Annotated in this window: 61 protein-coding genes and 1 tRNA gene (2 of these 62 running past the window's edge); 43 read left to right on the top strand and 19 right to left on the bottom strand. The window is 60.8% G+C overall.

Going from position 1 to position 55,006, the window contains the following annotated elements; translation table 11 throughout:
- From glmM to serA, 5 genes are all read left to right on the top strand, one after another.
- Positions 1-1,064: the 3' portion of a phosphoglucosamine mutase gene (glmM, locus tag CO676_RS15035; protein ID WP_014765834.1), read on the top strand. Its footprint begins 289 nt before the window's first position; the window shows 1,064 of its 1,353 coding nt (coding positions 290-1,353); its start codon lies beyond the left edge, outside the window; the stop codon is at positions 1,062-1,064.
- A gap of 207 nt (positions 1,065-1,271) precedes the next feature.
- Positions 1,272-2,036: an outer membrane protein gene (locus CO676_RS15040; protein ID WP_014765833.1), complete on the top strand. Its 765-nt coding sequence runs from the start codon at positions 1,272-1,274 to the stop codon at positions 2,034-2,036.
- A gap of 178 nt (positions 2,037-2,214) precedes the next feature.
- Complete coding sequence (locus CO676_RS15045; protein ID WP_014765832.1) at positions 2,215-3,051, top strand: outer membrane protein; 837 nt, start codon at positions 2,215-2,217, stop codon at positions 3,049-3,051.
- 159 nt (positions 3,052-3,210) lie between these two features.
- On the top strand, positions 3,211-4,389 hold the full coding sequence (locus CO676_RS15050) for a phosphoserine transaminase (RefSeq protein ID WP_097521645.1): 1,179 nt from the start codon (positions 3,211-3,213) through the stop codon (positions 4,387-4,389).
- A gap of 78 nt (positions 4,390-4,467) precedes the next feature.
- The gene (gene serA, locus CO676_RS15055; RefSeq protein ID WP_014765830.1) at positions 4,468-6,063 is read left to right on the top strand and encodes a phosphoglycerate dehydrogenase; all 1,596 of its coding nucleotides are present in this window, start codon (positions 4,468-4,470) and stop codon (positions 6,061-6,063) included.
- A gap of 102 nt (positions 6,064-6,165) precedes the next feature.
- On the opposite strand, the gene CO676_RS15060 is transcribed toward serA, so the two are convergent.
- The gene (locus CO676_RS15060) at positions 6,166-7,056 is read right to left on the bottom strand and encodes a DMT family transporter (RefSeq protein WP_041415613.1); all 891 of its coding nucleotides are present in this window, start codon (positions 7,054-7,056) and stop codon (positions 6,166-6,168) included.
- Between the two features lie 208 nt (positions 7,057-7,264).
- Here CO676_RS15060 and CO676_RS15065 point away from each other — a divergent pair, with 208 nt between their 5' ends.
- On the top strand, positions 7,265-8,563 hold the full coding sequence (locus tag CO676_RS15065) for an adenylosuccinate synthase (protein WP_014765828.1): 1,299 nt from the start codon (positions 7,265-7,267) through the stop codon (positions 8,561-8,563).
- A 62-nt stretch (positions 8,564-8,625) separates the two neighbouring features.
- Positions 8,626-11,007, top strand: a complete 2,382-nt coding sequence (locus CO676_RS15070) for a hypothetical protein (RefSeq protein WP_179875493.1) — start codon at positions 8,626-8,628, stop codon at positions 11,005-11,007.
- Positions 11,008-11,091: 84 nt separating this feature from the next.
- Here the strand turns inward: CO676_RS15070 and rpoH are convergent, their stop codons facing one another.
- Both rpoH and CO676_RS15080 read right to left on the bottom strand, forming a co-directional pair.
- Positions 11,092-11,997, bottom strand: coding sequence for an RNA polymerase sigma factor RpoH (rpoH, locus tag CO676_RS15075; RefSeq protein ID WP_097521647.1), 906 nt, complete (start codon positions 11,995-11,997; stop codon positions 11,092-11,094).
- A gap of 206 nt (positions 11,998-12,203) precedes the next feature.
- The gene (locus CO676_RS15080; protein WP_097521648.1) at positions 12,204-13,232 is read right to left on the bottom strand and encodes an RluA family pseudouridine synthase; all 1,029 of its coding nucleotides are present in this window, start codon (positions 13,230-13,232) and stop codon (positions 12,204-12,206) included.
- A gap of 29 nt (positions 13,233-13,261) precedes the next feature.
- Between CO676_RS15080 and CO676_RS15085 the strand changes: the two genes are divergently transcribed.
- Positions 13,262-13,645, top strand: a complete 384-nt coding sequence (locus tag CO676_RS15085; protein ID WP_097521649.1) for a hypothetical protein — start codon at positions 13,262-13,264, stop codon at positions 13,643-13,645.
- Positions 13,646-13,649: 4 nt separating this feature from the next.
- Entirely contained in the window at positions 13,650-14,480 is an 831-nt protein-coding gene (locus CO676_RS15090) for an RNA methyltransferase (protein WP_097521650.1), read from the top strand.
- Positions 14,481-14,497: 17 nt separating this feature from the next.
- Here CO676_RS15090 and CO676_RS15095 read toward each other — a convergent pair whose 3' ends face one another.
- Positions 14,498-15,646, bottom strand: a complete 1,149-nt coding sequence (locus CO676_RS15095; RefSeq protein WP_014765822.1) for a hypothetical protein — start codon at positions 15,644-15,646, stop codon at positions 14,498-14,500.
- 157 nt (positions 15,647-15,803) lie between these two features.
- Positions 15,804-16,397, bottom strand: a complete 594-nt coding sequence (locus CO676_RS15100) for a DUF1134 domain-containing protein (protein ID WP_048657517.1) — start codon at positions 16,395-16,397, stop codon at positions 15,804-15,806.
- A 309-nt stretch (positions 16,398-16,706) separates the two neighbouring features.
- Here CO676_RS15100 and CO676_RS15105 point away from each other — a divergent pair, with 309 nt between their 5' ends.
- Entirely contained in the window at positions 16,707-17,351 is a 645-nt protein-coding gene (locus CO676_RS15105) for a histidine phosphotransferase family protein (RefSeq protein ID WP_041414660.1), read from the top strand.
- 236 nt (positions 17,352-17,587) lie between these two features.
- A complete protein-coding gene (locus tag CO676_RS15110) occupies positions 17,588-17,950 on the top strand; it encodes a response regulator (protein WP_014765819.1) in 363 nt (120 codons plus the stop codon).
- 197 nt (positions 17,951-18,147) lie between these two features.
- Here the strand turns inward: CO676_RS15110 and ctrA are convergent, their stop codons facing one another.
- Positions 18,148-18,849, bottom strand: a complete 702-nt coding sequence (gene ctrA, locus CO676_RS15115) for a cell cycle two-component system response regulator CtrA (protein ID WP_014329644.1) — start codon at positions 18,847-18,849, stop codon at positions 18,148-18,150.
- A 444-nt stretch (positions 18,850-19,293) separates the two neighbouring features.
- Here ctrA and CO676_RS15120 point away from each other — a divergent pair, with 444 nt between their 5' ends.
- Positions 19,294-19,644 (top strand): flagellar export protein FliJ, encoded by a 351-nt coding sequence (locus CO676_RS15120; protein ID WP_097521651.1) that lies wholly within the window; start codon positions 19,294-19,296, stop codon positions 19,642-19,644.
- Between the two features lie 134 nt (positions 19,645-19,778).
- Here the strand turns inward: CO676_RS15120 and CO676_RS15125 are convergent, their stop codons facing one another.
- Together CO676_RS15125 and CO676_RS15130 are read right to left on the bottom strand one after the other, a co-directional pair.
- A complete protein-coding gene (locus CO676_RS15125; protein WP_097521652.1) occupies positions 19,779-20,060 on the bottom strand; it encodes a GNAT family N-acetyltransferase in 282 nt (93 codons plus the stop codon).
- A gap of 160 nt (positions 20,061-20,220) precedes the next feature.
- Positions 20,221-20,496 (bottom strand): DUF1153 domain-containing protein, encoded by a 276-nt coding sequence (locus CO676_RS15130; protein ID WP_003527546.1) that lies wholly within the window; start codon positions 20,494-20,496, stop codon positions 20,221-20,223.
- A gap of 332 nt (positions 20,497-20,828) precedes the next feature.
- On the opposite strand from CO676_RS15130, the gene mnmA reads away from it, so the two are divergent.
- Positions 20,829-22,025, top strand: coding sequence for a tRNA 2-thiouridine(34) synthase MnmA (gene mnmA / locus CO676_RS15135; RefSeq protein ID WP_048657516.1), 1,197 nt, complete (start codon positions 20,829-20,831; stop codon positions 22,023-22,025).
- Between the two features lie 135 nt (positions 22,026-22,160).
- Positions 22,161-22,237, top strand: a tRNA-Met gene (locus CO676_RS15140).
- Here the strand turns inward: CO676_RS15140 and CO676_RS15145 are convergent.
- The 4 genes from CO676_RS15145 to CO676_RS15160 form a co-directional block, all read right to left on the bottom strand.
- Positions 22,194-23,795 carry a recombinase family protein gene (locus CO676_RS15145; RefSeq protein WP_097521747.1) on the bottom strand — a complete coding sequence of 534 codons (1,602 nt, stop codon included), beginning with the start codon at positions 23,793-23,795 and terminating at the stop codon, positions 22,194-22,196. The two genes, CO676_RS15140 and CO676_RS15145, sit on opposite strands and share 44 nt — an antisense overlap.
- 142 nt (positions 23,796-23,937) lie before the next feature.
- Positions 23,938-24,396, bottom strand: coding sequence for a hypothetical protein (locus CO676_RS15150; RefSeq protein ID WP_097521653.1), 459 nt, complete (start codon positions 24,394-24,396; stop codon positions 23,938-23,940).
- Positions 24,393-25,052, bottom strand: coding sequence for a hypothetical protein (locus CO676_RS15155; protein ID WP_097521654.1), 660 nt, complete (start codon positions 25,050-25,052; stop codon positions 24,393-24,395). Before CO676_RS15155 ends, CO676_RS15150 begins: the two co-directional genes overlap by 4 nt.
- A 79-nt stretch (positions 25,053-25,131) precedes the next feature.
- Complete coding sequence (locus CO676_RS15160; protein ID WP_144340133.1) at positions 25,132-25,959, bottom strand: hypothetical protein; 828 nt, start codon at positions 25,957-25,959, stop codon at positions 25,132-25,134.
- Positions 25,960-26,324: 365 nt separating this feature from the next.
- Here CO676_RS15160 and CO676_RS15165 point away from each other — a divergent pair, with 365 nt between their 5' ends.
- The 7 genes from CO676_RS15165 to CO676_RS15195 are packed head-to-tail and all read left to right on the top strand — an operon-like array spanning position 26,325 to position 31,667.
- The gene (locus tag CO676_RS15165; protein ID WP_097521656.1) at positions 26,325-26,573 is read left to right on the top strand and encodes a hypothetical protein; all 249 of its coding nucleotides are present in this window, start codon (positions 26,325-26,327) and stop codon (positions 26,571-26,573) included.
- Positions 26,573-27,334 (top strand): DUF1376 domain-containing protein, encoded by a 762-nt coding sequence (locus CO676_RS15170; protein WP_097521657.1) that lies wholly within the window; start codon positions 26,573-26,575, stop codon positions 27,332-27,334. Before CO676_RS15165 ends, CO676_RS15170 begins: the two co-directional genes overlap by 1 nt.
- Entirely contained in the window at positions 27,334-29,166 is a 1,833-nt protein-coding gene (locus tag CO676_RS15175; RefSeq protein WP_097521658.1) for a bifunctional DNA primase/helicase, read from the top strand. Before CO676_RS15170 ends, CO676_RS15175 begins: the two co-directional genes overlap by 1 nt.
- A complete protein-coding gene (locus CO676_RS15180; protein WP_097521659.1) occupies positions 29,163-29,429 on the top strand; it encodes a hypothetical protein in 267 nt (88 codons plus the stop codon). Before CO676_RS15175 ends, CO676_RS15180 begins: the two co-directional genes overlap by 4 nt.
- Positions 29,426-29,866: a hypothetical protein gene (locus CO676_RS15185; RefSeq protein ID WP_097521660.1), complete on the top strand. Its 441-nt coding sequence runs from the start codon at positions 29,426-29,428 to the stop codon at positions 29,864-29,866. The genes CO676_RS15180 and CO676_RS15185 overlap by 4 nt, the downstream gene beginning before the upstream one ends.
- Positions 29,863-31,011 (top strand): hypothetical protein, encoded by a 1,149-nt coding sequence (locus CO676_RS15190; protein ID WP_144340134.1) that lies wholly within the window; start codon positions 29,863-29,865, stop codon positions 31,009-31,011. Before CO676_RS15185 ends, CO676_RS15190 begins: the two co-directional genes overlap by 4 nt.
- Positions 31,008-31,667: a transcription termination/antitermination NusG family protein gene (locus tag CO676_RS15195; protein WP_097521662.1), complete on the top strand. Its 660-nt coding sequence runs from the start codon at positions 31,008-31,010 to the stop codon at positions 31,665-31,667. Before CO676_RS15190 ends, CO676_RS15195 begins: the two co-directional genes overlap by 4 nt.
- An 814-nt stretch (positions 31,668-32,481) precedes the next feature.
- On the opposite strand, the gene CO676_RS15205 is transcribed toward CO676_RS15195, so the two are convergent.
- Positions 32,482-32,727 carry a hypothetical protein gene (locus tag CO676_RS15205; protein ID WP_144340135.1) on the bottom strand — a complete coding sequence of 82 codons (246 nt, stop codon included), beginning with the start codon at positions 32,725-32,727 and terminating at the stop codon, positions 32,482-32,484.
- A gap of 64 nt (positions 32,728-32,791) precedes the next feature.
- Here CO676_RS15205 and CO676_RS15210 point away from each other — a divergent pair, with 64 nt between their 5' ends.
- From CO676_RS15210 to CO676_RS15295, 18 genes are all read left to right on the top strand, one after another.
- Entirely contained in the window at positions 32,792-33,181 is a 390-nt protein-coding gene (locus CO676_RS15210; protein ID WP_097521665.1) for a hypothetical protein, read from the top strand.
- A complete protein-coding gene (locus CO676_RS15215; RefSeq protein WP_097521666.1) occupies positions 33,069-34,508 on the top strand; it encodes a terminase family protein in 1,440 nt (479 codons plus the stop codon). The genes CO676_RS15210 and CO676_RS15215 overlap by 113 nt, the downstream gene beginning before the upstream one ends.
- 1 nt (position 34,509) lies before the next feature.
- Entirely contained in the window at positions 34,510-34,713 is a 204-nt protein-coding gene (locus tag CO676_RS15220) for a hypothetical protein (RefSeq protein WP_097521667.1), read from the top strand.
- Positions 34,713-36,770 (top strand): phage portal protein, encoded by a 2,058-nt coding sequence (locus CO676_RS15225; protein ID WP_097521668.1) that lies wholly within the window; start codon positions 34,713-34,715, stop codon positions 36,768-36,770. Before CO676_RS15220 ends, CO676_RS15225 begins: the two co-directional genes overlap by 1 nt.
- Positions 36,770-37,009, top strand: coding sequence for a hypothetical protein (locus CO676_RS15230; RefSeq protein WP_097521669.1), 240 nt, complete (start codon positions 36,770-36,772; stop codon positions 37,007-37,009). The genes CO676_RS15225 and CO676_RS15230 overlap by 1 nt, the downstream gene beginning before the upstream one ends.
- A gap of 33 nt (positions 37,010-37,042) precedes the next feature.
- Positions 37,043-38,011: a hypothetical protein gene (locus CO676_RS15235; RefSeq protein ID WP_097521670.1), complete on the top strand. Its 969-nt coding sequence runs from the start codon at positions 37,043-37,045 to the stop codon at positions 38,009-38,011.
- A gap of 24 nt (positions 38,012-38,035) precedes the next feature.
- Entirely contained in the window at positions 38,036-39,031 is a 996-nt protein-coding gene (locus tag CO676_RS15240; protein ID WP_097521671.1) for a DUF5309 domain-containing protein, read from the top strand.
- Positions 39,032-39,043: 12 nt separating this feature from the next.
- Positions 39,044-39,478 (top strand): hypothetical protein, encoded by a 435-nt coding sequence (locus CO676_RS15245; protein WP_097521672.1) that lies wholly within the window; start codon positions 39,044-39,046, stop codon positions 39,476-39,478.
- Positions 39,479-39,547: 69 nt separating this feature from the next.
- Positions 39,548-39,715, top strand: coding sequence for a hypothetical protein (locus CO676_RS35220; RefSeq protein ID WP_179875494.1), 168 nt, complete (start codon positions 39,548-39,550; stop codon positions 39,713-39,715).
- A 3-nt stretch (positions 39,716-39,718) separates the two neighbouring features.
- Positions 39,719-40,042 carry a hypothetical protein gene (locus CO676_RS15250; RefSeq protein ID WP_097521673.1) on the top strand — a complete coding sequence of 108 codons (324 nt, stop codon included), beginning with the start codon at positions 39,719-39,721 and terminating at the stop codon, positions 40,040-40,042.
- A complete protein-coding gene (locus CO676_RS15255) occupies positions 40,039-40,638 on the top strand; it encodes a hypothetical protein (RefSeq protein ID WP_097521674.1) in 600 nt (199 codons plus the stop codon). Before CO676_RS15250 ends, CO676_RS15255 begins: the two co-directional genes overlap by 4 nt.
- Complete coding sequence (locus CO676_RS15260; RefSeq protein ID WP_097521675.1) at positions 40,635-41,237, top strand: hypothetical protein; 603 nt, start codon at positions 40,635-40,637, stop codon at positions 41,235-41,237. The genes CO676_RS15255 and CO676_RS15260 overlap by 4 nt, the downstream gene beginning before the upstream one ends.
- Positions 41,234-42,847 (top strand): hypothetical protein, encoded by a 1,614-nt coding sequence (locus CO676_RS15265; RefSeq protein WP_097521676.1) that lies wholly within the window; start codon positions 41,234-41,236, stop codon positions 42,845-42,847. The genes CO676_RS15260 and CO676_RS15265 overlap by 4 nt, the downstream gene beginning before the upstream one ends.
- Entirely contained in the window at positions 42,847-43,308 is a 462-nt protein-coding gene (locus CO676_RS15270; protein ID WP_097521677.1) for a hypothetical protein, read from the top strand. Before CO676_RS15265 ends, CO676_RS15270 begins: the two co-directional genes overlap by 1 nt.
- 3 nt (positions 43,309-43,311) lie before the next feature.
- A complete protein-coding gene (locus CO676_RS15275) occupies positions 43,312-44,658 on the top strand; it encodes a tail fiber domain-containing protein (RefSeq protein ID WP_097521678.1) in 1,347 nt (448 codons plus the stop codon).
- The gene (locus CO676_RS15280; RefSeq protein WP_097521679.1) at positions 44,655-44,915 is read left to right on the top strand and encodes a hypothetical protein; all 261 of its coding nucleotides are present in this window, start codon (positions 44,655-44,657) and stop codon (positions 44,913-44,915) included. The genes CO676_RS15275 and CO676_RS15280 overlap by 4 nt, the downstream gene beginning before the upstream one ends.
- A complete protein-coding gene (locus tag CO676_RS36050) occupies positions 44,915-46,936 on the top strand; it encodes a phage tail tip lysozyme (protein WP_245424321.1) in 2,022 nt (673 codons plus the stop codon). The genes CO676_RS15280 and CO676_RS36050 overlap by 1 nt, the downstream gene beginning before the upstream one ends.
- On the top strand, positions 46,936-48,972 hold the full coding sequence (locus CO676_RS15295; RefSeq protein ID WP_097521680.1) for a hypothetical protein: 2,037 nt from the start codon (positions 46,936-46,938) through the stop codon (positions 48,970-48,972). The genes CO676_RS36050 and CO676_RS15295 overlap by 1 nt, the downstream gene beginning before the upstream one ends.
- On the opposite strand, the gene CO676_RS15300 is transcribed toward CO676_RS15295, so the two are convergent.
- The 3 genes from CO676_RS15300 to CO676_RS35230 all read right to left on the bottom strand — a co-directional run bounded on the left by CO676_RS15300 (position 48,964) and on the right by CO676_RS35230 (position 49,856).
- The gene (locus CO676_RS15300; protein ID WP_245424322.1) at positions 48,964-49,176 is read right to left on the bottom strand and encodes a hypothetical protein; all 213 of its coding nucleotides are present in this window, start codon (positions 49,174-49,176) and stop codon (positions 48,964-48,966) included. The genes CO676_RS15295 and CO676_RS15300 overlap by 9 nt on opposite strands.
- A gap of 66 nt (positions 49,177-49,242) precedes the next feature.
- Complete coding sequence (locus CO676_RS15305) at positions 49,243-49,698, bottom strand: hypothetical protein (protein ID WP_144340136.1); 456 nt, start codon at positions 49,696-49,698, stop codon at positions 49,243-49,245.
- Between the two features lie 14 nt (positions 49,699-49,712).
- Positions 49,713-49,856 (bottom strand): hypothetical protein, encoded by a 144-nt coding sequence (locus CO676_RS35230; protein ID WP_210202619.1) that lies wholly within the window; start codon positions 49,854-49,856, stop codon positions 49,713-49,715.
- Between the two features lie 96 nt (positions 49,857-49,952).
- Between CO676_RS35230 and CO676_RS15310 the strand changes: the two genes are divergently transcribed.
- The 3 genes from CO676_RS15310 (at position 49,953) to CO676_RS15320 (ending at position 52,333) form a co-directional block, all read left to right on the top strand.
- Positions 49,953-51,026 carry a hypothetical protein gene (locus tag CO676_RS15310; protein ID WP_097521683.1) on the top strand — a complete coding sequence of 358 codons (1,074 nt, stop codon included), beginning with the start codon at positions 49,953-49,955 and terminating at the stop codon, positions 51,024-51,026.
- Positions 51,026-51,217: a hypothetical protein gene (locus tag CO676_RS15315; RefSeq protein WP_097521684.1), complete on the top strand. Its 192-nt coding sequence runs from the start codon at positions 51,026-51,028 to the stop codon at positions 51,215-51,217. Before CO676_RS15310 ends, CO676_RS15315 begins: the two co-directional genes overlap by 1 nt.
- A 153-nt stretch (positions 51,218-51,370) precedes the next feature.
- Entirely contained in the window at positions 51,371-52,333 is a 963-nt protein-coding gene (locus tag CO676_RS15320) for an SGNH/GDSL hydrolase family protein (RefSeq protein WP_144340137.1), read from the top strand.
- On the opposite strand, the gene CO676_RS15325 is transcribed toward CO676_RS15320, so the two are convergent.
- Positions 52,323-53,150, bottom strand: coding sequence for an NAD(P)-dependent oxidoreductase (locus CO676_RS15325; protein WP_097521686.1), 828 nt, complete (start codon positions 53,148-53,150; stop codon positions 52,323-52,325). The genes CO676_RS15320 and CO676_RS15325 overlap by 11 nt on opposite strands.
- A gap of 9 nt (positions 53,151-53,159) precedes the next feature.
- Positions 53,160-54,005 (bottom strand): glycosyltransferase family 2 protein, encoded by an 846-nt coding sequence (locus CO676_RS15330; protein WP_097521687.1) that lies wholly within the window; start codon positions 54,003-54,005, stop codon positions 53,160-53,162.
- A 230-nt stretch (positions 54,006-54,235) separates the two neighbouring features.
- Between CO676_RS15330 and CO676_RS34550 the strand changes: the two genes are divergently transcribed.
- A complete protein-coding gene (locus CO676_RS34550) occupies positions 54,236-54,583 on the top strand; it encodes a hypothetical protein (protein WP_144340138.1) in 348 nt (115 codons plus the stop codon).
- Between the two features lie 121 nt (positions 54,584-54,704).
- Here CO676_RS34550 and CO676_RS15335 read toward each other — a convergent pair whose 3' ends face one another.
- A protein-coding gene (locus CO676_RS15335) for a hypothetical protein (RefSeq protein ID WP_097521688.1) crosses the window boundary here: on the bottom strand, positions 54,705-55,006 show its 3' portion. The gene runs 28 nt beyond the window's last position; 302 of the gene's 330 nt are visible here — the last part of the coding sequence; its start codon lies off the right edge, out of view; its stop codon occupies positions 54,705-54,707.

Raw genomic sequence — 55,006 nt, forward strand, 5'->3', positions numbered from 1 at the left:
TGATGATCTCCGCCTCGCACAATCCTTTCCGCGATAACGGCATTAAGCTTTTCGGGCCGGACGGCTACAAGCTCTCCGACGACATTGAACAAAAGATCGAGGACCTCATCGACCAGGACATGTCCGGGCAGCTTGCCAAGCCGGAGGATATCGGTCGTGCCAAGCGCGTCGACGGCGACATCTACCGCTATATCGAGCAGGCGAAGCGCACACTCCCGCGCGACGTCACCCTGAAGGGCCTGAGGATCGCCATCGATTGCGCGAACGGTGCCGCCTACAAGGTCGCTCCCTTAGCGCTTTGGGAACTCGGCGCCGAAGTCGTGTCGATCGGCACCGAGCCGAACGGCGTCAACATCAACCTCGAATGCGGATCGACCCACCCCGAGGCTTTGCAGAAAAAGGTGCACGAGGTGAGGGCGGACATCGGTATCGCGCTCGACGGCGACGCCGACCGGGTGTTGATCGTCGACGAAAAGGGCACGGTGATCGATGGCGATCAGTTGATGGCGGTGATCGCTGACAGCTGGGCGGCCGACGGCATGCTGCAGGGCGGCGGTATCGCCGCCACCGTGATGTCGAACCTCGGGCTCGAGCGCTACCTCCAGGCGCGCCGGCTCAAGCTCCACCGCACCAAGGTCGGAGACCGCTATGTGGTCGAGCAGATGCGGCAGGACGGCCTGAATGTCGGTGGCGAGCAGTCCGGCCACATCGTCCTTTCTGATTTCGGAACGACGGGCGATGGCCTCGTCGCGGCGCTGCAGATTCTCGCCGTCGTCAAACGGCAGGGAAGGGCGGTTAGCGAGGTATGTCAGCGCTTCGAGCCGGTGCCGCAGATACTGAAGAATGTCCGCGTGTCGACCGGCAAGCCGCTGGAACACGAGGCGGTACGCCAGGCAATCGCCGATGCCGAAGCAGAGCTCGCCAAGGGCGGCCGGCTTCTGATCCGTCCTTCCGGTACCGAGCCGCTGATCCGCGTGATGGCGGAAGGCGACGACCGCAGCAAGGTCGAGCGCATCGTCGACGAACTGGTCAGCGTGATCGGCAGCGTGCGCAACGCCGCATAGACTTTTAGGTCAATCAATCCGTATAGCGAGGCCGGCATCACTGCCGGCCTCTCTCTATGTGGCGTACCCAAGACCGCTGATTCTTAAGAAACGAAGTAAATTTCTATACTTAATCCAATATTAACCGCGGCATGCGAGTTTTAAAGCGACAGAATTGAGTGTCTGCCTGGTGAATACCGGCAGAAAATAATGTTCGCGGAGCATGTTATGAAGAAGTCCCTGATTGTGGTTGTGGCCGCATGGCTGGGCGGCACGCCTGCGCTGGCGGCCGACCTTTACGTCGAAGATCCGGTGGTTCCGGCTGCCGTCGTGCCTGGCGGCTTGTACCTGCGTGGTCATCTCGGCATGAGTAACCAGCGCCTCGGCAGCATGGACCACGAGTTGTTCGACGCGGTCGCCGTTCATGAATTTCTGGACGATGGTGATTTCGACAGCGCGCCGCTCGCCGGCGTCGGTATCGGCTATCAATTCAACGAGTGGCTGCGCCTCGACGGTATCGTCGAATATCGTGGCAAGGCGGATTTCACCGCCCTCGACCGCTATGACGGCGACGGCGACGGCGTGTGGGACGGCACCAACGACTATGACGGCGCCAAGTCGGAATGGCTGTTGATGGCCAACGCCTATGTCGACATTGGCGATTGGTATGGCGTCAAGCCCTATGTCGGCGCCGGTATCGGCGCATCGCGCAACACGATCTCGGGCTTCCGCGACATCAATGTACCGACTCAGAGCGTCGCCTATGCCGACGAAGACCCGACCTGGAACTTTGCCTGGGCCCTGCATGCCGGCGTCGCCTATCAGGCGACCGAGCGCCTGGCGATCGATTTCGGCTACAGCTATGTCGACCTCGGCGACGCGAAGACCGGCAACATCCGCACCTATGACGGTGCTACCGTCAATGCGCCGATGCATTTCAAGGACATCACGTCGCATGACTTCAAGCTCGGCATGCGCTACGCGCTGCAATGACGAATGTTCCACCAAGCGCATTTCCCAAGGGCCGCATTTCTGCGGCCCTTTCTGTATGGAGGGGAGCGCAATCGGTTAACAAACATGCTTAACCGCCGGTTAACTTGTGTCTGCCAATAGTTAACGCCAGTAGGCGAGCTGTCACGGCTCATTCTGACGATTGGCGGGCGGACGGGACATGAACTGGCGGAACGGGATTTGCGGCATCGTCTTGGGCATTGGCCTAATGGCCCCCGCCGCGGCACGGGCCGCGGACGAGGATCTGCTCGACGCACCGGAGATCAAGATCTCCACCGAGGCTGATAAGGGCGGTCGCGTCTATCTGCGCGGCGACATCGGTTATTCAGGCTGGCTCGACGAAGGCGATCCCTTCTACCGCAACTTTGACGGCGGCACGGGCGGCTACAGCAATGTACCGTTCGACAGCGCCCGCTTCGACAAGCCGCTCTCCGGCACGATTGGTGTCGGTTATCGGTTCAGCGACGTCTTCCGCGCCGATCTGACAGCCGAATATTTCGAGGGTCGTTTCGACGGCTCGTCACTCTCGGCAAATCCCTGCGCGGGCGAGGGGGCCGGCACCTCCTGCGCTCTCTCCCACAGCGCCAATTTTTCCGCTCTCGGGCTGATGGCGAACGGCTATGTCGATCTGGCCACCCTCGCCGGATTCACGCCTTATGTCGGCGCCGGCATCGGCGCCACCCATATCGATTGGAAGACCGTTCGCGAAAGCTCGACTTGTGTCGCGGGTGGCAGCGCCTGTTCCGGGGCGGCAGGCGGAACCTCCTATGGGGGCCGTGACAGCTGGCGGTTCACCTATGCTGTGATGGCGGGCGTCTCCTACGATGTTACCGACCGGTTGAAGTTCGAGATCGGCTATCGCTATTCCCGCATCGCCGACGGCGGCATGTTCAGCTTTGGCGCGGAGGCCCTTGCCGGTGCAAATGGCAGCAAGGGCTATGATGATGGCCTCTCCCGTCACGAAATCCGCGCCGGCTTGCGGTTCGCCCTTTGGTGAGCGGCTTGCCGGGTTTCGATCGCCCTGCGGGATCTTCTCGAAACGCCAAAAATCTTTTCAAACGCGACGCAAGTCGCTTGACATCCTCTCCGCTCCACAATATTTCCGACGGCGGGACACCCCTCCCCAACGAGGGGCTTCTATCTGAGAGGATAGCATGTGACGAAGCTTGCCAAGCCGGCCGTGCGCCCGGCAAATACCCATTTTTCTTCTGGTCCTTGCGCCAAGCGTCCCGGCTGGACGCTCGAGGCTCTCTCCGATGCAGCGCTTGGTCGTTCGCACCGCGCCAAGCTCGGCAAGACGAAGCTCAAGCAAGCCATTGACCTTACCCGCGAAGTTCTCGAAGTGCCGGCCGACTACCGTATCGGTATCGTGCCCGCTTCCGACACCGGCGCCGTCGAGATGGCGCTGTGGTCGCTGCTCGGCGCGCGTGGCGTCGACATGCTGGCCTGGGAGAGCTTTGGCGCCGGCTGGGTGACCGACGTGGTCAAGCAGCTGAAGCTTACCGATGTCCGCCGCCTCGAAGCCGGCTATGGCGAACTACCGGATCTCTCCAAGGTCGATTTCGACCGCGACGTCGTCTTCACCTGGAACGGCACGACCTCGGGCGTACGCGTTCCGAACGCCGACTTCATCCCGGCGGACCGCCAGGGGCTGACGATCTGCGACGCGACCTCGGCCGCTTTCGCCCAGGAACTCGATTTCACCAAGCTCGACGTCGTTACCTTCTCCTGGCAGAAGGTTCTGGGCGGCGAGGGTGCGCATGGCGTCCTCATTCTTTCGCCGCGCGCAGTCGAACGGCTGCTGACCCATGCACCGGCGTGGCCGTTGCCGAAGATCTTCCGCCTGACCAGCGGCGGCAAGCTGATCGAAGGCATCTTTTCCGGCGAGACGATCAACACGCCATCGATGCTCTGCGTCGAAGACTATATCGACGCGCTGCTTTGGGCGAAGTCGGTCGGCGGCCTTAAGGGGCTGATCGCGCGGGCAGAGGCCAACGCCGACGCAATCCATCGGTTCGTCGACGAAAATGCGTGGATTGCCAACCTAGCGATCAAGACAGAGACCCGCTCCAACACCTCGGTCTGCCTCAAGATCGTCGACAAGGACGTGTCGGCTCTCGATGCCGACGGCCAGGCCGCGTTCGCGAAGGGCGTCGTCGCTCTGCTCGAAAGGGAAGGCGTCGCCTTTGACGTCGGTCATTATCGTGATGCGCCCTCCGGCCTTCGTATCTGGGCCGGCGCGACGATCGAGACAGCCGACATGGAAGCGCTGATGCCGTGGCTGAACTGGGCATTCGAGACCCAGAAGGCGACGCTTTCGCAGGCAGCCGCCTGATCCGATGCGACTGCTTCGCTCTGCTTGAGGGCGAAGCCCCTCCCAATTCCGTTTAGACCCTGTTCCAAGGAGGCCTTCATGGCACCTCGCGTTCTCGTATCCGACGAACTGTCGGAAACCGCCGTCCAGATCTTCCGCGACCGCGGCGTCGAAGTCGATTTCCAGCCGAAGCTCGGCAAGGACAAGGAAAAGCTCGCCGAGATCATCGGCAATTACGACGGTCTCGCCATCCGTTCCGCCACCAAGGTGACGGAAAAGCTGATCGCCGAAGCCACCAATCTCAAGGTCGTCGGCCGCGCCGGCATCGGTGTCGACAATGTCGACATCCCGGCTGCCTCGCGCCGCGGCATCATCGTCATGAACACGCCGTTCGGCAACTCGATCACTACGGCCGAGCATGCGATCGCGCTGATGTTTGCGGTGGCCCGTCAGCTTCCCGCCGCCGACAATTCCACGCAGGCCGGCAAGTGGGAAAAGTCGAAGTTCATGGGTGTCGAGATCACCGGCAAGGTGCTCGGCGTTATCGGTGCGGGCAATATCGGCTCGATCGTCTGCGCCCGTGCGATCGGCCTCAAGATGCACGTCGTCGCCTTTGATCCGTTCCTGTCGAAGGAGCGGGCGGAGGAAATGGGCGTCGTCAAGGTCGAGTTGGACGAACTGCTCGCGCAAGCAGACTTCATCACCCTGCATGTGCCGCTGACCGACAAGACGCGCAGCATCCTGAGCGCAGACGCGATCGCCAAGACCAAGCCGGGTGTGCGCATCATCAACTGCGCCCGCGGCGGCCTTGTTGATGAAAAGGCGCTCGCCGATGCGCTGAAGTCCGGCCACGTCGCCGGTGCGGGCTTCGACGTCTTCGAGGTGGAACCGGCCACCGAGAGCCCGCTTTTCGGCCTGCCCAATGTCGTCTGCACGCCGCATCTCGGCGCCTCGACAACCGAGGCGCAGGAGAACGTGGCGCTGCAGGTTGCCGAGCAGATGGCGGACTACCTCGTCAAGGGCGCCGTCAGCAACGCCATCAACATGCCGTCGATCACCGCCGAGGAGGCGCCGATCCTGAAGCCATTCATCCGGCTTGCCGACGTTCTCGGTGCCTTTGTCGGGCAGGCGACGGAGAGCGCCATCAAGGAGATCGAGATCCTCTACGACGGCTCGACCGCGGCGATGAATACCAAGGCGCTGACAAGCGCCGTGCTCGCCGGCCTGATCCGCCCGCAGGTGGCCGACGTCAACATGGTTTCGGCGCCGATCATGATCAAGGAAAAGGGCATCATCCTCTCCGAGGTCAAGCGCGACAAGACGGGGGTCTTCGACGGCTACATCAAGCTGACGGTGAAGACCGCGAACCAGACCCGCTCTGTCGCCGGTACGGTCTTCTCCGACGGCAAGCCGCGCTTCATCCAGATCAAGGGCATCAACCTCGACGCGGATGTCGGCAGCCACATGGTCTACCTCACCAACACCGACGTTCCCGGCATGATCGGGTTCATTGGCACGACGCTCGGTGACGCCGGCGTCAACATCGCCAACTTCCAGCTCGGCCGCGAAAAGCAGGGCGGCGACGCGATCGCGCTGCTCTATGTGGATGGCCCGGTTTCCGAGACCGTGCTCGACAAGCTGCGTGCGCACCCGGCGGTACGCCAAGCGAAGCCGCTGGTGTTCAACGTCGATTAAGGGGCACGTTGCTGTCAGTCTGAAATGAAACGCGAACGCGCCGGCCCACTCCGGCGCGTTTCTCTTTGAGCGCTAACGCTGTTTCCGCGATATCGTGTGCTGTCAGTGCGGCAGCTTAGGGCGCCCCCTTTCGGCGATCGCGATGCCGCCGAGGACGAGCAGCAATGCCACCAGGTGGAAAGGGTGGAACGTCTCGCCGACGAGCAGGACGGAGAGCAAAGTTCCGTAGACCGGGATCGCATTGATGAACAGGCCGGCGCGATTGGCGCCGATCATTTCGACACCACGCACATAGAGAACCTGAGACATCAACGACGGAAAAATCGCGGCATAGAGAACGATCGCCCAGCCGGTGGCGTCCGGCACGATCGCGCTGTCTTTCCAGGCTTCCCAGATGAGCAACGGGATAGAGCTCAGGAGCGCCCCGAAAGCCGGCGCGGCGATGAAGCTCTGCCAATGCATCGTCGGCTTCCAGCGCAAGGTGACCGTATAGACCGCATAAACGATGCAGGCGAGAATCATCAGCCCGTCGCCGAAATTGAACTGCAGCCGCATCAGGCTGGTGAGGTCGCCGTGGGCGGCGGTGATGAGCACGCCGATCAGAGTCACGGTGAAGCCGACGATCTGCGCGATCGAAGCCTTCGTCCGGAAGAAGGCGAAATTGAACAGAAAGATCAGCATTGGAATGCCGGCCTGCAGGATAACGGCGTTGATAGCGCTCGTATATTTCACCGCCGAATAGAGGAAGGCATTGAACATCGTGAAGCCGACGGCGCCATAGGCAATCAACTGCAGCCAGTGGTGGCGGATCTTGTCCCAGTCGCGGCGGATCTGCGGCGTCATCAGAGCAAGAATGACGATGACGGCGACCAGCCAGCGCAGCGTCGTCAACATCATCGGGCTGACGTGCCCGACGGCCATCTTGCCGGCAACCGAATTACCGCCCCAGAAAAGCGCGGTGATGGCGAGATAGAAATAGGCTCTGGAATTCACGGTGCTGCGATCCGCATTGGGAAGGTAGGATGGATTGCCGAACCGGCGGGAGAGTGTCCAGGTATAGGCGCTAACGCCATAGCTTGTCATGCAAAAAGGGCCCGTCCTCGGGCATAACGGGGTCGCTTTCCGAAAGACAACACAGTATAGATGCGCGGGTTTGAGAACAGCGCAACATCCTCGTGCGCGCGTGAACAGGAAGAGAATTATGACGAACGTCGTGGTGGTCGGATCCCAATGGGGTGACGAAGGCAAAGGCAAGATCGTGGATTGGCTCTCGGAGCGCGCCGATATCGTCGTACGCTTCCAGGGTGGCCACAATGCCGGCCATACCCTGGTGATCGACGGTGTCAGCTACAAGCTGTCGCTGCTTCCCTCCGGCGTCGTGCGCCCCGGCAAGCTTGCCGTCATCGGCAATGGCGTCGTCATCGATCCGCATGCGCTCATCGCGGAAATCGACAAGCTCGGCAATCAGGGCGTCAAGATCACGCCCGACAACCTGCGCATTGCCGACAATGCCACGCTCATCCTGTCGCTGCATCGCGAGCTCGACGGTTTCCGCGAGGACGCCGCCTCGAACAGCGGCACAAAGATCGGCACGACGCGCCGCGGCATCGGCCCGGCCTATGAGGACAAGGTCGGCCGCCGCGCCATCCGCGTCATGGATCTCGGCGACCTTGACACGCTGCCGGCCAAGGTCGACCGGCTGCTGACGCACCATAACGCGCTGCGCCGCGGTCTGGGCGAGGCGGAAATCAGCCACCAGGCGATCATGGACGAACTCTCCTCCGTCGCCGCACGCGTGCTGCCGTTCATGGACACGGTCTGGCTGCTGCTCGACAAGGAGCGCCGCAAGGGCGCGCGCATCCTGTTCGAGGGCGCGCAGGGCACGCTTCTCGACATCGACCACGGCACCTATCCCTTCGTCACCTCGTCGAACACGGTTGCCGGGCAAGCGGCCGCCGGTTCCGGCATGGGACCGGGCTCGCTCGGCTATATTCTCGGGATCACCAAGGCCTATACGACCCGCGTCGGCGAAGGGCCGTTTCCGACCGAACTCAATGACAAGGTCGGCCAGTTCCTCGGCGAGCGCGGTCACGAATTCGGAACGGTCACGGGTCGCAAGCGCCGTTGCGGCTGGTTCGATGCCGCCCTGGTGCGCCAGTCGGTCGCCGCCAACGGCATCACCGGCATCGCGCTGACCAAGCTCGACGTGCTCGATGGCCTCGAGGAGCTGAAGATCTGCGTCGGCTATACTCTGGATGGACAGCAGATCGATCATCTTCCCGCAAGTCAGGCACAGCAAGCTTCGGTAAAGCCAGTCTACATTACACTTGAAGGCTGGAAGGAATCGACAGTCGGAGCCCGCAGCTGGGCTGAACTTCCGGCACAGGCGATCAAGTACGTTCGCCAGGTCGAGGAACTGATCGGCGCGCCGGTCGCGCTTCTTTCGACGAGCCCGGAGCGCGACGACACAATACTTGTGACCGACCCTTTTGAGGACTAGTGTCGGCGCAAGGAAGCCGCGCCGCATTGCGGCTGCATGACTAGGATTTGAGAAAGCATCTGATGGCGGATTTTGTTGCAGTTATTCGCAGGACCGTTGACGGCCTGTCGGAAAACACACCCGAAATGCGGGGCAGGGTCTACGAGAAGGCACGCAGTGCGGTGCGCCGCCAACTCGAGAACATGACCCCGCGGCCATCGGACGACATGATCAACCGGCAGCTGAACAAGCTGGAACTGGCAATTTCCGAGGTCGAAAGCGAGCACGCAGAGGCTTTGCCGGCAGTCGAAGAGACCGAAGCGCTCGAGAAGACCGACGTGCTCGAGCCGGATGCCGTCGAAGCGCCCGCCGAAGAGGAGCCTGCCGTTCCAGTTTCGGCAGAGCCGAAGCCGGTACCGGTGCCGGCCGAGCCTGAGCAGGCCGCAGCCGGGCCTGAGCAGGTCGCAGCCGAGCCTGAGCAGGTCGCAGCCGAGCCTGAGCAGGTCGCAGCCGGGGAACACATCGAGGAAGCGGCGCCGGAAGCCCAGCAACTCTTCGAAGAACCGGCTCCGGCCGACGACGTCTCTTCGGTCGCCGAGCATGAGGCGCCGGATCACCGGGAAGCCGAGCCTGCCCACGAGGCCGCCTCGGCCGAGCAATATCAGGAGCCGCCCGCGGTAAGCGAAGAGCCGGAGGCCGTCCCGACCGAGCCGCAGTGGGGCGCGCCGGCAGAGGAGCAGCCGGCCGCCGAGGAAGTCGAAACCTGGCAGCAGGCGCCCGCCGGAGAGGCGAGCGCGCCAGAGGCCGAGGCCGAGAAATTTGATCGCGGCGAGCCCAGGGCCGAGCCGGAACCCGTGGAACCGGTGAGCCCAGAAGAACCCGGGGCACCGCAAGAACAGGTGAGCGAAGAAGCTCCGCCGACTGAGGCAGCGCCGGCGAAACAGGATTCCTCCGAATGGGCGCTGCCGGAGTGGGAAGATGCACCGCCTGTTGCAGGGCCTAGCGGGGAGCCGCCGGCGCCAGAGGTGCCCCGCGACGAAGCAGCCGAGCCGGAGCGGCTCGGCATGCATCCGGTCGAGCCAGAGACAAGCCAACCCGCCCACCGGGCCGGCGAGGCGGAGACGGCGCAGGCCTGGTCCTTCGACGACAGCGATCCCTTCGCCGCGCCAACCGAGGCCAAGAAGGACAAGCCGGCCGAACCGGACGTCTCGGAATGGGCCTGGCCCGTAGAGAAGGCGCCAGCCGCTTCGAACGAAGAGGACCGCGCGGGCACGGTGTGGGATCATATCGACGACCTGCTCGGCCTCGAGGAGGCCGGCCGGAAGGCGAACGGCGCGGCCGCGGCCGCCAAGGAGGAGGACGGCAGCGATGTGGCGCCGGTGGCGGCGTCCCCGCGCCCTGCCTCCTACCGCGTTTCCCCCAAGCCGTCCCGATTCGGTATAAAGAGCCTGGCAATTGGCGCGGTGATTCTGCTTCTCCTCGGCGGTGGCGGCTTTGCCTATTGGGTAAACAGGGAAGCGGGCAATGCCTGGCTCTCTGCCATGCTCGCGAAAATCATCCCCGCCGGCCCCGAGACTCAAACGCCGCCAACCGGCGAGGGCGAGCCCGCCGTGCAGCCGGGCGAACAGTCCGGAACGCAGGAGGGTACGGCGCTGCCGGAGGACAAATCGAGCAAGTTTACGCAGCGTCTGCTTGCCGATGGATCCGAACGCGACGAGGGTCCTTCGGGCGCGAACGAAACCGAAATATCGCAGGAGGGCAAGTCGGTCGCCCCTCAGACGGAGGCCGGGCAACCGCCGAGCACCTCGACGGGAGGCCAGCAGGCGGCCGCTCAGACCCCTTCGGCTGCACCCAACCAGGACGGCGGAGCGCCGCAAACCGAGGTATCCATCGCCGACGGCGAGAAGATGTTCCTCTATGAGGAGCGGCTTGGCCAATCCTCGCCCACGGCCGTCCCCGGCGCCGTCGCCTGGTCCATCAAGGAGGAATCGCCCGGTGGCGACGCCAAGCCCGAGCCGGCGATCCAGGCCCAGATCACCGTGCCCGACCGTGCGTTGACGGCGCTGATGACGATCAAGCGCAATGTCGATCCCTCACTGCCGGCAAGTCATGTGATCGAATTCGTCTTCTCGCTGCCCGAAAACTTCGAGGGCGGCAGCATCGAGGGCGTCCAGCGTGTTTCGATGAAGCGCACGGAGCAGGATCGCGGCGACCCGCTCATCGCCGTACCGGCGAAGATCACCGACGACTTTCATATGATCGCGCTCAACGACTTCGCGGAAGCCGTCGGCAACAACACCGAGCTGCTGCGCAGCCGCAGCTGGATCGACATCCCGATCACCTATCGCAACGGACGGCGCGCCCTGCTCACCCTCGAGAAAGGGGCAAGCGGCATCGAGGCATTCAACAAGGCCATGCAGGCCTGGAGTTCACTCGGCAGCGCGGCGGCGGCGAGCGGCCAGTAGAGCAGGGATATGGAGACGAAACAAAAGCCCCGGCTGGAGGCGTCCAGCCGGGGCTTTTGGTCGTTCTTGACGGGGAGAAGCCGATCAGGCGCCCTCGACAACCCGTGGGGCGTTGGCGCGCTCGAGAGCCGCCTTGCGGACCGCTTCCTGCACCTTCTCGAAGGCGCGGACCTCGATCTGGCGGACACGCTCGCGGCTGATGTCGAACTCGGTCGAGAGATCTTCGAGCGTCACCGGTTCTTCGGTCAGCCGGCGCGCCTCGAAAATACGGCGCTCGCGATCGTTCAAGACCTTCATGGCGCTGGCGAGCAGCGCGCGGCGGCTGTCGAGCTCGTCCTGCTCGATCAGGATTTCCTCCTGATTGTCGTGCTCGTCGACGAGCCAATCCTGCCACTGTCCGGAGTCGCCTTCGCTGGCCTTGATCGGCGCGTTGAGTGACGCGTCGCCGGACAGGCGCCGATTCATGGAAACGACCTCGTCCTCGCTGACCTTGAGGGTAGTGGCGATTTCCTTCACCTGCTCCGGCTTGAGGTCGCCTTCGTCGAGAGCCTGGATTCGGCCCTTGAGCCGCCGAAGATTGAAGAACAGGCGCTTCTGGTTGGCGGTCGTGCCCATTTTCACCAGCGACCACGAGCGCAGGATGTACTCCTGAATGGCCGCCTTGATCCACCACATCGCATAGGTCGCCAGGCGGAAGCCGCGATCGGGCTCGAATTTCTTGACAGCCTGCATCAGGCCGACATTGCCTTCCGACATGACTTCGCCGATCGGCAGGCCGTAGCCGCGGTAACCCATGGCGATCTTGGCAACGAGGCGCAGATGGCTCGTCACCAGCTTGTGAGCGGCGCTGCGGTCGTCATGCTCCTGATACCGCTTGGCGAGCATGTACTCTTCCTGCGGCTCGAGCATCGGAAATTTGCGGATTTCGTCGAGGTAACGGTTGAGACCGCCCTCTCCAGCGGCAATGGACGGCAACGTGTTGCGGGCCATGAAGCACCCCCTTTGTGCATCTCCGGCCTCCGGGACGGCAGGCCGGGCGTGGGTCTTCGTCTAGACCCCACGAGGCTAGAAGATAAGTACGGCGAAAGCATGATTCAAGGAGTCCGGTTTCACGCTATCGTGAGACCGGAGGAAAGGAGGATTCCTATTGAAGCGCCCTTAAGATCGGAATTCTTCGCAACAATTTCAAGACCCTGTCACGCTTCGGAGCGAAGCGCGGCGACCAGTTCCTGTATGTCCACGGGCATGGGTGCTTCGAAATGCATCGTGTCACCGCTGGACGGATGCTCGAACTGCAGCATGAAGGCATGCAGCGCCTGCCGGGAGAAGCGGTTGACCACGCTCTTGGCGGCTTCCGGCAGTAGATTCGCCTTGGTCCGGAAAGCGGCGCCATAGTCGGGATCGCCGATCAGCGGATGGCCGATATGGGCCATATGGACGCGGATCTGGTGCGTCCGGCCGGTCTCCAGGTGGCATTCGACGGTGGAAGCGAGGCAGGTGCCGTCCGGCTTCTCGTGGTAGCGTTCGACCACCTCGTAATGGGTGATCGCCTCGCGCGCGTCATCGCTTTCCTCGCGCTTGACGGCTCGTTTCGTCCGGTCGCCGGCCCGACCGAGCGCCGCATTGATCGTACCTTTCAACTGCCAGGGACGCCCCCAGACGACTGCCTGGTAGGCGCGTTCCAAGGGTCCGGTCCGGCCGTGATCGGCAAACTGATCGGAGAGGTGCCGATGGGCGGTATCGTTCTTCGCTACGACCATGACGCCGCTCGTTTCCTTGTCCAGCCGGTGGACGATGCCGGGTCGCCTGACGCCACCGATGCCGGAAAGACTGTCGCCGCAATGGTGAATGAGGGCGTTGACGAGCGTTCCCGTCCAGTTGCCGGCACCCGGGTGGACGACGAGACCGGCCGGTTTCACCAGCACGATCAGATCATCATCCTCGTAAAGAACGTCGAGCGGGATATCCTCGCCCTTCGGCTCGGGGTCCTCGGGGGCGGGCAAGACAATCTCGAAGCTGTCGCCCGGGTGAACCTTTTTCTTCGGCTCGAGCACTGTCGCTCCATTGATCGAAACGGCTCCCTGCTCGATCAGGGCCTTGATGCGGTTGCGCGAAAATTCGCCCGAGAGCGCCTCCGTCAGAAAGGCGTCCAGCCGCCCGGCGGCATTCTCGTCGGCCCTCAGGACTTTCCTATTGCCGGTTGCTTGTTTAAAGGGATCGTTCATTCCGTTTCAATTCCGATAGAAAGCCAGCCATGACTGCGATCGAGACCGATGAACAGGAAGACAAGCCACTTGACCCGGCGATGGAGAATGTCCGCCGCAAGATGGTGCGCCTGCAGCTCGTTTCGGCCGGCGTGATGCTGATCATGCTTATGGCCGTCCTCGGGGCGATTGTCTACAAGCTGACGCGCAGCGACGGCGCTGCGGAGGCGGCGTTGCCGGCAGTCAGCGTGCCTGGCGAAGCACCGCTGACCGCGATTGCGGCGCTGCCGGCCGACTTCTCCGTGACTGATGTGGCGCTTTCCGGTTCGCAACTGCTGTTCTATGGCAGCCTGCCGGGCGCCGAACCACGGGCGATTGTCTTCGACATCAGAGCAGGGCGCATCGTCGCGGATGTCACCGTCAGGACGCAGTGACGCGATGGCTGCCGTAGCGCCGATCCGCATCGAGGACCCGACGGACCCCCGCATCGCTGCGTTCATGTCGATCAAGGAGCGGGATCTGACCGGTCGGCAGAGCGGCTTCATCGCCGAAGGGACGGTCGTCCTGCGCATGCTGGCGGCCGCGCACCGCTCAGGGCGCGGCATCACCGCCGAGGCAATCCTGCTGCTCGAAAATCGGATCGCCGGCCTCGCAGAGCTGCTGGCGCAATTCCCCGCCGATGTGCCGGTCTTCGTGGCCGATGCCCGAGTGTTCGACGCAATCGCCGGCTTCAATATGCATCGCGGCGTTCTGGCGCTCGGGCGATCCGATGCGATGCCCGGCCGCGATGCCCTCATCGCCGCCCTTCCTGCCGCGAGCCTGGTACTTGCTGCTTGTGGCATATCGAACCACGACAATATGGGGTCGCTCTTTCGCAATGCAGCCGCCTTCGGCGTCGACGCGGTGCTGATGGACGCCTCAAGCTGCGATCCGATGTACCGCAAGTCGATCCGGGTCTCCGTCGGATCGGTGTTGACGCTGCCTTTCGCGCGCGAGGGAACCGCTGCCGAACTGATCGAAGGGCTTCAGGGGGCAGGCTTCGCGATATGGGGACTTTCGCCGCGGGGCGAGATCGACATCACCGCAATTCCGCCGGCACCGCGCACCACATTGCTGGTGGGCACGGAAGGCGAGGGGCTGCCGCAGGCGATCCTTTCTGCGGTCCGCACCGCGCGAATCCGCCAACGTCCGGGCCTCGACAGCCTAAACGTGGCGATGGCCGCCGGCATCGCGCTGCATCAGGTCGCCGGCGCCAACGGTCGCATCTGAAGCGGGCTCGTTCGCCGTCATTCGGGCGGCAGCATTTCCTTGGCTCGTCTCGCCAGGCTCTTGCGGGTCCCCGTGCTTCCCGTCTCCTCACGGGCGAGAAGCGCGTGGATCGGCGAGGACGAGCCTTCCCGCATTGCCGTGAGCGCCACCATGCCGGCGGCAATCTCCGCCACCTCCTCGCGCAGCGCCTCATCATGGGTGGGGGATTTCGAATTGACAAGACGCTCCGTGAGCGCCGTCGCGCGGTTGCGCAGATCGTCCGAGAGGCTGGTCACGTCGGGGGCCGGCGAGGCTCCATCCGCTTCGCCCTCAGCACCCATTGTCGCGATCTCGTGCTGTTCCGCTCGCTTCGACAGCTTGGCGCCCGCCGCTCTCGCCGCTTCGCGAATTTCCTGGTTGGCGGCCTTCACCCGAGTTTTCAGCCGCTCAATTTCTTCCGCCCGCCGCTCAAGCGCGCTCTCGCGATCGGCATTGGCGGCCGTTTCGCGGGCGAGCTTGGTTTCGAGCTGCCGTATGCGGTTCTCTTCGCGTCCCAGCCGCAGCTCCATTTCGCGAGCCCGGGCGTTTTCAGACTTGAGATCGGCACGCAGCGCCTCGCGCTCGTCGCGCAGCCCCGCGGCCCGGCCCTTCAAATGTTCGATCTGCGTTTCGCGCGCGGCAAGGTCGATGCGCAGATTGTCGAGCTCGGCCGCCTGTTTGTCGATCTGGCTGTTCAAGGCGCGGATTGTCTCGTTCTTGGCGCCGGTGTCACGTTGCAGGTTATCGTATGACGCCCTGAGTTCGGCGATCCGCAGCTCGAGCTGGCGGACGGTCGAGCGCATGTCGGCGGCCTCGACATTCATGTCGGCAAGCTGCCTGTGGAGATCGGTGTTTTCGCCGGCCAGGCGCCGCGCCTCGTTGAGCGCCCTTTCGTTTTCCAGCATCAGCGCCACGCCTTTGTCGCGTTCGCGGCGGAGCGTCTGCGACATCTTTGCGTTCTCAACGGCATAGGTGGCGCGCGCGGCGTCCCTTTGGGCGCGAACCTCCTGGGGGCTCAGCGGCATCGTCGCTTTCAGGCGATCCTCGGCGAAGCGGACGATGCGCCTTTGAATGGCCGGCGCGACAAGAAGGCCGATGATGGCCGCCGTCAAGAAGCCCAGGGCAAAGAGGAGCGCATATTCAATCACGTGCTGGCCGTTTCAGTCTGGACCGGATCCGATGATCCATGCGGTGGCGGTTGTTTCCTTCTCCTGCAGTAAACACGACAGCTCGAAAGCTGCAACAATTACTGCAGGATTGGACGCCCTTCGCTGATTCCAGAGGTTCGCATGCGGCCTTTTGGTGTCAGAAGGGGTTCCAGGTCGGCTGCTGCGTCAGCTTGAGATAGCCGACATTGAGGCCGAGCCTTGCGCCGATGCCGGTGCGGATCGGCACGACGACGACGTGCTCGTCAGTCAGCACCGTCATGCCGACGCCGGCGACGACATAGGCAGAGCCGGAGACGCCGCCGAAGCGCTTGTAAAGGGCCGGGACGCTCGGCAGATTATAGACGAGCATCATCGCCCGGCTGCCTTGGCCGCCCCAATCGAGCCCAAGGGACGGGCCCTGCCAGAAGACACTGTGCTGGCCGACATTCTTTGTGTGGAGCTCGCCCTCGCCATAGGTGAGGCCGGCGATGAAGGCACCGGAGCCTTCCTGGCCGAGGATATAGCCGTTCGGCAGGCCGTAGCGCTCGAAGGCGCGCTCCACGACTTTCGCAAGGCCGCCCGAGGTCTCGCCGAAGAAGCCGTGGCCGGCGTCGACGATCTCCTGCATCGTGTACTGGCTTCCATTCGGAGATTGGGCATGCGCGGCGGACATCACGGCGCTGCCTATGAGCAGCATCGTGGTCAGAATGGCGCGGACGGCCATTGCGGTTGCCTTCATGATCGGCTGCATCGTTTCCTCCGTCAGGCGCGAATGCGGCTCGCGGCCGGCCGTCATGACCAGCTCATGCATCGTTTGCGCGGGCCAGCGCGGGTCTCGAACGCGTGCACCCGATCCGCTTTCCGTGGTTCCACTCGAAATCCGGGGGTGCCCTGACAATTTGAACCGATCCTCTTAACAATCGGTTTACCAAATGTGATGTCATTATGGCCTATTGATCGGCGCGGGTTGCATGGATATGCCGGGCACGGGCGAAAAGCGTTGTCGGACGTGGCATCGCGCCCCGCGTTGTTATTCGATGGAACGGAACAGGAAAGAATGATGGCAAAGAATCCGAACCTGACGTTGACGGGACACGATCTGGCGGCGCTGCTCTGCAGTCGGGTTTGTCACGACATCATCTCGCCGGTCGGGGCCATCAACAACGGCCTCGAACTCTTGGACGAGGGCGGCGCCGACGCCGATGCGATGGACCTGATCCGCACCAGCGCGCTCAATGCCTCGGTGCGGCTGAAGTTCGCGCGGCTTGCCTTCGGCGCCTCCGGCTCGGTCGGCGCCTCGATCGACACCGGCGAAGCGGAGAAGGCCGCCAAGGACTTCGCCGCGGCGGAAAAGAAGACGGAGGTCAACTGGAGCGGGCCGCGGGCGATCATCGCCAAGAACCGGGTCAAGCTGCTGCTGAACCTGTTCCTCATCGCTTACGGTGCGATCCCTCGCGGCGGCTCGATCGACATCACCCTGGAGAACCCGGAGTACGACGCGATCTTTACCCTTGTCGCCAAGGGGCGGATGATGCGCGTCCCGCCGAAGCTGGTTGAGCTCCTTTCCGGCACCCCGGAGGAAGCGGTCGACGCCCATTCCATCCAGCCCTATTACACGGTGCTGCTCGCCGAGGAGGCCGGCATGGCCATCGACGTTGCCTCGACCGGCGAGGCGATCGTCTTCACCGCACGAACCGGAGCCTGATCCAGGCACGGTCAATCACCCGGTGGCATGAAAAGAGGTCTCCATCCGTCGACGCGGTGGAGACCTTTCGCTTTTTTAGATGCCGGGGGCCGCGTAAATTTTCCCTCGACGGATTATTGGCGGGCGAGAAATGAAAATCGTCGGCCAGCTGTGCCGGTAACGGTTTCTTTGCCAAATCTATTTAGCCTGGTTCATGGACGCCTCTTCGCGTCCGATGAGGCGTGAAGGAGTTGGACATGCGGCGCTTGATGATTGCCGATGGCTCGGATGTTGTGAGGAAGGTCGGGAAGCGCATCCTGTCGGGAATGGGTTTCTTGGTGTCCGAAGCGCCGAGCAGCCTCGAGGCGCTTGTCCGCTGCGAAGCCGAGCTGCCGAACATCCTCATCGTCGACTCCGGGCTCGACGGCGCCCTCGAACTCATCGCCAATATCCGCCGGCTGCCCGAGGCCGCGTCGGTGCGCATCTATTATTGCGTCGTCGAGGCGGATCTCAGGAAGATGATGGCCGGCAAGCGGGCCGGGGCGGACGATTTCCTGCTGAAGCCCTTCGACCGCAAGATCCTGACGAGCGTCTTCGCCAGTCAATCGATGGCCGCCTGACGCACTGGCATAGTGCATCGCCGAGCATGACAGCCGCGGTCTGCCGCGGCTTTTTGCATTCGCGACAACCGAACAGGCGAGGGCGCTCTGGAGCGAGACCCAAGTCCTCGCCACGAAAGCAAAAACCCGCCGGTGAGGCGGGTCTGCGCGTAGGTCTAAGTCTGTCGATATGTGGAAGATGGCGCCTGCCGCTGGGATCAGGCGGTTTCCAGGTAATCGTTGCCGTCGGGCTCGCGCAGCACATAGCCGCGGCCCCAGACCGTCTCGATATAGTTGGCGCCACCGGCGGCATTGGCGAGTTTCTTGCGCAGCTTGCAGATGAAGACGTCGATAATCTTCAGTTCCGGCTCGTCCATGCCGCCATAGAGGTGGTTGAGAAACATTTCCTTGGTGAGCGTCGTGCCCTTGCGCAGCGAGAGGAGCTCGAGCATCTGGTATTCCTTGCCGGTCAGGTGCACGCGCTGGCCGCCGACTTCCACCGTCTTGGCGTCGAGATTGACGATCAGCTCACCGGTCGAGATGATCGACTGGGCGTGGCCCTTGGAACGGCGCACGATCGCATGGATACGCGCCACCAGTTCGTCCTTGTGGAAAGGCTTGGTCATATAGTCGTCGGCGCCGAAGCCGAGGCCGCGAACCTTATCTTCGATCCCGGCCATGCCGGAAAGAATGAGAATCGGTGTCTTGACTTTCGACAGGCGCAGCGTTCTCAGCACCTCGTAGCCCGACATGTCCGGCAGGTTCAGGTCGAGGAGAATGATGTCGTAGTCGTAAAGCTTGCCGAGATCGACGCCTTCTTCCCCGAGATCGGTGGTGTAGACGTTGAAACTCTCGGACTTGAGCATGAGCTCAATGCTTTGCGCTGTCGCGCTGTCGTCTTCGATCAGTAGAACCCGCATAGTCTTCCCCTTTTCCGCCGCCCAAGGTCGTCATGGCCCCCTTACGCGATACGGATCCAGTCGTTGCCTGATTTGGAGGCTGCCATCAAATGGTTAACAAATTCTGATTCACTTTTGCAAGGTGTATCGAAAATGTTAAATATTTTTAGCAGTCTCCTGATTTCAAAGGTGAATTCGAAATGGCATTCTTCATGCGCTAGATGAGGAATAGCCGCTAACTGACTCTTTCGACTCGCAAATGCTGAAGGCGCCATATTTCGTACCTCAGTATTTACGGAGCCTTAAATCATCGCACCTATGATTAATGATGCCCGTAAACGAAAGGTTACCAGCGGTAGGTATTTGTTAAGATCGCAGTCGTTTTTTGTTTCCGGCCCGAGTGGGGCCGGTATTCGGGCGCAGGAATCGGTAACCGGGGTCTCGCTATCCACGGGAGTATTGCGTATGAAAGCACGTGAGAGCCTAACCCGCCTGAAGGAATTTCAGGTGCGGGAGAAGCAGCGTCAGTTGAGCCAGCTTCAGATGATGATGTCCGAATTCGAGCGGATGACCAAGGAACTCGAAAGCCAGATCGTCTTCGAGGAGAAGAAGTCGGGGATCGCCGATCCCTCGCATTTTGCCTATCCGACCTTTGCCAAAGCTGCGCGCCAGCGCGCCGATAACCTCCAGGTGTCGATCCGCGAATTGAAGGTGCAACAGGATGCGGCCGAACTGGCGCTTGCCGAAGTTCAGGCCGAATATGCGAAGGCCGCGGCTCTGGAAGAGCGGGATACGTCCACCCGGCTTCGCGCCTGAGAAGACGCCTTCGGCTTCGGTCTTTGACGGGGCCTCGATCGCAACTGCGGCGAGGTCCTTCGTCCTAAATAGTAACGAACCGCCCGCTTCCCTTTCGGGAGGCGGGCGGTCGCGCATCCGAAGTATGGCGGCGATCAGGCTTGGATAACGTCCTGCCATTCCGGATGACGCATCACCTGGGCGCCCATGAAGGGGCAGAGCGGAATGATCTTCCAACTGCCCTTGCGCGCTTCCTCGACCGCGTGCCTCGCGAGCGCCTGGCCCACACCCTTGCCGCGCAATTCGTCAGGCACGAAGGTGTGGTCGATGATCACGAGCTGCGGCGACGACCGCGAATAGGTCATTTCGCCGGTGTGACCGTCGACGCTCGTCGCGTAGCGGCCCTTGGCGCCGGTTTTCTCCTCAATGATGTCCATCGGTTCTCCTTCGCCTTCCTCCGCTCTCCGGGGCCGATGCTACGCGATAATCCCGTGAAGCAAAGCTGATTTCAGCTGAAGCGCCTCTCCGAAACGGAACTGGCGGCTGCGGGAAGGTCCCGAGCCGCCGGTTCGACGTATGGCCCTGTCAAGGGGTGGATCAGTGGCGATATTGCTGGATACGGGTGGTGCGCAGGCCGGCGAGACCGTGGTCGTTGATGGAGGACTGCCAGGACAGGAATTCTTCGACGGTGAGGGTGTAACGCTCGCAGGCCTCTTCAAGGCTCAAGAGGCCGCCACGCACGGCAGCGACGACCTCGGCCTTCCGGCGGATCACCCAGCGCCGGGTGTTGGCCGGCGGCAGATCCGCAATCGTCAGAGGGCTGCCATCGGGGCCGATGACATATTTTACGCGTGGACGCATCATTTCGGTCATGGGACTCTCTACACAAACTCAAGACCATATGGAGGCGACCTTAGCTTGCCACATTTAACATTTGCCTAAGCGGCCGGTAACGATTTGCTCATAATTTGAGCGATCTTGGAGCGCCGAAAATGCCGGTCAAGGGCAGGCCTGGATGCGGCTTTGATCGGCATCCGCGCGGCCGGCCCGCCTGCGCTCTTGCCCCGCGAAGCACAAGTTTCTATATGTCGCCGCATAGAAAGCCGAAGGAAGGCCGCCAGCGCAGCTGTGATCAGCGCCCGCGGCGTCAAGGTAAAACAGGACGCCGGCAAAGATAGCCGCGTCCGGATGCCGGATTGGATCCCGTGAACAGTCTCGATTTTGACCGCAAGCCCGAAGATACGCGTGTCGTCGTCGCCATGTCCGGCGGTGTCGACTCCTCCGTGGTCGCGGGGCTGCTCAAACGCGAAGGCTATGATGTTCTCGGCATCACTCTGCAGCTCTACGACCATGGTGCGGCGGTGCACCGAGCCGGCTCCTGCTGCGCCGGCCAGGACATTGACGACGCCAGACGCGTCTGCGAGACTCTGGGCATTCCGCATTATGTGCTCGACTACGAGGCGCGCTTCCGCGAGACGGTGATCAATCCCTTCGCCGAGAGCTACATTGCCGGCGAAACGCCGATTCCATGCGTTGCCTGCAACCAGACCGTCAAGTTCGCCGACCTGCTGGCGACCGCCAAGGAGCTCGGCGCCGACGCGCTGGCGACCGGCCACTACATCCGCTCGCGGCCGAGCCCGAAGCCGCGCTATGTTGGCCAGCGCGCCCTCTACCGGCCGACCGACGCGGAGCGCGACCAGAGCTATTTCCTCTTCGCGACCACCCAGGAGCAGATCGACTACCTGCGCTTTCCGCTCGGCAGCCTCTCCAAGCCGGAGACGCGCGCGCTCGCCGAGGAGATGGGTCTTGTCGTTGCCAAGAAGGCCGATAGCCAGGATATTTGTTTCGTGCCGCAGGGCAAGTACAGCGACATCGTCTCGAAGCTGAAGCCGAATGCGGCGCTCGCCGGCGAGATCGTCCATCTCGACGGCCGTGTGCTCGGCACGCATGAGGGCATCCTGCACTACACAATCGGCCAGCGGCGCGGCATCGGGGTTGCGACGGGCGAGCCGCTCTATGTCGTCTATCTCGACGCCCGCTCGCGCCGCGTCATCGTTGGGCCGAGGGAGGCGCTGGAGACCCGCCGCGTCTATCTGCGCGACGTCAACTGGCTGGGCGACGAGGAAATCGACGAGGCAGCCGCCCGCGACTTCGAATGCTTCGCCAAGGTCCGCTCCACCCGCCAGCCGGCACCGGCGGTAATGAGGCGTGACACCGACGGCATCTATGTCGAGCTCCTCGACGGCGAGGCGGGCGTGGCGCCCGGCCAGGCCTGCGCACTCTATTCCGGCACCGGCGAGAACGCCCGCGTCTATGGCGGCGGATTCATCCGCAAATCGGAACGCGAACCCGCGGCGGAGGCAGCACTTCAGGCCCTTCTGCAGGCGCCTGCGGCCGCTTAAACGAGCTCGATCCGGCGTGTCAGGAAAAGTTCACACTTTCCCGAAGACATTGCTTGACACTAGCCGGAACAGCACCTTATAAGCCGCCCGTCCAGCCGAGACGGGCTTCGCCAAGAAGCTGCCACGGCATCCGGCGGCGGAGTAGCTCAGTAGGTTAGAGCAGAGGAATCATAATCCTTGTGTCGGGGGTTCGAATCCCTCCTCCGCTACCAGCTTTATCACCGACAATTCGGAATCGATAAGGCTCGATAGGTAGCCCTTAATGTTGATTTCGTAGGGCTGGCCCTTTTCTGTCGGATTGACGACCACGGCTGCCACGAGTTGCCGGAACGGGGCGGCGATTTCTGGCGACGGCTCTCCATCCCGCTCCCGGACGATCTGAGCCAGGCTTTCGATATTCTCGCGGAAACGCTTCACGGCCTTCGGCTGAATTTCGATCACGTTTGGCGGCTCTTCGGTTGTCTCGAGAATTGCTTTTTGCCGATCGCGCTCCGCCCGCAGCGGCGCCAGGAGAGCAGCGGCCTCTTCGTCCTCAATGAGACCCTTCGATATCTTTTCTACTATCTTGGTGATGCCGTCCCTGGCGTCCTGCATCGCGCGCTGGGCGTTCGCGCGTGCTCTCTGGGCATCGCCGCGCAATCGCTTCTGCTCCGCCTGATAAGCCTCTACGTAGGCCTCGATGATGCTCGTATCCGCGAACTGTCGCCGGAGGCTGTCGACCACCTCGGTCTCTATGCGCTCTACATAGTATCGCCGGCCGTTGCCGCAGCTGCCGGATTCGCGGAATGTGCTGCATTGGATGCGGTTTCCGCTTCGATCGGGACCGACGAGCGCCATCCCTCCGCCACATGCGCCACAGCGCAGCAGGCCGGATAAAATTCGTTTGGATCTCGGGGCTTTTGCCCGATCGGCGCCGCCGGTCGCTTCCTTCCGCTGTTGCACGGCCTGGAAGAGATCCTCATTCACGATTTGCAGGTGAGGGGCGGAAACCTCTTCATGCTCGCTCTCTGGATTCACGCGAGAGATGCGTCGGCCTGTCGACGGGTCCTTGATCATCCGAACACGATTCCAGACGATCCGTCCAGCATAGATCGGGTTACGAAGAATTCCGTTGCCCCGCTGACCATTGCCGTTGATCGTCGAGGCGTTCCAGCGGTCTCCACGAGGAGCTGGGACATTTTCCCTATTTAGGATCGCTGCGATCGATCTTGGAGCAACCCCACCAGCATAAAGGTTGAATATGCGACGCACGACGACAGCTTCTTCGTCGACAATTTCGAGCTCACCCTTCTTGCCGATCACCGGTCGATAGCCATATGCCTTGCCGCCGGCGTTGCGTCCGGAGCGGACTACTCCCGCCATGCCGCGCTTAACTTTCTTGGCACCCTCCTCGCGCTGCATCTGGCCTATAACGCCATACATGCCAATCTGAACGGTATCCATTGCGCCGCCGTTGACGCAGTTCATCTCGATCCCGCGGAACTTGAGCATCTTATGGATGTGGGCAAGGTCTGCGATATCGCGAGAAATACGATCGGGGGCCTCAGACACGAGGACCTCGAACTCGTCGCGTTCAGCCGCTTGCATCAGATTTGAAAGTCCTGGCCGGCCAAACATCGATGCGCCAGACTTCGCGCGATCATGGAACTCTCCTACGACAAGAAGGCCCAGCCTCTCGGCATGGGCCCTACAAAGTCTGGTCTGGTCCTCCACCGATTGATCGTTCTGAAGATCGGTGGAGTATCTGGCGTATATGACGGCTCGGCTCATTGCTGTCTCGCGTTGCCCCTGTCTGGCTCGTTCTCATTAGCGGGTCGCGGTGGGCTTGCGTCAAGCCTTGCCTGCCGAACAGCGAGAGCCCTAACGAGCGCAACCAGTGGACTGTCCTGGGTGTGAGGCGGAGAAATTTCGGTCATACCGTTCCTCCGCTGTAATCATCGTCCTTGCGGATGATTCTGATCTTGCTCGGAAGCAGTCGCATCGTCGTTTCCAGCCGCCCCCTCCACCATCTTTCCGCTCGATAGTAGAAGCCGGGAACGGTCTTGTAGTCGACGCGATCAAGCCAGTACGTAGTGCACCACCGATTGCCGTTCGGATGCTTGCCTTCGACCTCGTAGAAGCCCGGGCCGGTCCACTCCACAGGCTTGGGAGGGGTCTTGATCCCGACGAAAACGTAGTGGGGGTACTGCTGCCGTAAAATCTCCGCGTCAGGATCAGGGTTCATTTCCCTCAGAATATCGACCACCGCGTCAATCGCCGCATGGAGGCGTTCCTCAGGGCTTTGGACGGGCTGAGGAGCGGCGATGGCTGGCAAGGGTGCGGCTGCGGCAGCGAGACCGCCGAGAATGGTCCTACGTGTGATCTGAGTCATTCACGTTCCTCCGAGCCAAATGCCTTTGCGATCGACGAAAGCGTTTCAACAAGCTGCTTTTCGTCTTCGATGTATCCCCCGCAACTGTTGAAGACGCTCACGACCCACGCGGCCTTTTGCGCCGCTTCATCGAGCGAGCGCGGCAAATAATCGATGATGGCGCGTTCAATTTCCTTCACGGCTTTGCTGGTGCCGCGCGCTGCTTCCATCGCCTGAGAATAACCGCACTCGTCCTCGATAAGCTTCCGTTCAGCCTCGACAGCGGCGAACGCATCAAGCTTTTCCTTCAAGATCTGCTCGAATTGCGCCTCTACCTTTTCCCGATTGGCCTTGTTCCTTTCGCCTGAGAGCAGGGACAAGTGCGTATCCCGGTGGCCGGCGACATGCTTGGTGATGCTTTCGACAGAGTAGCAGTAGCTGGGCTGCCAGATTTCCTTTCCTTCACTGTCACGCCCGAGGAGCGTCTGGCCGCACTGCACTCTTGCTTCCGGCATGGCACGGATCTGCGGTGCGTCTTCAAAATCACCAACAGCAGCCCAAGCCGCGCTGTCGACGGCATAAGCATGTGCGTGCCGATCGAACATTTTGAGGAGTGGCGATGAACTGGTGATTTTCTGCAAGCCTTCGGCGGCTGCCGGGCCAGGTGCGTTCGGCATTGGAATCTCCATCGGTCAGGATGGAGCATTAATGCATCATTCACCTTTGCCAGTCAATAGCGATTTATGCATAAATGCATCATCTGCTGCGGTTCCTGAACAGGCGCTCTATAAGCTCATCCCTCAAAATAGGGTCGCTGACGCTACGAACAGCATATGAGACATCCCCGATAATGCGGAGATCCCCCGTCTCCTCAAGGTTAAGGGGAAGATCGATGCGCTCTGAGATGCGCGCATCGGGATTGTCGAATCTCAGATAAGGTCCACCAGTTGGCGGCACAATGAGGCGTCTGATGCTGAGCTCCATAAGTGACTTCCGGTCCCGCCACCGCTCAATTACGAGAAGATCTCCATGGTCAGGTTCGCTCTTCATAGCTTGGCGGCGAACGCAAACTGCGTACTCTCCCCGTTGAATGTACGGGGCGCATGTATCGTCAGCCATCTTCAGGCCGAAGACATCTATGCTCCGATAGCGTGGCAGGGTGATTGTTAACAGGCCACCGTCCTCAATTCTGGTAAGTTCTGGCGTCTTCCAAACGCCTGCGGCGGCCTCTCCTATTACAAGCGTTGAATGCGCATCATTTTCGGAGAGGTCACGTTCAGTGGCGTTTGCTCCTTCTCCCCAACTCTCGTCGTACAAGTTCGGGCTCGCGAACGGAACCATCGACATATCGACAAAGTCTTTGGATTCGAAAAATGGATTCGGGCTTATTCCGGAGACCTTTACGATCTTCCCGAGCGTACTCATTGACAGTGTGAACTTATGTGTTGGGTCGTTCAATGCGCGGGTCAATGTCGTGGAAGCAATGCCAGCCTTCTTGGCGAGCGCGCTTGGCGAAAGCTTCAGTTCGTCAAGAACGAAGCGGACGTATGTCTTGCTAGCGGTATCGAAGAAGTCATTTTTCATGATGCAGCCATCCTTACCACACATGTGCAGAAAAGCACGATGCATAAATGCTTGCCATGAATGCATTAATGCACTATTACTCCTGCTGCCATGAAAATAATCGACGAAGTTCAAACCACAGAACGCCGGCTGCGGCTCGCCCGCATCCCCCTCCAGGAGCTGTACAGGGAAGCTGGAATAAATGGCTCCACTTGGACGCGCTGGCGCACAAACAAGACGAGCCCTCGCTTGACGACTTGGACGAACGTCCAGCGGGCGGCTGATAAATTGATAATTGAGAAAGCATCGCAGGCGGCAGAGCAGCAGAATAGCGGAAGGAAAAAGTCACTTCCGCCTCGTGCCTCCACTCGCTTCGGAGCAGAACCATGAGTAGGCCGACGGAAGGGGAGCAACTCGCGGCTTGGGAACAATACCGCCAAGCTAAATTGAAAGCCGACCAGACGGGCAATTTTCTCGATGGCAGGATCGCGGCCGATGCTTGGGTAGCGTTTCTAAACGTCTATCTCGATGAAGATCACAAACTGCCAGTGAGACGCACCACGGGCGGAAACGTCGCGCTGTTCCCGGTCCACAAGACGCGTCGGGCCGGTCCTTTGTCAGGTGGAGGCGCCTGATGGGGAAGGCCAAGGCCCGCCGCGTCGACTTTTATCCTGATGAATACATAGCCGGCGTCGGCGGCGTCCTGCGTGCCGACGAGCAGGGCCTGTACTGGATGATCTGCACCCTAATCATGTCCGAAGGCGGCCCTATCGAACAGAACGACAGACGGCTCGCCGCGCTGTGTCAGACCCGTCCTGCAGATGCCAGAAAATTGGTCGAATCCTTGGTCGAAAAGGGGAAGATCTTGCGCCAAAGTGACGGCAAACTGTTCCAGAACCGTGCGCAAAGTGAAGTCGAAAAGTCGCTAAACCGAATCCAAACTGCATCCGAAAATGGTTCAAACGGTGGCCGTCCTCCGAAGAAAACCAAATCAAAACAACGAAACACAGAAGCAGACGGTTTCTCAGACGAAAAACTAACCACCAACTACCAACCACCAACCACCAACCACCAACCTATCGAGGAAGATAAATCTTCCTCTCATACTCAGCGCGCGATCGACGAAGAGTTCGACGAAGTTTTCTGGCGGGCCTACCCCAAGAAGGCCGCCAAGGGCGCGGCATTGCGGGCTTACCGGGCTGCCCGAAAGAAGGCAGGCGCCGACGAGATTATGTCGGCTGTTCATCGCTATGCTGACGAGCGACGCAACGAGGATGCACGGTACACCAAGGCTCCGGCATCCTGGCTGAACGGTGAGTGCTGGTCGGATCAGCCGTCCAAACAGCCAGACCCGACCAACTGGCGGGACGATCCAGTGTACGCGGGGGTTGAGTGATGGCGGACATCATCGAGCTCAAGCGGATGCTGAACGACCGAGTCATGTCCGTCGTCGAATACCTGCTGCCGAACGGCCGCAAGGAGGCCAACGAGTGGCGGGCCGGCTCTACCGCTGGCGAGAAGGGCAAGAGCCTGGGGGTCCACCTATCGGGGCAGAAGGCGGGTGTCTGGTCCGACTTCAGCACGGGAGAGGGCGGTGACCTGATCGACCTCTGGTCGAAGCGCCGCGGCCAGACCATTGCCGAGGCGATCGAGGATATTTCCAATTGGCTCGGCGTCTCGCGTCCGGTTCCGACACGCGACCCGAAGCCGTCCTACGCCCGGCCCGAGCGCCCGAAATGCAGCCAGCCCAAAGCCAAGGTACGCGAATACTTGGCCGGCCGCTGTATCCCTGACGACGTGCTGGAAACGTACAAAATCGGCGAGCGCGGCGACGAGATCATCTTTCCGTTCTTGCTGCCGGACGGCGTGCTGGCGATGGCCAAGAGCCGCAAGGCGGAGAACGGCGCCAAACCCGTTCCGACAGCGGCGAACTGCGAGCCCATACTTTTCGGCTGGCAGGCGATCGATCCGAACGCGCGGACTCTTATCATCACCGAGGGTGAGATCGACGCGCTCTCGTGGGCCTGCTTTGGCTTTCCCGCGGTTTCCGTGCCGTTCGGCGGCGGAAAGGGCGGCAAGCAGAGGTGGATCGAGAACGAGTTCGAGCGCCTGGAGCGCTTCGAGAGGATCTACCTGTCGACAGACATGGACGGCCCGGGCGATGAGGCTGCGGAGGAGATCGCGAGTCGGCTCGGCAGGCATCGGTGCTTGCGAGTGCACTTGCCGTTCAAGGACGCGAACAAGTGCCTGATCGACGGCGTGAGCGGTGCGGAAATGGAGCGGTGCCTCTCGGAAGCGCGCAGCCTTGATCCGGCCGGCCTCCGCCGACCGAGCGATCTGTTGGATCGTGTCATCTACCTGTTCTGGCCGGGCGAGGGCGACCACGTCGGCTATGGAGTGCCCTACGACAAGATTTCCGGAAAGCTGCTGTTCCGGCCGGGCGAGTTGTCGCTGTGGAGCGGCGCCAGTGGTCATGGCAAGAGCCAGATCCTGTCCGACTGTATCGGACACTGGGTGAAGCAGGGCAGCCGCGTGTGTGTCGCCTCGCTGGAAATGAAAGGCGAGCAAACCCTCAAGCGGTTGGCGAAGCAAACTGGCGGTGTCGACCGGCCGACGGCGCCATTCATCACGAAAATCCTGGACTGGTTGGATAGCGGGCTGCTGATCTACGACCACGTCGGCAAGGCTGGCATACCGGCTCTGCTCGAGGTGTTCGACTACGCCCGCGCTAAGTACGGGTGCGACCAGTTCATCATCGATAGCCTCATGCGGGTGGGCATCGCCCAAGACGACTACAACGGCCAGGAGAAGGCAGTCTTCCAGCTCGTCGACTGGACGATCGAGAACAACGTCCACGTCCACCTGGTGGCCCACTCCCGCAAGGGAGACAAGGACCGCGGCGGCGCTCCGGAAACCGAGGACATCAAGGGCGCCATGGAAATCGGCGCGAACGCGTTCAACATTCTGACGGTCTGGCGGAACAAGGATCTCGAAGGAAAAATCAAGGCCGCGAAGACCGAGGAAGAGCGCACTGCGCTCGAGGAAAAACCGAGCGTCATCCTCAACGTCGCAAAGCAGCGGAACGGCGACTTCGAGGGAAAGGTCGGCCTTTGGTTCGATCAGGCGACCTATCGCTATCACACGAGCAGCAACCGTTTTCATTGGGACCGCCAGTACATTCCGCGCGGTTCCGAGGTGCCATCAGGTAACGAGGACTTTGCATTATGACAAAACATTCAGCCTGCCACGTCGAGATTTTCGGGGGTGTTATCTCCAGTCCCACTGCGATTTTGAGCGCAAGCGGACGCCGGCTCGATTTCGCGAGTATTGGATCTTGGCGCTTCTTTGTTGATGCGATCGATCAAGAAGGTTGCCGGATCTCCATGTGGGACGGAGCTTCTTACGAGAACGCAATCAAAAATGCTGAAGAGCTTTCCAGGGAAGGCTTTGGTGCTGTGGTGGATAACGTTCTGACCGGTGGCGCCGCATGACGACGCAGATCCTCAACGTCACCAGGAATGACGACGGGCAATTCGAAATCACCGACCGGCGAGGCAAACTCGTCGAAGGCCCGTTCGAGACGAACGCCGCAGCATGGAAGGCGCTCGATCGTCTCGACAACGACAACGCCAACCGCCCCGATAAGGCGCGGAATGCGAAAAAGGTTCTGTGGGGCAAACCGGAGAAGAAGTCCAAGAGCGCTCGGCGAAAGGAAAAGAAACTGCAGGAAAAGCAGGAACACCGAATGAAGGTGAACGCGGCGAAGGCGCCTGGATGGGTTCGCAGCGTCGCCGCTGCAAAGTTTGATCCCGCCGGCGAGCGAGCCTACCGGGACCACAAGCTCGGCACGTTCGGAGCCGCCTCCGAGGTGCGCAGGATCGACGTGGCCGCTTACCTCGCCGAGAAGGCTGCGCGAGGTGAAGCATGATCACCCTCTCGGCATCCGCTTGTGAATTGCGAGGAGAACGAGAGGTGAACGCGCAAGCCGCCGCGATTGTGAGCTATAATGATTTCAACCGTAATTGGAGGAAGTTCATGAGCGATTCGGCATTGAAGTCATTCCCCATTTTCGATGATCGGCCCGGCCCGGAGTTTATCGAGAGCTGGCGCCAGCATATTTCGGAGACCGGCTCGCCGGAAACCTTCGCCGGTATCTCGACTAGTAAGCCTGGTCGATCAGCTAACGTTGTTTTGCTTTCGGAAGAAATACGCGTGCCTACGGCTTTGCGGCCCGGTGGGGAGAAGGTACCGTGTCCTCTATGTTCTCCAGCGGCTCCGAAGTTCGGGATGGGGAGGATGGCGTACTTCCCCGATGATAGCGCCGCACGGTTCATCGGCAATCACTGTGCCAAGCACTATCTCGGCGACAACTACACAGAGGCTGAGCGACTTTTCCGTATCGAAGCGAAATGCGCCGAGTATTTGGCGTTGTGGCCGGCGCTTCAATCGAAGCTCCCTTTGATTAAGCCAGTTGTGCAAAAGCTTTACGTTAGCGGTCAGCGTCTTTCGCAAATGCGGATGTACATCAATGTGCAAGCGCCGGGGTTTTCGTCCTTCCTTTACAATGATCTCGTTGCTCGTGGATCGATGGTGATTACGTCTCGGGATCAGGGCGCGCAAACATATCGCGTCGAGGGCATAGAGTTTCTCTCTCTTGATTTTGATCCTGAAGCTTCAGCCGATAAGCTGCTGGCTTGCTGCAGGGATCTGCTAAAACCTCTTCCTTCCTGGACAACAACGGATGGCGGTAACGAGGCTTCCAAGGAAATCATCCGTCGCGGCAATTCAGTTGTTCGCCGCTTCAAGGAACTGTCTGCACTCCGTGATCTGATCGCCGACGCCTCACAATTCCTCCGGCCGGCCAACCTCCGGCTCCTTCAGCGGTGGACAGCTACCGGAGCGTCGCCGTTTTCGACCCTTACATTCAAGTTCGACGACGACCGGATCGACGCCTTGGCGGAGAGCTACGCGGGCAGGTTCAATTGGTCGGTTGTCGCCCCAGCAGAGCTGCTTGTTCAACTTCCCTCGAAAGACGAAATCACTGCATTACGGTTATTGGAGGTTGCCGCTTGAACATCAATTCGACAAAGCAGCTTCCCGCGGAATCCTGGTATGCGATCCGTGTTGCGCCTGGTGGCCAGAAGATGGCGAAAGCGGTCCCTGGAGCATCGGAAGAACGCGTTGGAGAGACCCAAATAGAAAGGGAGTGCCGGGAGAAGGGCTTTGCGATCTTCATGCCTTCGTTCTGGACTGTAGTTCGGCATCAAAGGACAAACAAACTGATCGAGAAGAGATTTCCCCTCTTGGTCGGTTATGCTTTTGTCCGGGCTAGCGGACAGGATATCGCTGGGGTGAGGCAACTCAACAATGTTGCCTATTTCTTGCGTGGTGGCGGAAACTACGGTCTGGCCTCCTTCCGAGATCACGACATCGCGCAGCTCTATATTGCTGAACTGGAAAAGCGAGAAGAGCATGTGACGATGAAACAGAATGGCGAAGCCGACATTAGGAAGCATCGACGCAGTGCATTGCATCGCCAACTCGGGCTGATCTTCCCGAAAGGACGACGGAAACGCGTACCCCTCCGGATGCTGGCATCAGCGGCCATTAATAGTTTGCCCACGAAAGCGAAGAAGCGCTGCATGACGATCCTAATGGAATTGGAAGCTTTGGACAAAGAAGAGGTCGCTTGCAATACAAACGGACTGGCGCTAAGTTCTGCGGCGTGATTTGGGTGTTTCAGTCGGACCTTGCCAAGCGCGCATAGGGAATACTCGACGGCCCGGACTGGGAGACAATCCGACTCCCACGTCGGGAAAAATGTATCCAGAATTCAGGGCGGCAGACCGCCCTTTTCCAATTCAGATTGCCCGGAAGTGCTGCTGGAAAATGCAGATAGACCCCGACTGGGCAAGAGCGACCACCCGATGACCATGACCGCTGTCTATGCGGTAGGGTGGCCGCCTTCATTTTCCGCAGGCAGGGCAAATGGTAAGCCACGTTGCTAATGACCGCGGCGGGCCAGCCCAGTCCTGCGGACTGGGCTCTTCTTCAGCGATCCTGTACTTGCGTAACGGGCAGGTAGACCTTGGACCCGACCTGCTCCCCGTTATGCAGCTTACCTCCGATCAGCAAATAAGCTGATATTCCGAGGACCGTGAGCAGTAGAATGCTGACGGGAAGTGCCGCAGAGGCGTGGTATTCCGGTCCGTGATAATGCCTTCCACTCATTCGAGTGTACTCCACTACAGACACCGCGAGAACGCGCCAACAATGCAGAAGTCCCTGCACCGGTGGTGGAACCTGGGCAGCAAAGCTGAGGGGTTTCAATACGCTAGCATCATACCATGCTGGTGGGCGCATTGCTGGAGACTACAGGTAGTGCGGCGCAATCCTCGGCCACAACGTTCCCGATATGTTCATAGCTATTTCAGGCCACCAGCCCCGCGCCTCTCGGGCCAGGAATGCTAATTCGCAGCGGTTTGCGGGTGATCTGCACGCATTTCCCTCGTACGGTTCGGGCTTCACCTTTCCATGGGTTATTCAACGCGGCATCAATTTGTCGCCGTGGTCTCGGTCAAAATCGGGGCGCTCCATAGGAAGCCAGCCGACCTTTACCAGCCTTGCGTTGGCTTCGGGCGGTAAGTCAACACGGTCTATGGTCCCGATCCAATGGTCGGAGCCTAACGACGACTCGCCTGCATGGTCGAGAAGGTGCTGTGCGGTCGTGTAGATCATGACCATCTCTCGGCCATTCATGCGATAGGTTGAGACGTAGAGTTCCTTCATGCTGCGCTCCTGCAATTCGTTTGCACGGGACATTCGATCAGCCAATCGCCAAAGGCAATCTCGCATGACAAACGACGCCCGAAAAAACGGGGAGAAAACGGGCAAGCCGACTCCTCCCGTCGAACACCAGTTCAAGCCTGGCAATCCGGGCAGACCGAAGGGCTCGCGCAACAAGCTCGGTGAGCAGTTCATCGCTGACCTATATGAGGACTGGCAAGCGCACGGCGTGGAGACGCTGCAGAAGGTCCGAGCCGACAAACCGGACCAATATCTGAAGGTCGTCGCCTCGATCCTGCCGAAGGATCTGAACGTCAACATTAACAGCACGGATGATCTCACGGATGAGCAGCTTATCGAGCGCATCCGGTCCCTTGATTCCGCAATCCGGCCTTTCCTCGATGCTCAAGGAGCAAGCGGCTCTGTTGGCGGAACTGGACCGGAGACGACGCACTAACCTGCTTAGCGGGTACAAGCCCTATTCGAAGCAGATCGAGTTCCACGCGGCAGGGAAGGGCTATCGCGAGCGCCTGTTTATGGCGGGCAACCAGTTGGGCAAGACACTGGCTGGTGCTGCCGAGGCGGCAATGCATCTCACGGGGCGGTATCCGGATTGGTGGGCCGGCAAGCGCTTCGATAAGCCGGTGATTATGCTGGCTGGTTCGGAATCGTATGAGCTGACCAGGGATGGCGTTCAGCGCCTTCTCGTCGGCCCTCCGATGAATGAAGAGGACTGGGGCACTGGGTATATACCGAAGGCCGCGATTATTGCCACAACCCGGCGTTCTGGCGTTTCTGGCGCACTGGATAGCGTCACGGTTCGGCATGTCTCGGGTGGATCGTCAACACTGCTCTTCAAGGCATACGAGCAGGGTCGCGGTAAGTGGCAGGCAAACACGGTTGATTACGTCTGGTTCGACGAAGAGCCGCCAGAAGACGTGTATTTCGAGGGCATCACCCGAACCAACGCAACGCAAGGGCTGATTGCCGTAACGTTCACGCCCCTCAAGGGCATGAGCACGGTTGTCGCTCGGTATATTCTCGAGAAGTCGCCTGATCGTGAAGTGATCACGATGACGATCGACGACGCCGAGCACTACACGCCAGAGCAGCGCAAACAGATCATCGACAGCTATCCTGCGCATGAGCGGGAGGCGAGAACGAAGGGTGTTCCGTCGCTCGGCTCGGGGCGCATCTTCCCGGTCGCGGAAGAGAACATCGTCGTCGATCCGTTCGAGATACCGAAGCACTGGGTGCAGATCGGCGGCCTAGACTTCGGATGGGATCACCCGTTCGGGGCTACTGCATGTGCCTGGGATAGGGACGCAGACGTTTTCTACGTCACGAAGGAATATCGCGAGCGGGAAGCAACGCCAATTATTCACGCCGCGGCGCTGAAGCCGTGGGGTGTGTGGCTACCGTGGTCATGGCCGCACGATGGCTTGCAGCACGATAAAGGCAGCGGCGAACAGTTGGCCGAGCAGTATCGGGTTCAAGGCCTGAACATGCTTCATGAGCGCGCAACGTTCGATGACGGGACTAACGGTGTCGAGGCCGGTCTGTCCGACATGCTGCAGCGCATGCAAACGGGACGATGGAAGGTGTTTCGCACCTGTTCGCACTGGGTCGAGGAATTCAGGCTCTACCACCGCAAAGACGGGAAAGTGGTCAAGGAGCGCGACGACGTGCTCTCGGCTTCTCGATACGCGCTGATGATGAAGCGGTTCGCCAAGGTCAAGGCAGACGCCGCCGCATGGAAATTCTCGGAACGCAAGGTGATTTGACATGATGAAGCCTGGATACGGCGAAGAGCGCCGCCATAAACACGAAGGCAGCCTCTATCGCATCCGCGATGTTTGGGGCGATGACGGCCGATTGGTCCGGTGCGAATACGCCACCAAGACCGATGGCGGTTCAACAGTTTGGTTTCCTTGCCGTGAGGGCGTCTTGTTCTCCGAAATCGAACCCTTCGAGAAGGCCGCCGCCTAATGGCTGCGATGCAGAAACAGCAGGTTGCTGCCCAGGTCTCGCAGCTCGTCAAGGACTGCGAGAACTATCGGGACGAGCTTTCCGTCGATCGCATCAAGGCGATGGAGTACTACGACGGCACCATGAAGGACACGCCGGCCGACCCGAACCGGTCGAAGGTCGTTTCGCGTGACGTGCGTTCCTCGATTAAGAAGGTTCTGCCGTCTCTCATCCGCACGATCCTCGGCAATGACAAGGTCGTTGAGTATCAGCCGGTCAATGAGGGGGATGAAGCCTCGGCCGAACAAGCGACGGATTACGTCAATTTCGTCGTGTTCCCTGAGAGCGATGGTTACGATGCGGTTCAGGACGCTGCGCACGACGCGCTGAAGCTGCGCAATGGCGTCATTCGCTGGTGGTACGACAAGAAGCGCAAGGTCCAGGTCTCGAAGCATACCGGCCTTGATGAGCAGGCGCTCGTGCAGCTCGTCGCGGACGATGATGTCGAGGTGCTGGAGCAAGAGCAGTATGTCGAGCAGATCGACACGCCGCAGGGGCCGGCGCCGGTCACACTCTACAACGTCAAGATTCGGCGCGTCTCCGAATACGGCTGCACGAAGCTCGCCGCGGTACCGCTCGAAGAGTTCCTGATCCACCCCGACGCGATCTCGATCGAGGACAGCCCGATAGCGGGCCTCAAGACGCAGCTTCGCCGCTCCGATCTCGTCGCGATGGGTTATGACCGGGACAAGGTCTACAGCTTCGCGGCCTCGGGCGCCGATATCGAGGAAGACGAGGAAGAATTCACCCGTCGGCGCGACGTCTTCGACGAGAACGATTCCCTCGTCAAAGCGCTGCAGGAGGTCGATTACTACGAGCTCTATGTGAAGATCGACGTGGATGATGACGGCATTGCCGAACTGCGCCGCATGGTCTTCGCCGGCGGGCTGGCAGAGACCAATCTGCTCGACGACGAGGAAACCGATGAGGTGCCCTTCGCCGACCTGATCGTCGAGCGGCGGCCGCACCAGCGCGAAGGCAATTCCGTCACCGACGACATGGCCGAGATCCAGCGCGTCAAGACTGTGCTGATGCGCCAAACGCTGGATAACTTGTACTGGCAGAACAATCAGCAGCCGATCGTGCAGGAAGGCGTCATCCAGAACCCCGAAAGCGTGCTCAATCCGAAGTTCGGGCAGCCGATCCGGGTCGCCCAAGGCATCGATGCCCGCGCGGCTGTCGGTTACAACATCGTGCCGTTCGTCGCGGAAAAGTCCTTCGCGATGCTTTCCTATCTCGACCAGGAAGCTACCGACCGGACGGGCATTTCTGACGCATCGAGCGGCATGGCGCCGGATGCGCTGCAGAACATGACGGCAAAGGCCTCGGCGATGATCGAGGCAGCCGGCATAGGCCAGACGGAATTGATGGTCCGCACGTTCGCTCAAGGCCTTAAGCGCGTGTTCCAGGGGCTTCTGAAGCTGGTGATCAAGCATCAGGACAAGCCGCGCACAGTGAGGCTGAGAAACCAGTGGGTGACGTTCGATCCGCGCCAGTGGAACGCGGACATGGACGTCACGGTCAACACCGGCTTGGGCGCCGGCACGCGCGAGCGCGACATGATGATGATGCAGGTCGTCGGCCAGCAGCAGGAGAAGCTCCTTGCCGCCTATGGCCCAGTCGGCAACCCGTTCGTGACGGTCGACAACATCTGGAATTCGGTCTCTCGAGGCGTCGAGGCGGCCGGTTTGAGAACGCCGGACCTCTACTTCACCAAGCCGACGCCGGAACAAATCCAGCAATTGGAGCAGGCGCAGGCGAACAAGCCCGATCCGGAGATGGAGAAGGTCAAGATCAAGGCGCAGGCCGATATGGAAAAGGCCAAGCTGGACGCGCAGATTGACCAGCAGAAGCTTCAGACGGAAGCGCAACTCGAAACGCAGCGTATCCAGCAGGAAATGGCGCTGAAGCGCTACCAGATCGACCAGGAGATCAATCTGAAGCGGCAGACGAACGCCGTGCAGATGCTGACCCGCGACCCAGTGTCCTCGGTTAACGTCGGCGGGGATCCAGGCTGATGCGGCAGGAAGACAAGACCGCCGCCGCCCGCGTGCTGCTCGACATGCCGCTCTTCCATCTGCTGATGGATGAATTGGAGATGGCCGCCGTCAACGGCTGCGTCAACGCCAAGAACACAGATCATGATGCCCGCGCCGCCTTTGCGGCCGAAGTGCGGGCCATTCGGAATCTCAAAGGCAAGATCAAGTTCCTCGCTGAGGGACAATCCTCTGCCGATGGGAAGGCAGCCCCGGCATAGCGCCCGGGCCAAACCTCAAAAGGCAAAGCAGACATGACAGACGCAGCCACCAACTCCCCTTTCGTGGGGGAGAGTGATAGCGGTCGCCCCGCACTCACCTTCGATGACGCTGTAAACCTCGACTTCGCCGAGTCCTCCGAGACCAACGAGCCGGAAGAGGAAGAGCAGCAATCGACGAATGCGACGGATGAGGCCTCTGAAGATGGCCAAGAGACCGACGATCCCGCAGCCGAAGGCGACGAGTCGAACGAGCCCGAAGAAGAGGGCGACGAGACCAACGAAGCCACGGACACGATCATCACCCTTCAAGGCGGTGAGCAGGTTCCTCTCGAGGAGCTGAAGAAGGGCTATTTGCGGGAGAGTGACTACCGCCGGAAAACTCAGGATCTCGGCAACAAGCGCGGGAATCTTGAGGCCATGACAAGCCGCGTCGCCAACACGGCGAACGCCATCGCAGAATTCCTGATCCAGCAGTTGCCACAAGAGCCATCGCGTGCGTTGGCGATCCAGAACCCGACCGAGTATACGCGCCAGAAGGCCATCTACGACTCGGGCCTGGAGCAGGTTCAGCGTCTCATCGACATGAGCGCCGAGCCGAAGAACGTGGCAGGCGAACTCAAGTCCGCGGCAACAGAGGAAACTCTCGCGGCCGAGAACGCCAAGTTGCTCGAAGCCTTCCCGCATCTCGCAAAGGACGATGCCCGAGAAAAGTTCTTTTCCGACGCCTTCAAGGTCGGCGAGGATCTCGGCTTCAGCCAGGATGAGATGCAGGGTTTCACCGACCATCGCTATTTCAAGGTCATGCATTACGCCATGCTCGGTCTCCGGGCAGAACAGGCGAAGAGCAAAGCCCTGAATAAGGTAGCGAACGCCCCGCCGGCAGCCGTCAAGGCCAAGCCGAACGGACCGGTGAACCCGCAGGCCCGCAAAAATCAGGATGCGATGAAGAGGCTGTCGAAAACCGGGTCGATCCGCGACGCAATGTCGGTCGACTTCGACTAACCCCATCTTCAAAGGATCAGAAACATGGCTGTTGTAACCAACACCTTCACGACCAGCCAGGCAGTTGGCAATCGTGAAGAGCTTTCCGACGTGGTGTCCCGCATCACGCCGGAAGACACCCCGATCTACTCCCTCATCGAAAAGGGCAAGGCCGTCTCCATTCATCCTGAGTGGGAAACGGACGACCTCGCAGCGCCCGGCGAGAACATCCGCGAGGAAGGTGAAGAATACGCCTTCGACGCAATCACTCCGCCGGCACGCATGGGCAACTATACCCAGATCATGCGCAAGGACTGGATCATCTCCAACACGCAGGAAGTAGTGTCGGAAGCTGGAAACGTCCAGAAACGCAAATACCAGAAGCTCAAGAAGGGCGTCGAGATCCGCAAGGATGTCGAGTTCGCCATCGTCGACACGAACGCCTCTGTGGCTGGTGCGACGCGCGAATTCGGCTCTCTGCCGACCTGGATCACCTCCAACGTCTCCCGCGGCGCTGGCGGCTCCAACGGTGGCTTCAACTCCGGTACCGGGCTGACGGTTGCTCCGACTGCCGGCACACAGCGCGCATTCACCAAGGCCATCCTGGATACGGTGATGCAGTCCGGCTACCAGAGCGGCGCCAACTTCCGGCACGTCTCGGTTTCGCCCTACGTCAAGAGCGTGTTTGTCACGTTCATGTCGGACAGCAACGTGGCCCCGTTCCGCTATGCCGTCTCCAAGGGCGGTGAGCGCAACACCATCGTTGCCACGGCGGACTATTACGAAGGTCCGTTCGGTACCGTCATGATCCATCCGAACCGGGTGCAGGCGGCCGGCGCCACACAGGCCCGGAATGCCTTCTTCATCGATACCGACATGCTGTCCTTCCTCTGGCTTCGCAAGATTGCCGAGGACAAGGACATCGCGAAGACGGGCGACGCGGACAAGGGCGTCATCATCGGTGAGGGCACCCTCAAGGTCCACAACGAGAAGGGCCTCGGCGTCGCTGCCGACCTCTTCGGCCTCACGGCTGCGAGCTAAGGAGATACGGACATGACCTCTTACAAGCCCATCTCCCTCACCGCCGCGACGTTAACCCTCAGCAGGAAGACGCACGTCGGCGCCACCGTCGTCGTCGATCGCGCGGCGGGCAGCACCGTCACGCTGCCGGCCGCTACCGGCACAGGCGACAAATACAAGCTGGTGGTCAAGACCACGATCACGTCGAACAGCTTCAAGGTGCAGGTCGCTGACGCCACCGACGTCATGAGCGGCACGGCGACGTTCGGCCAGGATTCGGCCGATACGGCCGTCCTGTTCGAAACGGCGGCGGACAGCGACACGATCACCATGAATGGGTCTACGACCGGTGGCATCGCTGGCGATATCGTCGAGCTCGAGGACATCGCCACGAACCTCTGGAGCGTCAAGGTGCTCGGCTCCGCGACCGGTACCGAGGCCACGCCGTTCTCGGCGGCTGTCTCGTAGGCGATCGACCATCAACCTCATGGGGGGGCGGGCTCCGGCTCGCCCTTTCCCTTTTCAGGAGAGACGAACATGCCTGCAGAACCGAAAAAGACGCCGATCCGGCTCCTCTATGACACCTGGGCTGAAAACGACCAGCGTATTCCGGCCGGCGCCGTGCTCGATGTCCCGCTTGAGGCGGCAAAGCAACTCATCGCCAACGGCAAGGCCGAGCGCGCCGATCCGCTGCCGGGGGAATGATCGATGACCATACGGGATGGCGATTGGGAACTCTTCGACTACGATTTTCAGACGGGCCGTTCCGTATGGCGCTATTTCGACGGCGAAAAGACCACGTTCCGGACCGACTATCCCGTCGATAACGTGATCAGCCAGAACCAAGAGGTTCGCAACGAGGCAAGCCGCGCATGGGCTGGCGATTGGCACCGCGTCGCCTCGATCCCGCTCAACGTCGCGCATGATTCCGGCCTCGTCCAAGCCCATTCCGAGGGCGACGACCGCTATGTGAAGCGCTTCCTCAACAGCAGCGACAACCGCGCCTGGCGCACCAAGGACGGCCATCTATGACCATCCCCGACTATGCCGCGCTTCTGATCGATTCCGGCGAGTATTCTGGCTATGCGGACATCTCGCACGTCTTCCCGCGCCTGCTCGGCCTTGCAGAGCTGAAGCTCAATCGTGGGCTTCGCGTCGCTGGCATGGAAACCACGTCCATGATCACGCTGACCGAGGGCGACGGCACGCTTCCGGATGACTTCCTTGAAGCGCGCGAGGTCAAGAACGCCTCTGGAATCCCGATCCGCGCGGTTTCTCTGCAGCAGTTGACGGCAAGCCATATGGACCGCAGCGGCACCCCGGCCGGGTACGCCATCGTCGGCAGCACGGTCAAGGTGCGCCCGACTGCCGACCAGGACATCAGCGTCACCTATTACCGCCGTATCCCTGCGCTCACTGTGACCGCGCCAACGAACTGGCTGCTGGAGAAGGCGCCAGACGTCTACCTCTTCGCGCTCGTCAACGAAATCGCGATCTGGAAAAGGGACGTCGAGGCGGCCACGGCCGCCCAGCAGCTTCTGTTGCTGGCAATCAACGGCCTGAAGATCGAGGATGAGCGGTCCCGCTGGGGCAATGCCCAGCTTGTAGTAGGAGGTGTCACGCCATGACCCTTCTTTCTGCCGTGAATGAAGTTTGCGACGTCGTTTCGCTCTCTCAGTTCGATACCGTTTATGGATCGAGCGAGCCGAACGCGGAAACGATGGTGACGCTTGCCCAGGAAGCCGGCGACGAGATTGCCCGCCGTGTCGATTGGCAGAGCATGCTCAAGCAGCACACCTGCACTGCATCCCCGGAGAATTTCCCGACCGATTATCAGCGCCTGACACCGGGCGGCGGCATCCGGACGGCAACCGGCGACTTCGCGCGGCCGGTCAACAACAGCGGCCAGTGGTCGATTATCTCCGTCGTGCCTTCGACACAGCCCTATTACTTCCTCAAGGGCAATCAGCTCCTGTTCTCGCCGACCGATTCCGCGGAAAACGCGGTGATCGATTACGTGTCGAAGAACTGGATCATGAACGATCCCGCCGGCGAGGCAGCCACATGGGCGGCGGACGACGACACGACGCTGTTTCCCGAGCGCCTGCTGGTGAAGGGTATCGTCTGGCGCTGGAAACGGCAGAAGGGCCTCGCCTATGAGGACAACCTTGCTGAGTTCGAAGCGGACCTCATCCAGGAAATCAATGCGGACAGGGGCACGACGTGAAGATCCAGCCCAGAGCAGGCCGCATAGCGCAATCCAACCGCGGAGCCGTTGCCATTGGCCGGAACCAGTCATCGCAGCCAGTGACTTTCCCGGCGCCGAAGGGCGGGCTGGTGACGACCGCGGACATGGCCGCACAGCAACCGGGTTCCGCCGTGGTACTCCGGAACTTCTTCCCGACGCTGATGGGCTGCAAAATCCGCGGCGGATCGCAGAAGGTCGGGCTTGCGGATGATGGAACCGACATCCTGAGCGCCTTCAAATACAAGTACGGGTCGACTGAAAAGCTGTTCATGGCGACCGCCACGGCGATCTACAACATGACGTCGCCGGCCGCGCCTCCCACGACCACGGCGGCCGATGTCAGCGGCTTGAGCGGTGGCGATTGGTGCGCGTTCCAGCACACAAACGCCGGCACGTCCTGGCTCGTCTGCGTGAACGGCGCTGACAACCGAAGGCTCTACAACGGCACGACTTGGTCGACGACGGCAATCACCTTCACGGACGGCACGACTATGCCGCAACTGAATTACGGCTGGCTGTTCAAGAACCGCGAATTTTTCCTGAAGAACGGCACGCTGGATGCCTATTACCTGGCTGTCAACGCCGTGAGTGGGGCAGCGACGGTCTTCCCGCTCGGGGGCGTCATGAAGCGCGGCGGGTCGCTGCTGACCGGCTTCTCCTGGTCGCTGGAGAGCGGCGACGGCCTCAACGATATGTGCGTGTTCGTCTCGACCGAGGGCGAAATCGCGGTCTATGCCGGCGATGATCCGTCGAGCGCTTCGACTTTCGCACTGAAGGGCGTCTATCAGATCGGTAAGCCGCTCGGGAAAAACGCATGGATCCGAGCAGGGGGCGACATCCTCATTGCCACGACTGATGGCCTCACGCCAATGTCGCAGGTCTTCCAGCGCGACCGGCAGGCGCTGTCGCTGGTGTCTGTGTCTCGGCCAATCGAGGACGATTGGCGCAAGGCGGCGAACGCCACCGGGACCGGCTGGACGCTGAAGCAGTGGCCAGAGCAAAACCTTGTGTTCGTGGCCTTCCCAGGAAACACCGTCGTCACTGATACGACGTTCGTCCTGAACGTGCTCACCGGCAAATGGTCTACGATCAGCAACTGGCAGGCGCGCTGCTATGACACACTGCAAGGCGGGCTCTTCTTCGGCTCTTTGGACGGCTATGTCTGGCAAGGGGATGCAGGCGGGACCGACGACGGCCTGACCTTCTCCGCGACCTACCTTTCGCAGTTCTCGCCAGCCGGCCAGTTCGGGCAGCGCGCAAATGCAACGCTGGCACACATGTATTTCAGAGCGAAGTCGAGCCCGAAGGTCCGGCTGTTCGCTCGGGCCGATTACGATAAGTCCACGCCTACCTTCAATTCGGTGACCGAGGGCGACGCGACGTCGTCGGAATGGGACGTCGGTCTGTGGGATGTGGCGATCTGGGACGGCGTTTCCGAAGTGCAGCGCTACGACTTCCGGCAGAATGTCAGGGCCGCGGGCGACATGCTTGCCGTCGGCTGCGTCATCACGTCGGGCGGCGATTTCAAGCTCGATCTCGAAGTTGATCTCGCGACGCTGCAAGTGTCGATCGGGGAGGCGAGCGCCTGATGCTGCCGAGCAATCCGGAACAGGTCCGCGCCGCTTTCCTGCGCTGGACGCGTGGCGACGAGGCCGCGGCCGACTTTATCGCCGAGATTGCTGCGATTGCGCGCCTTGCCGACGACATCGTTGACGAGGACGAGAACCGACAGCGCAATATGGCGTGGCTCCTGGTGCGAACCCTCACGCATTTGCCGCTGAACCCGTTCTTCATTCGCCATGCTCAAATCCTGGCGCCGCTGATCAACAGCGCCATTGTCCAGTGGCAGCTTTCTGACGAGTGGCGGTCCTCTCGCGACGCTCTGAAGCGCCAATTCGGCTTCGTGATGCGGGAGGCGGTCGGATCGATTGTGACGGTGGTTGCGGCCATCGTCGGCGGCTATGACCACGCCAAGGCCGCGACGGAAGACTTTTTCGAACTCTGCCATGCCGGCTCGCGAGAGACCGTTGAAGACTGGATAAAGGATTGAACGATGGGCCTTTACGGTAGCGCGCCGGAATCTCCGGACCCGAAGGAAACGGCATCCGCCCAGACCGCGACGAACATCGGAACCGCCGTTGCCAACAACGTCATGGGCAACGTCAACCAGGTGACGCCGGACGGCAACCTGACCTATACCTATACTACCCAGAAGTGGACGGACCCGCTCAGCGGCAAGGTCTATGACCTTCAAGTACCGACCGCAACGCAGGAGCTTTCCCCCGAGCAGAAGGCCATCAAGACCCAGACCGACGCAGCCGAACTCAACATGGCGACGCTGGCCAACAATCAGTCTGGCAAACTGAATGGCCTACTCGGCACGCCGATGGACATGTCCAAGGCACCAACTGCCGGCAAAGCATCGACAATCGGACTGCCGCAATATCAGCAGTTCGCGGGCGGTCCGAACCTTCAGACGAATGTCGGCAATGCCGGCGACATCACGAAATCCTACGACGTGGACTTCGACACGTCGCGCTATGAACAGGCGCTGATGGACCGGATGAACCCGCAGCTCGATCGTGATCGGGCGGCGCTGGAAACTCGGCTGGTCAACCAGGGCCTGCAGCCGGGATCGGAAGCCTATAACCGGGCGATTGACGAGGCAAACCGGTCTGCAGCAGACGCCCGTTACGGAGCGATCCTCAACGCCGGCCAGGAGCAGAGCCGCCTTGCGGGCCTCGCGCGCGATCAGGCGTCGTTCCAGAACGCAGCACAGCAGCAGCAGTTCGGCCAGAACGTCACGTCTGCAGGCTTCGGCAATGACGCCAACCAGCAGATGTTCCAGAACCAGAGCACCACGACCGCAGCGAACAACGCGCTGAAGGATCAGACTTTCAACGCGCAACAGGCAAAGTTCAACCTTCAGAACCAAGAGCGCGCGCAGTATCTCAACGAGCAGTACGCCCAGCGCAACCAGCCGATCAACGAAATCATCGGCCTCATGTCCGGCGCCCAGGTCAACAGCCCGAGCTTTGTCCCGACGCAGAGCAACCCCATGCCTACGGTCGATTATGCCGGCCTCGTCCAGCAGGACTATGCGAACAAGATGGGCGCCTACAATCAGAAGCAGGGCAATATGCAGAGCCTGTTTGGCGGCATGCTCGGGTTTGGCGGTCAGCTCGCCAGCCTCTCCGACAAGAACGCCAAGAAAGACATCAAGAAGGTCGGCGGCCTCTACGAGTACCGCTACAAGGGCGAAGGCAAGAACGCTCCGAAGCGCATCGGCGTCATGGCGCAGGAGGTGGAGAAGGTCCGCCCCGACGCAGTCTCGCGCCGCCCTGACGGACTTCGGCAGGTCAATTACGGCGCTCTCTTCAACGCAGGGAAGCGCAAATGAACAGGTATGGCGGCTATCAGGGCGCGATGCCCCAAGCGACGCGTGAGGAGCTGGCAAAGCGGCTTCAGGCGCAAATCATGGGGCAGCCGTTGCCTCAAACCATCGGCGGCGGCGCGGGCATGCTCGGGGCTGGGCTCGCCGCGGGCTTTGCCAAGCGCAACGCGGCATTCCCAACCGCTCCCGGCGCCGTACAGCCGTCTATGATGACGGGCTTGGCAAACTTCTTCACTGGCGGCCGAAATGGAGGTCTTTACTGATGGCCTATTCCTTCCTGTTCGGCGGCAACACCAACGAGACGCCCGAGTCCATCAAGCGCAAGCGTGAACTCGCCATGGCCATTATGGGGGCGTCAGGCGCCCCGCGGAATGTCGGCGAAGGCCTAAACGCGCTCGGCTCCGGTATCGTGGCCGGAGTCATGAACCGCAGGGCCGACAAGGCAGAGGGTGCAGGGCGCAGCGCTGCAAGCGACCTGTTCAAGCGGATCATGGGCCAAACTCCGAACGCCAGCGCCTCGAGCATGCTTTCGCCTGGGGTGAAGCCATCGGCCGGCACGGCGAGCGCTGGCGACGTCAACATGAGTGGGAACGATATCTATTCCAGCTTCATGGATACGGTCGACAACAGCATTTCAAATCCGTTCGGCCTGGCAGCCGTAGCGGCGACCGGCAAAGCGGAAAGCGGCTTCTCTCCGGGCAACGCGAACCGAGCATGGTCTGACCCGAGCCAGAGCGGGCAGGCGGGCACTGCCGGCGGCATTATGTCGTGGCGCGCCGATCGGCTCGAGAACCTCTATAAGTACGCAGCGACGAAGGGCGAGAAGCCCGGCGCGATCAGCCCGCAGACACAGGCTGAATTCTTCCTGCAAGAGGATCCTAACCTCGTCACGGCGCTGAACAACGCCAAGAGCACGGAAGAAGCCCAGCAGATCATGAACAACGCCTGGAAATTCGCTGGCTATAATCAGCCTGGCGGCGAGGCGGCCAACCGTCTCGGCTATGCGAATGCCTTTCTGCCGAACTTCCAAGGCCAAGAGCAGCCGCAGCAGGTTGCGAGCCTTGATCCGTCGATCGGTGTTCCCTCTGCACGTCCGCAGCCGACCGCACCGATGCACGCGGCCGCCGCCCAGCCGTCGTTGACTGACGAGGTCGCGGCCTTCGAGCAGACGCCTGAATATCGGTCCCAGTTCCCCGGCATGAACGCGCAGCAGCCCGCACAGGCTCCCATCCAGAACGCCCCGCAACAGGTTGCCCAGGTACAGCCGATGCAGCAGCCACAGCAGCAGGCACCGCAGGGCCCCGGCCAAATGGAACTCTTGCAGGCGCTCAGCAACCCGTTCCTGAACGAAGAGGAGCGCGCCGTGCTGCAGACGCTCTATCAGCAGCAGGTTCAGCAGGCCGAGAACGCCCGCGAGCAGCAGCTATGGCTCCAGCGCCAGCAATACGAGACTGAGCAGAAGCGCAGTGATCCCGGCTATCAACTCGGCTTGGAAAAGACGCGCCAGGAAGTCGAGAACCTCAGGACGCCGGAATATCAGACGTTGAGCCCGGAAGAACGTCAGGTGCTCGGCATACCGGATACGGATCAGCGCGTCTACCAGCGCTCCCGCGGCGGCAAGATTGACGCAGTTGGGGGCGCCGGTCAGACGATCAACGTGGGCAACGAGGTGGACGCACGTAAGGCGGCGGCGCAGGAAATCGGCCTCGATCCGAAGGATCCGCGCTATCAGACGTTCGTGCTCACCGGCAAGATGCCGCGCGAGGACGCCCAGGCGCTCACAGCGACTGACAAGAAGGCCATCCTAGAGGCGGATGAGATGGTAGCTGCGAACCAGAGCGCGCTCGACGCTCTTTCTCAGGCGGAATCTCTCTCGGACAAGGCGAATAGCGGCTGGTTTGCCGGCGCGCGGGCGTCCATCGGCAATAACCTGCCCGACTGGATGGTGCCGGATGCCGTTTCGAGCCCGGAAAGCTCCCAGGCAACGACAGACATGGACAACGCCATCATTGGCCAAGCCATCACGCAACTCAAAACCATCTTCGGCGGTAACCCGACAGAGGGCGAGCGAAACATCCTGCTCGAACTGCAAGGCTCGTCGACGATGCCCCGCGAGGTCCGCAAGCAGGTGTTTTCCCGAGCCCGTGCACTGGCTGAAAAGCGACTGCAGTTCAACAATGACCGGGCAGCCGATTTGCGCGGCGGTACCTACTACAAGCCTGATCGGGCGCCCGCGACCGGTCAGGACATCGATGATCTCCTGAAGAAATACGGAGCGCCGTAATGGCCACCATCGAGCAACTTTCCAGCGCTCTGATCAATGCCGATCGAGCCGGTGACGTCGAGGCGGCACGGGCACTCGCCGCCGAGATTTCGCGGATGCGAGCCGCGCCCCAGCCTTCCGCGCTGACGACCACGCCGACTAAGCCGGCTCCGTCTGAACCTGTCGACAGCCGCGACAATTGGATGGGCTCCGTCGACACCTTCATGCGAGGTGCCGCCGACACGATGTCGTTTGGCTTGGCCGATGAAATCGCCGCCGGCGGGGACGCACTCTTCAATCCGATATTTGGGACTGGACATGACGGTGGTTCTATCTCGGAACGGTACGACCGAAACCTGAAAGCTGAACGCGAGACGGACGAGCTCGACTCCAAGAACCGAATGGCAGAGCGCCTGACGGGCCAGATCCTCGGCGGTGTCGGTGGGGGCGTCGGGTTGGCAAGAAACGGGCTGTCTGCCACCACGAACGCGATCAACGCTGGCAAGGGCTTGGCGGGCGTCTCCAAAGCGGCGGCGGTAGAGGGAGCGATCCTAGGCGGCGCGCAAGGCTTCGGAAGCGGTGAGGGGCTTGATGGACGGCTAGGCGGGGCTGCAACCGGAATAGGGCTCGGCACCGTCATGGGCGGCGCTTTGCCATCCGTCGCAACCGCTGTCTCAGGGGCTGTCAAAGGAGCGACTGCGCCTTTCGTGGCTCCCTTCCGACCCGAAGCTTACACCAACAAGGCTATGCGGACTTACTTGCAGCGGTCGGGAAAAACCCCGGAGCAGATCACAAGCATCATGCGATTGGCCGCCGAAGACGGGCAGCCGATGTACACAATGGCCGATGCTATGGGGAATGCTGGCCAGCGGGCCCTCGTGCCGGTCACCCGGACGCCTAATGATGCGCGCCAAGAGGTGAGCGAGTTCCTTGTCCGCCGGCAGATGGGCCAGCCTCAACGTCTTGCTAATGCGCTTGCGGAAGGTTTCGAAGCGCCGCAGACATCTGATCGGGTGACGCGGGCCCTAACGGATGCCCGGGATGTGGAAGCGGATGCTCTCTACACCGCAGCGCGCCGCAACGCCGGGGCAGTCAACGCAACGCCGATCTTGGACAGGATCGACGAGACGCTTTCTCCTGGCGTCAACCGCGTCGTCAGCCCTCGCGACAATATCGGGAATGACACAATCGAGGGGGCACTTGCTCGCGTGCGCCGGATGATCTCGGACGGCAATTCACAGGTGACGGATTTCAACGCGCTTTTCAGGGTCAAGCTCGACCTTGACGATATGATCGCACGGGCGGATGCGCAGGGCGCCGGCAACCGCGCGCACTACCTAACACAGGTCAAGCGGGAGGTTGATCGGGCGCTCGAAGACGCTTCCCCGGCGTTTCGGAGCGCAAATGACACGTTCGCCACACGCAGCCGCGTAATCGACAGCGTAGCCGAGGGGCAGGCCGCGAAGTCCGGCCGTATTCGGGCGGAAGACAGCATCGACCGGTTCAACAGCATGACCCCTGATCAGCAGCAGGCGTTCCGTGCCGGTTATGTGGACCCGATCATCGCAGATATCGAAAGCCATGCCATGGGTCCGGCGACGAACCGGGCTAGATCCTTGACTACGCCGAAATACGAGCAGGAGTTTCAGGCCTTCGCTGCACCTGGAAGGGCGGAGCAGCTTGGGAACCGGATTGGCCGAGAGAGCCGGATGTTCGAAACCAGCAATGCTGCCCTCGGAAACTCTCGCACTGCGGACAACCTCGGTGACATCGACGACATGGCCAATTTCGACCCGGCCGTTCTTTCGAATTTGTTGCAGGGGAATTTTCCCCAGGCTGCACTGGCTGGGGCTCGGCAGGCGTTCGCTGCGGGCAAGGGATTGCCGCCGCGGGTCGTGGAGCGGGTAGGACGACAGTTAATCGAAACCGATCCGGAAAAGGCACTGCAGGCCCTTACGCGTGTGCGAGGTCAGCAGGTCAGCCGTGACCAACTCCGAGCAATGATCCTGGCAAGCATGTTGCAAAACGCAAACGCTGGGACTGCTCGTCTACCATAGGTGCTTGAAGCGGACGGATGCCCAGAGCATGAACATCATGCCTGTGGCGCCGCCTATCACGGCGGATCGCCATTCAACACCGTAGGCATAGATCATCCCGAACCAGGCGAAGGCTAAAAGAGCAAAGATCAGCCGGAAACTTTCCGGCCGACGATCGATCTTCGGTTCATGGGGGTCGTGCTCAATGCTGTGGCGCGCGGTCATCGCCACAACATACACGAGAATCGGAGGAAAAGAAGATAGGCAAGAATGGCCGTTCTGCGAAGGTTTTCACCACACCCATCGGACAACAACCACGATCATAAGGGCGGCTGCTGATATTGTGATCGAGGCGAGAAAACCAAACACGCTGGCTACGACAGTGTTTACAAGGTCAAAAGCGGGCAGCGAGGTAGAAAAATCCATCTTGCCGGCCCTGACGTCCGCTATCTCTGGCATCGAAACAAAGAAATCTCGGTCCGAGCAGAAGAACTTTCTAACGTTGATGTTTCCGAATTCGTTTCTCGCGGCTAGTAGAGAGGGATCGTCTAGGCGCGCTGCACACTCATAGTCAAGCCGATTTTCGATATTACTTCTGACGCTGGCTTGATAATCCGAGTAGCGCTCAATGGCATCTTTTACGGCGAAAGCTCCACCGACAATGATGGAAAATCGGAAGCCTCGTAAGAGCCACTTTTTGTAAGGGAATGATGCTGGCCTATTTAGCGGGTCTTCAATGCCGTTCATTTCCTCACTCCACATCAATCCTCGACGGAGCCGAGTGGGATGTAGCCATTGCCTGTCAGCCAATCGCGAAGGATTCGGCGCATCGCCTCGTTCCTGTCGACGCCGTACTCCGCCATGAAGAGCTGAATGCCGCGTTCCATATCCTCGTCTAAGTTCATCATATCTCGCCCCATGGTTGCCGGGGCCGATGAAATCGAAATTCAGGTCAAATGACAAGGCTCCCGATGCGGGGCCTTTTTCTATGGAGAATGCCTATGCCCAGAACAGGTGGTGTGTATGCCCCTCCGGCAGGTACGAAAGGCGTGTCCAACACGACCATTCAGAGCGTGCCGTATAACGCATTCGTTGACGATCTGACGGACGACGCCAACAACGCGCGACCGGTCACGGCAGGCGGTACAGGCGCGACCACGGCGAGCGGAGCGCGGACTGCGCTCGGGCTCGCGATCGGAACCGATGTGCAGGCCTACGACGCTCTTCTGGCCGCCATAGCCGCTCTTACTACGGCGGCGGATCAGGTGATCTATGCCACCGGCTCAAACACTGTTGCAATGACCGGGCTCACCGCGTTTGGGCGGTCGCTGATCGATGACGCTAGCGCTTCAGCCGCACGCACGACACTGGATGCACAACAGGCGGATGCCGCGCTGACGTCGATTGCCGGACTAACTACATCCGCAAACCAGATGATCTACACGACGGCGCTGGATACTTATGCGACGGCCTCCCTAACCGCTTTCGCGCGCACCGTGCTAGACGACGCAGACGCGACAACGGCGCGCGCCACGCTTGGTCTTACGATCGGGAGTAACGTCCAGGCATATGACGCGGCCCTAGCGGCCATCTCTGGTCTCGCATTTACCGATGGTGGTTTCATCGTCGGCAATGGCACCACTTATGTCATTGAAAGCGGCGCGACCGCTCGGACGTCACTCGGCCTCGGTACGATGGCGACGCAGAATGCGACTGCCGTCAATATCGACGGCGGCACGATTACGGGCATTACCGACCTTGCTATTGCCGATGGGGGAACCGGCGCATCGTCAGCCTCTGCGGCTCGGACAAACTTGGGGCTCGGCGGTCTCGCAGTGCTGGACACCACCGACCTCTTCTATACAGGGAGCAGCGCATCCAACACGTCGTTTCCCGTAGGATCTATTATCGCTGTCAGCGGGACGATTGCTCGTGCAGCAAGCAGCGCCGTTTACTTATACACGCCGAACACAAACCAATTCATCACGACCGTCGACGGCGCCCAACTCTCCGGCACTTGGCGCGCGAGAGGGCAGACAGCGGCCGGGATTTCCCTGATGCAGAGGGTCGCATAATGGGTATCGTGATTGCTTCTCTTCGACGTACGCACGAAGAAGATGTTCTTCTCGTCACGCTCGTCTCTGGCGGCCAGCAAGTGGAATATTGCTATCGATCGGATGATCCCTATGGGCTGAGCCCAGCGATCAAACAGTGGCTCGAGGACAACGAGGGCCAATACACGATCGAGCCAAACGCGCTGGCTTAACAGGTCCGCTTTCCGCAATCGCCTCAAATCCGAGACCGAGGATTAACAAACCCCGGGCGGATGGCGCCTTTTCAAGACCATGAAGGCTTCGGCGATTGCCCGCATATCTCCAGGGCTTACGTCGTTGCCGACTAACTCGCCGGAGTCTTCCCATTGGCAGCGATCGATATGAGCGGTGACAGCATCACCGTGGGCGTTGGCGTGACGACTGCTCAGCGCTACGCAACCCTCTTGGCCAACTCCCTCAGCAGAACGATAGCCAGTAGGGCCAAGAGCGGCGACATGGCCGCCGACCAGGCACAGAAGGCGATATCCCAAGCTCGCGCGTCAACCTCCATCGCGACGATCATGGTCGGCACGAATGACGAACGCGTCTATGGCACCAGCAGCGTCCGCCGTGGCTACTACATCGCGTTCCTACGCCGTCTAGTACTCGACGCGGCGGCGCCGGTCAGGAAAACGGGTCGGAGCACGGCGGTTGCGAAGGTCGGAATGTGGTTCAACACGCAGGTCAATACGATCGGCATGACGACCACGCAGAAGGGCGCCAAGGCCACGGCGACTGTGAACGGAACCGCCGTCTACATCGGGACTATCATTCAGAACCACCCGTCAGCGAAGGGAACGGCCCAGGTCAGGATTGATGGCGTGCTGAAGGGCACCATTTCCAGCGACGGGACCGGCGACGGCGGTATGACGACGGCTAATGGCCTCTCCTACGGTCCTGCCGCTTTTCGTTTTGGGGGTCTTTCTTCCGGCAATCACAAGGTCGAACTCACTGTCACATCTGCAAACGGTCAGAATTTCCGGCTCGACTACATCGCCGGCAATACCAGCCAGACCGGAGTGAAGACGTTCGTCTCGAACGTGATCCGGATGAACGCCTATGGCTATGCCAAGTTCGGCGGTAGCGACGCCAGCGTTTCGGCCTTCAACACCGACATTGCGACGCTCATCAGCACGTTGTCGGCTGATGGGCTGCAAGCGTATGCCGTCGACAACTGGTCGCAGATCAATCCGGCGACGCATCTCCTGACTGATGGCATCCACCCGAACGCGGCCGGACACGTCAGGCTTTACAACGCATTCAGGACGGCCATCCTGGCTACCCTTTGACGCCGACGATATAGGGCGGGTCGACCAAATTCTCCGGGCGAGCCCCAAAATTAAGGAGGTGACGGCCGCCGTGTTCGTCGGCGATCCGTTCGGCGAACTCTCGAACAGTCACCGGCTGTCCGGAGCAGATGTTCACGGCGCCTTGTTTTGTCCCGAGGGCTGCGTCCACTATTTGCTGCGCCGCCTCTTTGACATCGAGATAGTCGCGAACCTGCGTTCCCTTCGTGAGGTCGGCAACCGTCCCTTCCGACATCGCCTTGCGGAGGTAGGGCACAAACCGGCGCTCGTCCTCTCCCTCTCCGTAGAGATAGAAGAGCCGGCACCAAACGAACTCCGTACCGCGCGAGGGGAGCAACTCGGAGAGTGCGGTAAAGATGGCTGCCTTCGCTGCTGCATATGGCGTGGTCGGCTTTAGCGGCGTGTTGGTGCTCAGTGTCCCTGCGCTCACATCATACTCGATGCAGGTTCCCGTGCCCACAAAGCGGCGAACGCCGACATCAGCAGCGGCTTTCGCCATCCGCAACGTGCCTATCAGGCAGTCTATATTTTCGGGGGCAGTAAGGTATTTCCCAGCCACGACGTACCAGGCCAAGTGAATGACGGTGTCGATGCCTTGAAGCGAGTCGCGCCACCAGGCGTCGCTCTCGTCAAATGCCGATCTGGTCGAGATGATGCGGTCGCGCGCGAGAGTGCCTTCGAAGGCGTCTTCCTTGCCTTCGCGGACCAAAGCAAAGACGTCTTTGCCACGCGCGACAAGATTGCTAACGACGTGCCTGCCTACGAAGCCCGTCGCGCCGGTAACGAGAATTCTATTCACAGTGCCCCCTCAGAAGATCCAGAGAAGCTTGTAGCGAGTTTTGCGGCGGGCGTCATTCCAGAACATCCTGAACAGCAGAACCCGCCTGAGAAGAGTTGTCTGTGGCAACGCGTCCTTCACGCGATAGCAGCCCATAGTGTAGGCCATACGCTGGCGTAGCTTCTCCCTGAAGCTGGTGGCTCCATATTTTTGTTCTGATCCGGAGCCTTCATAGAAGTGGAAGGTGGGGCCTTCAACATATGCCACCAGTCCTCGGACGACGAACTCGGCGACGACGTAGGAGGCGAAACACCAAGGTGTGCCGAGGTCGAACCATCGGCGCATCAGGATTTCAATCGCGCCGTCTGACCGGTAGACGCCATAGAACCACTCGGCCGGGAACGTCAGGTTACGCGGGATCTTGCCGCGTCGGTATAGGTCCTGGAAATCAATGGCGCTTCTGTTTGGCGTGGCGAGGCGCGTGACGCCATCTCGGATACGCTTCGTCGCGCCGGCTGCGAGCAGTTTCGCCGGATCAGCATCGAGCGCGGCTACAAGCTTCGACAGATAATCCAGCGATGAGACATCGTCACACGCCCGGAGACAAAAATAATCGCCGTGCTCGGCGCCCAAGCGAGCGGCCTTCGCTAGATTGTCGAGCATCCCTACGTGAATGTCATTGCGCAAGATGGAGAAGCGGTTGTCTCTCTCGCAAAAGCGTGTCGCGATAGCCAGGCTGTCGTCGGTGGAGAGGTTCTCCAGAATAATAGCGTGAAAATCGGTGAAATCCTGATCGGCAATGCACTGGAGGCTTTTCTCCAGGGTTTTTGCCCCGTTGTAGACCGGGAAAACCACGACGAGTTTTGATTTCGGCATAGGGTTCCTCAAGTTTGCTCATGTCCGTCGTGCTCTCTCTGTTCTGATCGCTTCGGCGAGTCAATTGGGGCGCTTCGGCGCTCCGCAAAGAAATCCGCAACAAGCAAGGTGAATATGTAGGGACGACCGTAGTCTCCACCGGGGCATCTTTGGGCATGACAAAGGAACGTTCGGCCTCTGTTCATCATTGAGGCACTAGAATCGTGCATCCTGACCAGAGGAGACCGAAGATGGCCGGTTCACCGTTCAAGATTCTTCTCGCGCTCGCGACTGCAACCGCTCTGACTGCTGCGCCGGGAGTTAGTTTTTCTCAAGACTTTGACGTCTACATCGGCGGCGGTCATGTGCCTCGCTACTACGATGAATACAGGCCGCGGCGATACTACCGCGAGGACTACCCTCCGGAAGCGTATCAATGCACAGAGCGGCAGGCGCTTTACATGTCACGGCAGTATCTTCGAAAGCCGAGAATCGGGCGAACAACCAGATATTCGATCGAGGTTAAAGGGATCGGACGCCGAGGAGAACGCAATCGCGTTATCTTTGGCGCTGAGCCCGGCTGCCCGCGGATCGATTAGGATCTGGCTAAAATTTGGGCGTCTTTTGTTTGCTGCTGCTCGGTTGGCCTCGCCCTCGGCCTAACTGACGAGCAGAACGGCGCCATGTGGACGGCTGCACTCAGCCTCTGATCATTCCCTGCTAACGCCACCGATTGCTCGTCTCGCCTTCCAGCATCGCGACCGCGTCAGCCTCGATGTCGCGGCAGAGCTTTTCATATTCCGCGAGTAATTCTTCGCGGCAGGGGATTTCCTTGCGGAGGTCCTCGACGGTCAATGCCGCGACCTCATAGGCTCTGCACAGGCTTCTAAATGCCAGGCTGTGATTGCTGACCACGAGTTCGCGATGATGGGGCAGAGCGAGCCTGAGGCGCGCGCGGCCGGCCCTGACCATCTCTATTCCCGAGTTCAATTTGGCGTGGAGAATATCGGCCTCTTCGGGGG

It is taken from the genome of Sinorhizobium sp. BJ1 (assembly GCF_002531555.1).
Taxonomy (GTDB): Bacteria; Pseudomonadota; Alphaproteobacteria; order Rhizobiales; family Rhizobiaceae; genus Sinorhizobium; species Sinorhizobium fredii_B.

Coding starts and splice junctions, on each gene's coding strand:
- CO676_RS15300 (WP_245424322.1), bottom strand. CDS start 49,176: ATGACCGCGCGCCACAGCATTGAGCACGACCCCCATGAACCGAAGATC.
- CO676_RS15315 (WP_097521684.1), top strand. CDS start 51,026: ATGGGTATCGTGATTGCTTCTCTTCGACGTACGCACGAAGAAGATGTT.
- CO676_RS15210 (WP_097521665.1), top strand. CDS start 32,792: ATGACAAACGACGCCCGAAAAAACGGGGAGAAAACGGGCAAGCCGACT.
- CO676_RS15280 (WP_097521679.1), top strand. CDS start 44,655: ATGAACAGGTATGGCGGCTATCAGGGCGCGATGCCCCAAGCGACGCGT.
- CO676_RS15120 (WP_097521651.1), top strand. CDS start 19,294: ATGAAAGCACGTGAGAGCCTAACCCGCCTGAAGGAATTTCAGGTGCGG.
- CO676_RS15260 (WP_097521675.1), top strand. CDS start 40,635: ATGACCCTTCTTTCTGCCGTGAATGAAGTTTGCGACGTCGTTTCGCTC.
- CO676_RS15155 (WP_097521654.1), bottom strand. CDS start 25,052: ATGCCGAACGCACCTGGCCCGGCAGCCGCCGAAGGCTTGCAGAAAATC.
- CO676_RS15245 (WP_097521672.1), top strand. CDS start 39,044: ATGACCTCTTACAAGCCCATCTCCCTCACCGCCGCGACGTTAACCCTC.
- CO676_RS34550 (WP_144340138.1), top strand. CDS start 54,236: ATGGCCGGTTCACCGTTCAAGATTCTTCTCGCGCTCGCGACTGCAACC.
- CO676_RS15125 (WP_097521652.1), bottom strand. CDS start 20,060: ATGGACATCATTGAGGAGAAAACCGGCGCCAAGGGCCGCTACGCGACG.
- CO676_RS15305 (WP_144340136.1), bottom strand. CDS start 49,698: ATGAACGGCATTGAAGACCCGCTAAATAGGCCAGCATCATTCCCTTAC.
- CO676_RS15180 (WP_097521659.1), top strand. CDS start 29,163: ATGACAAAACATTCAGCCTGCCACGTCGAGATTTTCGGGGGTGTTATC.
- CO676_RS15255 (WP_097521674.1), top strand. CDS start 40,039: ATGACCATCCCCGACTATGCCGCGCTTCTGATCGATTCCGGCGAGTAT.
- CO676_RS35220 (WP_179875494.1), top strand. CDS start 39,548: ATGCCTGCAGAACCGAAAAAGACGCCGATCCGGCTCCTCTATGACACC.
- CO676_RS15175 (WP_097521658.1), top strand. CDS start 27,334: ATGGCGGACATCATCGAGCTCAAGCGGATGCTGAACGACCGAGTCATG.
- rpoH (WP_097521647.1), bottom strand. CDS start 11,997: ATGGCCCGCAACACGTTGCCGTCCATTGCCGCTGGAGAGGGCGGTCTC.
- CO676_RS15165 (WP_097521656.1), top strand. CDS start 26,325: ATGAGTAGGCCGACGGAAGGGGAGCAACTCGCGGCTTGGGAACAATAC.
- CO676_RS15250 (WP_097521673.1), top strand. CDS start 39,719: ATGACCATACGGGATGGCGATTGGGAACTCTTCGACTACGATTTTCAG.
- CO676_RS15225 (WP_097521668.1), top strand. CDS start 34,713: ATGGCTGCGATGCAGAAACAGCAGGTTGCTGCCCAGGTCTCGCAGCTC.
- CO676_RS15190 (WP_144340134.1), top strand. CDS start 29,863: ATGATCACCCTCTCGGCATCCGCTTGTGAATTGCGAGGAGAACGAGAG.
- CO676_RS15275 (WP_097521678.1), top strand. CDS start 43,312: ATGGGCCTTTACGGTAGCGCGCCGGAATCTCCGGACCCGAAGGAAACG.
- CO676_RS15170 (WP_097521657.1), top strand. CDS start 26,573: ATGGGGAAGGCCAAGGCCCGCCGCGTCGACTTTTATCCTGATGAATAC.
- ctrA (WP_014329644.1), bottom strand. CDS start 18,849: ATGCGGGTTCTACTGATCGAAGACGACAGCGCGACAGCGCAAAGCATT.
- CO676_RS15330 (WP_097521687.1), bottom strand. CDS start 54,005: ATGCCGAAATCAAAACTCGTCGTGGTTTTCCCGGTCTACAACGGGGCA.
- CO676_RS15045 (WP_014765832.1), top strand. CDS start 2,215: ATGAACTGGCGGAACGGGATTTGCGGCATCGTCTTGGGCATTGGCCTA.
- CO676_RS15130 (WP_003527546.1), bottom strand. CDS start 20,496: ATGACCGAAATGATGCGTCCACGCGTAAAATATGTCATCGGCCCCGAT.
- CO676_RS35230 (WP_210202619.1), bottom strand. CDS start 49,856: ATGAACTTAGACGAGGATATGGAACGCGGCATTCAGCTCTTCATGGCG.
- CO676_RS15160 (WP_144340133.1), bottom strand. CDS start 25,959: ATGAAAAATGACTTCTTCGATACCGCTAGCAAGACATACGTCCGCTTC.
- CO676_RS15110 (WP_014765819.1), top strand. CDS start 17,588: ATGCGGCGCTTGATGATTGCCGATGGCTCGGATGTTGTGAGGAAGGTC.
- CO676_RS15310 (WP_097521683.1), top strand. CDS start 49,953: ATGCCCAGAACAGGTGGTGTGTATGCCCCTCCGGCAGGTACGAAAGGC.
- CO676_RS15235 (WP_097521670.1), top strand. CDS start 37,043: ATGACAGACGCAGCCACCAACTCCCCTTTCGTGGGGGAGAGTGATAGC.
- CO676_RS15270 (WP_097521677.1), top strand. CDS start 42,847: ATGCTGCCGAGCAATCCGGAACAGGTCCGCGCCGCTTTCCTGCGCTGG.
- CO676_RS15230 (WP_097521669.1), top strand. CDS start 36,770: ATGCGGCAGGAAGACAAGACCGCCGCCGCCCGCGTGCTGCTCGACATG.
- CO676_RS15150 (WP_097521653.1), bottom strand. CDS start 24,396: ATGACTCAGATCACACGTAGGACCATTCTCGGCGGTCTCGCTGCCGCA.
- CO676_RS15220 (WP_097521667.1), top strand. CDS start 34,510: ATGATGAAGCCTGGATACGGCGAAGAGCGCCGCCATAAACACGAAGGC.
- CO676_RS15100 (WP_048657517.1), bottom strand. CDS start 16,397: ATGCAGCCGATCATGAAGGCAACCGCAATGGCCGTCCGCGCCATTCTG.
- serA (WP_014765830.1), top strand. CDS start 4,468: ATGGCACCTCGCGTTCTCGTATCCGACGAACTGTCGGAAACCGCCGTC.
- CO676_RS15080 (WP_097521648.1), bottom strand. CDS start 13,232: ATGAACGATCCCTTTAAACAAGCAACCGGCAATAGGAAAGTCCTGAGG.
- CO676_RS15065 (WP_014765828.1), top strand. CDS start 7,265: ATGACGAACGTCGTGGTGGTCGGATCCCAATGGGGTGACGAAGGCAAA.
- CO676_RS15295 (WP_097521680.1), top strand. CDS start 46,936: ATGGCCACCATCGAGCAACTTTCCAGCGCTCTGATCAATGCCGATCGA.
- CO676_RS15215 (WP_097521666.1), top strand. CDS start 33,069: ATGAGCAGCTTATCGAGCGCATCCGGTCCCTTGATTCCGCAATCCGGC.
- CO676_RS15240 (WP_097521671.1), top strand. CDS start 38,036: ATGGCTGTTGTAACCAACACCTTCACGACCAGCCAGGCAGTTGGCAAT.
- CO676_RS15205 (WP_144340135.1), bottom strand. CDS start 32,727: ATGAAGGAACTCTACGTCTCAACCTATCGCATGAATGGCCGAGAGATG.
- CO676_RS15145 (WP_097521747.1), bottom strand. CDS start 23,795: ATGAGCCGAGCCGTCATATACGCCAGATACTCCACCGATCTTCAGAAC.
- CO676_RS15090 (WP_097521650.1), top strand. CDS start 13,650: ATGGCTGCCGTAGCGCCGATCCGCATCGAGGACCCGACGGACCCCCGC.
- CO676_RS36050 (WP_245424321.1), top strand. CDS start 44,915: ATGGCCTATTCCTTCCTGTTCGGCGGCAACACCAACGAGACGCCCGAG.
- CO676_RS15040 (WP_014765833.1), top strand. CDS start 1,272: ATGAAGAAGTCCCTGATTGTGGTTGTGGCCGCATGGCTGGGCGGCACG.
- CO676_RS15085 (WP_097521649.1), top strand. CDS start 13,262: ATGACTGCGATCGAGACCGATGAACAGGAAGACAAGCCACTTGACCCG.
- CO676_RS15185 (WP_097521660.1), top strand. CDS start 29,426: ATGACGACGCAGATCCTCAACGTCACCAGGAATGACGACGGGCAATTC.
- CO676_RS15070 (WP_179875493.1), top strand. CDS start 8,626: ATGGCGGATTTTGTTGCAGTTATTCGCAGGACCGTTGACGGCCTGTCG.
- CO676_RS15105 (WP_041414660.1), top strand. CDS start 16,707: ATGGCAAAGAATCCGAACCTGACGTTGACGGGACACGATCTGGCGGCG.